General features: G+C 59.2%; 53 protein-coding genes (2 of these 53 running past the window's edge). 30 read left to right on the forward strand and 23 right to left on the reverse strand.

Annotation, left to right across the window (positions count from 1 at the left end; translation table 11 throughout):
• The 7 genes from ppk1 to GGR28_RS01915 all read left to right on the forward strand — a co-directional run.
• A protein-coding gene (ppk1, locus tag GGR28_RS01885) for a polyphosphate kinase 1 (RefSeq protein WP_183494015.1) crosses the window boundary here: on the forward strand, positions 1-233 show its 3' end. The gene continues 1846 nt to the left of window position 1, outside the view; 233 of the gene's 2079 nt are visible here — the last part of the coding sequence; its start codon lies beyond the left edge, outside the window; it ends in the stop codon at positions 231-233.
• On the forward strand, positions 230-823 hold the full coding sequence (locus tag GGR28_RS01890) for an acyl carrier protein phosphodiesterase (RefSeq protein ID WP_183494016.1): 594 nt from the start codon (positions 230-232) through the stop codon (positions 821-823). The genes ppk1 and GGR28_RS01890 overlap by 4 nt, the downstream gene beginning before the upstream one ends.
• Positions 824-830: 7 nt before the next feature.
• Positions 831-1262, forward strand: coding sequence for a type I restriction enzyme HsdR N-terminal domain-containing protein (locus GGR28_RS01895; protein WP_221233774.1), 432 nt, complete (start codon positions 831-833; stop codon positions 1260-1262).
• A gap of 10 nt (positions 1263-1272) precedes the next feature.
• A complete protein-coding gene (locus GGR28_RS01900) occupies positions 1273-2802 on the forward strand; it encodes an ABC transporter ATP-binding protein (RefSeq protein ID WP_183494018.1) in 1530 nt (509 codons plus the stop codon).
• Between the two features lie 4 nt (positions 2803-2806).
• Positions 2807-3406 (forward strand): hypothetical protein, encoded by a 600-nt coding sequence (locus tag GGR28_RS01905; RefSeq protein ID WP_183494019.1) that lies wholly within the window; start codon positions 2807-2809, stop codon positions 3404-3406.
• A gap of 69 nt (positions 3407-3475) precedes the next feature.
• The gene (locus GGR28_RS01910) at positions 3476-4651 is read left to right on the forward strand and encodes a geranylgeranyl reductase family protein (RefSeq protein ID WP_183494020.1); all 1176 of its coding nucleotides are present in this window, start codon (positions 3476-3478) and stop codon (positions 4649-4651) included.
• The gene (locus GGR28_RS01915) at positions 4648-4884 is read left to right on the forward strand and encodes a 4Fe-4S binding protein (RefSeq protein WP_183494021.1); all 237 of its coding nucleotides are present in this window, start codon (positions 4648-4650) and stop codon (positions 4882-4884) included. Before GGR28_RS01910 ends, GGR28_RS01915 begins: the two co-directional genes overlap by 4 nt.
• On the opposite strand, the gene GGR28_RS01920 is transcribed toward GGR28_RS01915, so the two are convergent.
• Genes GGR28_RS01920 through GGR28_RS01940 form a run of 5 tightly spaced genes read right to left on the reverse strand, consistent with a single transcriptional unit; the run spans position 4829 to position 9969 of the window.
• Positions 4829-5872, reverse strand: coding sequence for a threonine aldolase family protein (locus tag GGR28_RS01920; RefSeq protein WP_183494022.1), 1044 nt, complete (start codon positions 5870-5872; stop codon positions 4829-4831). The genes GGR28_RS01915 and GGR28_RS01920 overlap by 56 nt on opposite strands.
• A 2-nt stretch (positions 5873-5874) precedes the next feature.
• Entirely contained in the window at positions 5875-7110 is a 1236-nt protein-coding gene (locus tag GGR28_RS01925; protein WP_183494023.1) for an NAD(P)-dependent oxidoreductase, read from the reverse strand.
• Complete coding sequence (locus GGR28_RS01930; RefSeq protein ID WP_183494024.1) at positions 7107-7865, reverse strand: phosphatase PAP2 family protein; 759 nt, start codon at positions 7863-7865, stop codon at positions 7107-7109. Before GGR28_RS01930 ends, GGR28_RS01925 begins: the two co-directional genes overlap by 4 nt.
• A gap of 17 nt (positions 7866-7882) precedes the next feature.
• The gene (locus GGR28_RS01935; protein ID WP_183494025.1) at positions 7883-9592 is read right to left on the reverse strand and encodes an LptF/LptG family permease; all 1710 of its coding nucleotides are present in this window, start codon (positions 9590-9592) and stop codon (positions 7883-7885) included.
• A 53-nt stretch (positions 9593-9645) separates the two neighbouring features.
• Entirely contained in the window at positions 9646-9969 is a 324-nt protein-coding gene (locus GGR28_RS01940) for a hypothetical protein (RefSeq protein ID WP_183494026.1), read from the reverse strand.
• 171 nt (positions 9970-10140) lie between these two features.
• Here GGR28_RS01940 and lysA point away from each other — a divergent pair, with 171 nt between their 5' ends.
• The gene (gene lysA, locus GGR28_RS01945; RefSeq protein ID WP_183494027.1) at positions 10141-11394 is read left to right on the forward strand and encodes a diaminopimelate decarboxylase; all 1254 of its coding nucleotides are present in this window, start codon (positions 10141-10143) and stop codon (positions 11392-11394) included.
• A gap of 4 nt (positions 11395-11398) precedes the next feature.
• On the forward strand, positions 11399-12196 hold the full coding sequence (locus tag GGR28_RS01950; protein ID WP_183494028.1) for an MOSC domain-containing protein: 798 nt from the start codon (positions 11399-11401) through the stop codon (positions 12194-12196).
• Here the strand turns inward: GGR28_RS01950 and GGR28_RS01955 are convergent.
• The 6 genes from GGR28_RS01955 to GGR28_RS01980 form a co-directional block, all read right to left on the reverse strand.
• Positions 12189-13436 (reverse strand): tetratricopeptide repeat protein, encoded by a 1248-nt coding sequence (locus GGR28_RS01955; protein WP_183494029.1) that lies wholly within the window; start codon positions 13434-13436, stop codon positions 12189-12191. The genes GGR28_RS01950 and GGR28_RS01955 overlap by 8 nt on opposite strands.
• Positions 13437-13542: 106 nt before the next feature.
• The gene (locus GGR28_RS01960) at positions 13543-15615 is read right to left on the reverse strand and encodes a T9SS type A sorting domain-containing protein (RefSeq protein WP_183494030.1); all 2073 of its coding nucleotides are present in this window, start codon (positions 15613-15615) and stop codon (positions 13543-13545) included.
• 66 nt (positions 15616-15681) lie between these two features.
• Positions 15682-17370, reverse strand: coding sequence for a DUF4331 domain-containing protein (locus GGR28_RS01965; RefSeq protein WP_246416184.1), 1689 nt, complete (start codon positions 17368-17370; stop codon positions 15682-15684).
• 244 nt (positions 17371-17614) lie between these two features.
• Positions 17615-18355, reverse strand: a complete 741-nt coding sequence (locus GGR28_RS01970; protein ID WP_183494032.1) for a copper homeostasis protein CutC — start codon at positions 18353-18355, stop codon at positions 17615-17617.
• Between the two features lie 3 nt (positions 18356-18358).
• Positions 18359-19342: a N(4)-(beta-N-acetylglucosaminyl)-L-asparaginase gene (locus GGR28_RS01975; RefSeq protein ID WP_183494033.1), complete on the reverse strand. Its 984-nt coding sequence runs from the start codon at positions 19340-19342 to the stop codon at positions 18359-18361.
• Positions 19339-20325: an agmatine deiminase family protein gene (locus tag GGR28_RS01980; RefSeq protein ID WP_183494034.1), complete on the reverse strand. Its 987-nt coding sequence runs from the start codon at positions 20323-20325 to the stop codon at positions 19339-19341. Before GGR28_RS01980 ends, GGR28_RS01975 begins: the two co-directional genes overlap by 4 nt.
• Before the next feature lie 42 nt (positions 20326-20367).
• Between GGR28_RS01980 and GGR28_RS01985 the strand changes: the two genes are divergently transcribed.
• Entirely contained in the window at positions 20368-21153 is a 786-nt protein-coding gene (locus tag GGR28_RS01985) for an SUMF1/EgtB/PvdO family nonheme iron enzyme (RefSeq protein WP_183494035.1), read from the forward strand.
• Positions 21154-21554: 401 nt separating this feature from the next.
• Here GGR28_RS01985 and pbpC read toward each other — a convergent pair whose 3' ends face one another.
• On the reverse strand, positions 21555-23801 hold the full coding sequence (gene pbpC / locus GGR28_RS01990) for a penicillin-binding protein 1C (protein WP_319936689.1): 2247 nt from the start codon (positions 23799-23801) through the stop codon (positions 21555-21557).
• Positions 23802-23937: 136 nt separating this feature from the next.
• Between pbpC and GGR28_RS01995 the strand changes: the two genes are divergently transcribed.
• On the forward strand, positions 23938-25197 hold the full coding sequence (locus tag GGR28_RS01995; RefSeq protein ID WP_183494036.1) for a putative DNA modification/repair radical SAM protein: 1260 nt from the start codon (positions 23938-23940) through the stop codon (positions 25195-25197).
• 88 nt (positions 25198-25285) lie between these two features.
• On the opposite strand, the gene GGR28_RS02000 is transcribed toward GGR28_RS01995, so the two are convergent.
• A complete protein-coding gene (locus GGR28_RS02000) occupies positions 25286-26617 on the reverse strand; it encodes a tetratricopeptide repeat protein (RefSeq protein ID WP_183494037.1) in 1332 nt (443 codons plus the stop codon).
• A gap of 190 nt (positions 26618-26807) precedes the next feature.
• Entirely contained in the window at positions 26808-29372 is a 2565-nt protein-coding gene (gene gyrA, locus GGR28_RS02005) for a DNA gyrase subunit A (RefSeq protein ID WP_183494038.1), read from the reverse strand.
• A gap of 164 nt (positions 29373-29536) precedes the next feature.
• Between gyrA and ubiE the strand changes: the two genes are divergently transcribed.
• Both ubiE and porT read left to right on the forward strand, forming a co-directional pair.
• Positions 29537-30274: a bifunctional demethylmenaquinone methyltransferase/2-methoxy-6-polyprenyl-1,4-benzoquinol methylase UbiE gene (gene ubiE, locus GGR28_RS02010; RefSeq protein WP_183494039.1), complete on the forward strand. Its 738-nt coding sequence runs from the start codon at positions 29537-29539 to the stop codon at positions 30272-30274.
• Positions 30223-30969 carry a type IX secretion/gliding motility protein PorT/SprT gene (porT, locus tag GGR28_RS02015; protein WP_183494040.1) on the forward strand — a complete coding sequence of 249 codons (747 nt, stop codon included), beginning with the start codon at positions 30223-30225 and terminating at the stop codon, positions 30967-30969. Before ubiE ends, porT begins: the two co-directional genes overlap by 52 nt.
• A gap of 15 nt (positions 30970-30984) precedes the next feature.
• On the opposite strand, the gene tpiA is transcribed toward porT, so the two are convergent.
• The 6 genes from tpiA to gldG all read right to left on the reverse strand — a co-directional run bounded on the left by tpiA (position 30985) and on the right by gldG (position 38208).
• On the reverse strand, positions 30985-31746 hold the full coding sequence (gene tpiA, locus GGR28_RS02020; RefSeq protein WP_183494041.1) for a triose-phosphate isomerase: 762 nt from the start codon (positions 31744-31746) through the stop codon (positions 30985-30987).
• 26 nt (positions 31747-31772) lie between these two features.
• Positions 31773-32780, reverse strand: a complete 1008-nt coding sequence (gene bioB / locus GGR28_RS02025; protein WP_406603753.1) for a biotin synthase BioB — start codon at positions 32778-32780, stop codon at positions 31773-31775.
• Positions 32781-32906: 126 nt separating this feature from the next.
• Entirely contained in the window at positions 32907-34352 is a 1446-nt protein-coding gene (locus GGR28_RS02030) for a glycosyltransferase family protein (protein ID WP_183494043.1), read from the reverse strand.
• Complete coding sequence (locus GGR28_RS02035) at positions 34345-35532, reverse strand: zinc dependent phospholipase C family protein (RefSeq protein ID WP_183494044.1); 1188 nt, start codon at positions 35530-35532, stop codon at positions 34345-34347. The genes GGR28_RS02030 and GGR28_RS02035 overlap by 8 nt, the downstream gene beginning before the upstream one ends.
• Entirely contained in the window at positions 35519-36487 is a 969-nt protein-coding gene (locus tag GGR28_RS02040; RefSeq protein ID WP_183494045.1) for a hypothetical protein, read from the reverse strand. The genes GGR28_RS02035 and GGR28_RS02040 overlap by 14 nt, the downstream gene beginning before the upstream one ends.
• Positions 36484-38208 carry a gliding motility-associated ABC transporter substrate-binding protein GldG gene (gldG, locus tag GGR28_RS02045; RefSeq protein ID WP_183494046.1) on the reverse strand — a complete coding sequence of 575 codons (1725 nt, stop codon included), beginning with the start codon at positions 38206-38208 and terminating at the stop codon, positions 36484-36486. The genes GGR28_RS02040 and gldG overlap by 4 nt, the downstream gene beginning before the upstream one ends.
• A 58-nt stretch (positions 38209-38266) precedes the next feature.
• Here gldG and GGR28_RS02050 point away from each other — a divergent pair, with 58 nt between their 5' ends.
• From GGR28_RS02050 to GGR28_RS02065, 4 genes are all read left to right on the forward strand, one after another.
• The gene (locus GGR28_RS02050) at positions 38267-39205 is read left to right on the forward strand and encodes an alpha/beta hydrolase (protein WP_183494047.1); all 939 of its coding nucleotides are present in this window, start codon (positions 38267-38269) and stop codon (positions 39203-39205) included.
• A gap of 119 nt (positions 39206-39324) precedes the next feature.
• Positions 39325-40695, forward strand: coding sequence for a vanadium-dependent haloperoxidase (locus GGR28_RS02055; RefSeq protein ID WP_183494048.1), 1371 nt, complete (start codon positions 39325-39327; stop codon positions 40693-40695).
• Entirely contained in the window at positions 40692-40952 is a 261-nt protein-coding gene (locus tag GGR28_RS02060; RefSeq protein WP_183494049.1) for a hypothetical protein, read from the forward strand. The genes GGR28_RS02055 and GGR28_RS02060 overlap by 4 nt, the downstream gene beginning before the upstream one ends.
• Before the next feature lie 49 nt (positions 40953-41001).
• Positions 41002-41376 carry a diacylglycerol kinase family protein gene (locus GGR28_RS02065; RefSeq protein WP_183494050.1) on the forward strand — a complete coding sequence of 125 codons (375 nt, stop codon included), beginning with the start codon at positions 41002-41004 and terminating at the stop codon, positions 41374-41376.
• A gap of 8 nt (positions 41377-41384) precedes the next feature.
• Here the strand turns inward: GGR28_RS02065 and GGR28_RS02070 are convergent, their stop codons facing one another.
• Both GGR28_RS02070 and GGR28_RS02075 read right to left on the reverse strand, forming a co-directional pair.
• On the reverse strand, positions 41385-42239 hold the full coding sequence (locus GGR28_RS02070) for a ChaN family lipoprotein (protein WP_183494051.1): 855 nt from the start codon (positions 42237-42239) through the stop codon (positions 41385-41387).
• Between the two features lie 102 nt (positions 42240-42341).
• Positions 42342-43253 carry an SDR family oxidoreductase gene (locus GGR28_RS02075; protein WP_183494530.1) on the reverse strand — a complete coding sequence of 304 codons (912 nt, stop codon included), beginning with the start codon at positions 43251-43253 and terminating at the stop codon, positions 42342-42344.
• A 55-nt stretch (positions 43254-43308) separates the two neighbouring features.
• Between GGR28_RS02075 and GGR28_RS02080 the strand changes: the two genes are divergently transcribed.
• The 8 genes from GGR28_RS02080 to GGR28_RS02115 all read left to right on the forward strand — a co-directional run bounded on the left by GGR28_RS02080 (position 43309) and on the right by GGR28_RS02115 (position 50349).
• Positions 43309-43869 carry a WbqC family protein gene (locus tag GGR28_RS02080; protein WP_183494052.1) on the forward strand — a complete coding sequence of 187 codons (561 nt, stop codon included), beginning with the start codon at positions 43309-43311 and terminating at the stop codon, positions 43867-43869.
• Positions 43870-43909: 40 nt separating this feature from the next.
• Positions 43910-45625: a dynamin family protein gene (locus GGR28_RS02085; RefSeq protein ID WP_183494053.1), complete on the forward strand. Its 1716-nt coding sequence runs from the start codon at positions 43910-43912 to the stop codon at positions 45623-45625.
• Positions 45626-46207: a pseudouridine synthase gene (locus GGR28_RS02090; protein ID WP_183494054.1), complete on the forward strand. Its 582-nt coding sequence runs from the start codon at positions 45626-45628 to the stop codon at positions 46205-46207.
• 43 nt (positions 46208-46250) lie between these two features.
• Positions 46251-46466 (forward strand): PspC domain-containing protein, encoded by a 216-nt coding sequence (locus tag GGR28_RS02095; RefSeq protein WP_183494055.1) that lies wholly within the window; start codon positions 46251-46253, stop codon positions 46464-46466.
• 112 nt (positions 46467-46578) lie between these two features.
• Positions 46579-47799, forward strand: coding sequence for an inositol-3-phosphate synthase (locus GGR28_RS02100; RefSeq protein ID WP_183494056.1), 1221 nt, complete (start codon positions 46579-46581; stop codon positions 47797-47799).
• Between the two features lie 16 nt (positions 47800-47815).
• Complete coding sequence (locus tag GGR28_RS02105; protein ID WP_183494057.1) at positions 47816-48664, forward strand: sugar phosphate isomerase/epimerase family protein; 849 nt, start codon at positions 47816-47818, stop codon at positions 48662-48664.
• 37 nt (positions 48665-48701) lie between these two features.
• On the forward strand, positions 48702-49715 hold the full coding sequence (locus tag GGR28_RS02110; RefSeq protein WP_183494058.1) for an aminodeoxychorismate synthase component I: 1014 nt from the start codon (positions 48702-48704) through the stop codon (positions 49713-49715).
• Positions 49716-49740: 25 nt separating this feature from the next.
• Positions 49741-50349, forward strand: coding sequence for an aminotransferase class IV (locus GGR28_RS02115; RefSeq protein ID WP_183494059.1), 609 nt, complete (start codon positions 49741-49743; stop codon positions 50347-50349).
• On the opposite strand, the gene GGR28_RS02120 is transcribed toward GGR28_RS02115, so the two are convergent.
• Entirely contained in the window at positions 50346-50960 is a 615-nt protein-coding gene (locus GGR28_RS02120) for an SRPBCC family protein (RefSeq protein WP_183494060.1), read from the reverse strand. The two genes, GGR28_RS02115 and GGR28_RS02120, sit on opposite strands and share 4 nt — an antisense overlap.
• A gap of 133 nt (positions 50961-51093) precedes the next feature.
• Here GGR28_RS02120 and GGR28_RS02125 point away from each other — a divergent pair, with 133 nt between their 5' ends.
• From GGR28_RS02125 to GGR28_RS02145, 5 genes are all read left to right on the forward strand, one after another.
• Positions 51094-52452: a 3-keto-disaccharide hydrolase gene (locus GGR28_RS02125; protein ID WP_183494061.1), complete on the forward strand. Its 1359-nt coding sequence runs from the start codon at positions 51094-51096 to the stop codon at positions 52450-52452.
• Positions 52453-52463: 11 nt separating this feature from the next.
• Positions 52464-53777, forward strand: a complete 1314-nt coding sequence (locus GGR28_RS02130; protein ID WP_183494062.1) for a Gfo/Idh/MocA family protein — start codon at positions 52464-52466, stop codon at positions 53775-53777.
• A 28-nt stretch (positions 53778-53805) separates the two neighbouring features.
• On the forward strand, positions 53806-55833 hold the full coding sequence (locus GGR28_RS02135; protein ID WP_183494063.1) for a bifunctional riboflavin kinase/FAD synthetase: 2028 nt from the start codon (positions 53806-53808) through the stop codon (positions 55831-55833).
• 83 nt (positions 55834-55916) lie between these two features.
• Entirely contained in the window at positions 55917-56966 is a 1050-nt protein-coding gene (ilvC, locus tag GGR28_RS02140) for a ketol-acid reductoisomerase (protein ID WP_183494064.1), read from the forward strand.
• A gap of 105 nt (positions 56967-57071) precedes the next feature.
• Positions 57072-57450 carry the start of a glycerol-3-phosphate dehydrogenase/oxidase gene (locus GGR28_RS02145; protein ID WP_183494065.1) on the forward strand. 1277 nt of this gene lie beyond the right edge of the window, so 379 of the gene's 1656 nt are visible here — the first part of the coding sequence; its start codon is at positions 57072-57074; its stop codon lies off the right edge, out of view.

Below are 57450 nucleotides of genomic sequence, written 5' to 3' on the forward strand. Positions count from 1 at the left end.
GGATGAACCGTAACCTCTACCGTCGCGTCGAAGTAGTAACGCCCATTTTCGATCACCTTATCCGGCTGGAACTCCGGCGCATTATGGACATCCAGTGGCGCGATAACCAGCGGTCGCGGCTGATCTGCAACGGTAAGCTGAACGAGTACCGGAAAGCCGGGCCGGACGATGGCCAGTTCCGGGCCCAGGTTGATATCTACAATTACTTCAAGTCTCAGCTGGTGCCGGTTTGAACTTCCTCGCACACCTGACGCTTTCGCACTTCTCGGCCGATTTGCAGGTGGGCAATTACCTCGGTGACCTACTCAGGGGGAAGGAAGTAGCGCAGTTGCGCGAGGGCATCCACCGGGGCGTACTTATGCACCGTGCCATCGACCGCCTAACGGATGCGGATGCGGATGTTCGTGCCGTTAACCGGTTGCTGCGGAGCCGTCACGGGCGGTATGCCGGTGTCATTTCGGACATTGCCTTCGACCACTACCTGTGTCGCAATTGGGTATTGCTCGGCCCGGTGCCGTTTGCTCTGTTTACCCGTACGACCTACCGTAACCTCCTGGCAGCCAGGGAGGAAATGCCCGAGCGGGCGCGGCGGTACGTGAACGGAATGGTCGAGGACGACTGGCTAAGCCTCTACGCTACTGCGGACGGAATGCACAAAGTTTTTGAGCGGCTCCTGCCCCGACTGAGCCGTCCGGAAAAACTCGCCGGCGTGGAAGAAAGCCTTCAGGAATACGACGCAGCCATCAACCGGGCACTGCTTCTGCTGTTTCCCCGATTACAATCTTTGGCAGAAAGCTACCGTGAGCAACCCCCGTCCCCTTGATCTCCGTTTGGAGCGTTTTTCGAATAAACTGTCCATCAAGCTGGAGGGAAACCGTAAACTGGTCTTCGACGATATTCGCAAGAAGTGGTTGGTCCTGCAGCCCGAAGAATTCGTACGGCAGTTGCTGCTGCACTTTTTGATCGGCGACATGAAGTACAACCGCAACCGCATCACCGTGGAGCGCGGCGTAAGCGTCAACTACGATCAGCGGCGAACCGACATTTTGGTCTTCGACCGGGACATGCGTCCTTTTTTACTGGTCGAATGCAAGGCTCCCCGGGTATCGCTCTCCACCGACACCTTCCGACAGGCCGCCCACTACAACGGCCCCCTGCGCGTCCCCTACCTTATGATCTCTAACGGAAGGGAATCGTACGTAGCCGCAATTGACTACACGGCCGAAGACTACCGCTTTCTGCCATCCGTTCCTGAGTGGTAACTTGACCGATGTGACCGACCTGCTTAATGTTGTGGACCTCAGTATTGCCTTCGGAACCGGTGAACGGCCCGTCGTGGAGGGACTGTCGTTCGAGATCGCACCGGGCGAAAGCCTGGGACTGGTGGGGGCTTCCGGATCGGGAAAGAGCCTGACGGCTGCGGCACTGCTCGGTTTGTTGCCGGCGGGTGCGCAGGTGCAAGGTGGTCACGCTGCTTTTATGCAAAAATCCGGGACGGCGGTCAATCTGTTCGAGCTAAGCCATCGGGAATGCATCCGCTTGCGGGGCCGGGAAATCGGGCTTGTCTTCCAGGAGACCCAGGCAGCGCTAAATCCCGTCTTCCGCTGCGGATGCCAGTTGCGGGAAGCCGTACGCCGACTACAGCCCGAAGTGAGCGATCGGGAAGCCTTTTTGGAAGAATTGCTCCAACGGGTAGAGCTGGCCAGTATCCGCACGCGCGTATTGCGTTCCCTGCCAAGCGAATTGAGCGGGGGGGAGCTGCAACGAATCCTCATTGCCATGGCCCTCATCGGGCGGCCACGGCTACTGATTGCCGATGAGCCCACTACGGCGCTTGATTCAATCACCGAAGCGGAAATGGTTCGTTTACTCGACCGGCTGCGCAGGGAGTTGAATATGGGGATGTTGTTCATCACCCACGATACCCGGCTGCTCAGTCGGGTGACGGATCGGATCATGCGAATCGGTCCGCCGCCGCCGCCGCGCCGAACATCCATCCGGAGCGCCGTCACCCTGACCGGGACTTCACTGGTGGAAGTGAGCGGTCTGACGGTCTGTTATCCGGAAACCGAAGAGCCGGCGGTGGTGGACTGTTCCATTAAAATCGGCGAGGGCGAATGGCTGGCGCTTATCGGTCCGAGCGGCTGCGGAAAGACGACCCTTGCCCACTGGTTTGCCGGCCTGCTAACCGGGCGATCCGGCACATTAAACGTAGGCGACCGGACGCTTCCCGTAGCTTCTCCTGGCCGGCTGGTGCGCCAACTCACCGGTGCCCAGATCATCTTTCAGGATGTATCGGGCTCCCTGAACCCGGAAATGACTGTGGGAGATGCCCTCCGGGAAGTAACCAAGTTGTGGCGCTCAGGCGACCCCGCCGAATACCTACGCCGGGTAAACCTACCCCCCGACAAATTCCTACACCGCTATCCCAACCAGCTTAGCGGCGGCGAACGGCAGCGGATCGTAATCGCCAGGGCACTTGCCGCCAAGCCGCGGATGCTGATCTGTGACGAAGCCGTGGCGAGCCTCGACCTACCCCTGCGCGAAGACATTCAACAGCTGCTCAGTGAAATTGCCACCCGGGATCAGATCGGCATTCTGTTCATCACCCACGACCTGCACCAGGTCGCCAGTTTTGCCGATCGCGTGCTGGTGATGGAGCACGGTCGCATCGTGGAGGAGGGCAAACCCATCGATATCCTGAAAAACCCGACCACCTCCGTGGGCAAAAGACTGGTCGCAGCCGCGCGGTTGCACGACGGCGACGGGGGTGAACCAAAGATCGCGCGGGCGGCGTTATAGCAGCATGAAGCACTGGCCCGCCCTCCTGTTATGTTGTGTACCGTTTCTGCTCGGATCACAGTCCTACGATGCCGCCCTCGGCATCCGGGTCGGGACCGAGTGGGGGGCCACGGCCCAGCTGCGGCTGCCCCAGATCCACAAGAACTTCGTTCTGGAAACCATCCTGTTGTCGTCGATCGGAAAGGACGAGGGCACGCTCACGGTACTCGGCAAACAGCACCAACCACTGCTTAGTCGCCGGCTAAACCTCTTTTACGGAGCCGGAGTACACGCCGGCTGGAACAATGAAATCGATACCGAAACCGGACAAACCTTTAATGGCCCGAAGGGACTGACCGGCATCGTCGGCCTGGAAGCAACGGTAGGGAAGGTAAACCTCAGCTACGACTTCAAACCTGCCCTGAACGTCAGCGGCGGGGAATCCGTATTGTACACCCAAACCGCCGTGAGCATCCGCTACGTGATCGCTAAGCGCAACGGCGTGTGGAACAAGGACAAGGAGCGAGAAATACGCAAGCGCCGCCGTGGCAAACAGAAGGACAAGCGCCGGGAGGAACGCCAGCGCGCGGGTAAGCGCTGGTACGAGGTTTGGAAAAAGTCGTAGGTCAAGCGAGTTTCCGGTCGGTTGAACACAGTCAGCCGGTGGGGGTTTGGAGGTAGACAATTCCGCTAGATGCCCCAAACTGACTACGATCTGATCATCATCGGTGCCGGCCCCGCCGGCTCGACCACCGCCCGCTTCGCCGCTACCGCCGGCCTAAAGGTGCTGATGGTCGACAAGCGCCAGGAATTGGGCGCACCGATCCAGTGCTCCGGTGCCATCAGCGGACACGGCTTGGCATCAGCCGGAATCGACGCGGATCCCGAATTCATCCACGAGGCCATTTATGGGTTTGCCATCTACGACGAGCACGGGAACCGCAAGGTTCACGACTACCGCCAACTGAAGGCAGACGAGTACGGACCCCAAGCCGGAAAGAAGCCGCTCGGTTACGTGGTCGATCGCCGTCGCTTTGATCGCTACCTCATGACGCAGGCCGAACGGGCCGGGGTAGACGTCTGGCTAAAGACGGAGGGACTCGGCTACCGACCCCAGGAGGACGGGACGTGTACCGTCTCTCTACGCAGGTACAACGAAGCCATTCACCTGCGCACCAGGGTAATTGTGGGAGCCGACGGACTACAGTCACAGGTCGGCAAGTGGGCGGGATTACAGACCCACATCAAGATCACCGAACTGGCGGGCTGTCTTCAATTCATCGTGGACGGGGTCGAAACTGAAGGTCTGCTGGAGATCGTGACGGGCCACGAATGGGCGCCCGGCGGCTATGCCTGGGTATTTCCTAAGGGCCACGGTTACGCCGAGATCGGACTGGGCGTCATTGCAACGATGACCGATAAACCCGCCCGCTGGCACCTCGACAAGTTCATCAAACGGAGCTTCTTTCGGGACCGCTTCGCCAATTGCCGCATCCTGGAGGTGCAGGGTGGGGGAGTGCCCCTGGCAGCACCCCTACGTACCCAGTACGCCGACAATATGATTCTGGTGGGGGATGCCGCACGGCACGTCAATCCGATCACGGGCGGCGGACTGCACACCGCCATCTCGGGGGGCAAGATCGCGGCGGACTTCCTGGTCGGCCACCTCGGTGACGGCCTTCCCGTACAGGGTGGTGCGCTGGAAGCCTACCAACTGGCCTGGCTGGCCGAACTGGGGGATAAGATGTGGAAGCTGTACGGAATTAAGACGGACATTTTCCACAACATGAACATTGGAGAACGCGATCGCTTACTCTACGCGACGATGTCGGACTACTTTAGCCCTACCTCCGAATTCAAAAAGATATGAGCAAGCTACAACCCGTTCTATTCAACATCGGCTGGAACGCCTGCATCAACTGCGGTGCCTGCGTGGCCATCTGTCCACAAGAAGCGGGTTTCGTGAGTCCCTTCGATACCATTGCCGTTGACCGGCCCTGCGACATTGCCTGTCTGCTGTGCGAACAGATCTGCCCGGTAGAAACCATCACCCACGTGCCGGTGGAGCGGTTGAACGGCTCAGCCGTTGCAGTCGATCGATAACAAAATCGATCTGCTCCTCCGAAACCCCCAGGTGCGTGGTGAAGCGCACGGTCCGGGGTCCGAAGGGAGTTGCCAAAACCCCTTCCGCGCGTAACGCTTCGAGGAATTCAGCGGCGCTCCGGTCCTTTAGGTCGAATAAACAAATGTTGGTCTGGGTTTCCGCTACTCGCGCTACGAAGGGCAGCTGGGTGAGCGCCGCGGCGAGCCGTCGGGCCCGTGCGTTGTCTTCGGCCAGTCGATCGATGTGGTGACGCAGGGCATACAATCCGGCGGCGGCCAGGTAACCCGCCTGACGCATGCCACCGCCGAAGACCTTGCGGTACCTCCGCGCCTCGGCGATCATAGCGGTATCGCCCATTAAGAGACTGCCGACCGGGGCACCCAATCCTTTGCTCAGGCAGAGGGATACGGTATCGAAAAGCTGCCCCCACTGGCGGGGATCCTCGCCCGTTTCCACCAGGGCGTTGAAGAGGCGGGCTCCGTCGAGATGGACGGCCAACTGGTGGCTACGGGCTTCCCGCACGATCTCGGTGGCTTCGGCAATGGTATAGATGCTTCCGCCGCCCTTGTTGCAGGTGTTCTCGATGACCAACAATCGGGAGCGGGGCAGCCAGTCGTATTCCGGTTTGACGGCAGCGCTTACCTGTCCGGGCAGGATCTTGCCCCGTTCGCCGTGGATGAGGTTCATGCTTACGCTCGACAACAGGCTGTATACCCCTCCCTCGTACTGATATACGTGGCTCTTTTCCTCACAGATGACTTCATCGAGCGCGCGGGTGTGGCACTTGATCGCCAGTTGATTGGTCATCGTGCCGGAGGGACAGAAGAGTGCCGCTTCCATGCCGAACAGATCGGCGGCGGTGGCTTCCAGCTCATTGACGGTGGGATCCTGGCGGAATACATCATCACCTACCGCAGCGGAGAACATCGCCTCCAGCATTCCCGGAGTGGGTTGGGTAGCCGTGTCGGAAATCAGGTTTACGACCATGATCAGCGGGTTGACATGAGCATACCGGCGGCAAAGTCCTTCAGGTACTTAAATTCCTCTCCCAATTGCCCGTAGTGGGTGATGGTGGCCCGCCGGAGAATCTCGCTCTCCGTCCGGTCAAACTCCGGCAGAATGCGCTCGATCAAAATTTTGCCGAAGGCCTTGCTGGCGTCGCGCGGCAATTCGCTGGGGAGGTTATCGATCGACATGACGTCAATGCTTCCATCCCGGTAAGGCTCGGTTTCGGCGCGGGTTGCCGGATCGTAGCCGAACACCGGATCGGCGATCGTGGAAGCCTTTAGGGTAGAGGGCACGCTAGCTGCCGGAGCGATGTCGCAGGTGACGTCGGCAATGGTGCGGATACGGAAGGCAGGCTCGAGCATTGCCTCGGCGGTGAAGAACGCGGGTGCCTTACCATCCCAGAAGATGCCATTGACGAAAATATCCGCCCGCTCGGTGTAGGGGGCGAAGGCCGATTTGTACTCTTCGCTGTGGGCGTAGAAGTGCTTACGCTTAACGGCCTTGCCGCTCGGGTGGCTGACGTAGCGCTCCACGGGCAATTGGGTAAAGACGGCACCGGTCGTCCCTCCCAAAAATTCGTCGGGGGTGACACGGGTAAGCCCGGCATCCGTGAGGACCCGCGCTGCTCCTGCGCCTACCCGCCCGGTTCCCGTCAGGACGACGCGCAGCGTAGCGGGTAGTTCCAGTTTGGCGTACACTTCCTTGGCCACGGAGTAATCGTACAGATCCCGGAGCCGGGGAAGGCTGTAAGCGCCCGTACGGTTGCCGTACGCCCAGAGTCCGTTGTGCGCACCTACCATTCCGGCCCAGTACCCGAAGGCAATGAGTCGCTTGCCCTGCTCGTCGGTCAGGTATTCGTAGTCGACGTGGGTGATCTTTTTGTCCAGCAGTGCACGCAGCAGGGCCTGATTGTAGGGCTGGAACTTTGCCACGTGGGCGAAGTTGCAGTAGGTCTTTTCCGGAATGAGCCGGTCGATGGGGACCTCCTTGATGCCGAGCAGCAACTGGCGGTCGCTGATGTCTTCCTGCAAAGGGACATTCAGGGCACGGTATTCCTCGTCGGTAAAGCAGCGGTGGGGACTGGGTTGTACGACAATGTCATAACCGGCCTGGATCAGTTTGGCTACCTGCTTCGGGGAAAGGGGAGCGCGGGCGTCGGTGGGCTGCTTCTCTTCCCGGATGACGGCGATAGTGGGGGTGTGGGGAGTGGGGGTCATGATGTTTGGTCGGGGGTGACGGCTTCCTTAACCGGGGGTAGTTCCTTTCTGTTTGACCACCACAGGCCATCGTTCAACAGTTTATTCTCCGGGAAGATTTTCCACTGTAGGAAGAACATGGCGATTGCAATAATTAAACCCAGGAACGCCCCGGCGGTGACGTCCCGCAGGAAGTGGTACAGCAGGTACATCCGGCTGAAGGCTACCTCGGCGGCCAGGAGAAAACAAACGACGCTTATGGCAATTTTGGGCCGCCGGATATTGAAGCACACGAAGCTGTACAGCGCAAAGGCGGAAGCGGAATGGCCGCTGGGAAAACTCGAGTAGCCCCAGTTGCGCATCGGCTCGTCAAACAGGTTCAGGTTGTGCCAGGTCTCCTCGAAGTTGTCGAAAAAGTACCGCATCGGACGCGCTTGGGCGAAGTAGATCTTTAACAGTCCCGTGATCACCCCGACGGCGGCTCCCGTCAAAACGGCGAAAATGGCGGTACGTACTCGGTAGGTAAGGAGAATTAGGAGTACCACGATGTACGCAATGGGCTCTCCCAACTGTGTGCCGACGATAAAAATGCGGTCGTAAAGGGGGGTGCGAAATTGGTTGATGGCAATGAGCTCGTCGCCCTGCTGATTGGTAACCACCAAATAGAGGAAAGCCAGCAACAGCAGAAGTACTCCGATGAGGAAAAATCGATTGGCCCGTACGAAGGTGCGTAGTCGTAGACTCGGCGGGGTGAAATGGCGGCGGGTGAACGGCATGGCGCGAAGGTAGCCAATTACGGTTTGCTCACCGCCCGGCGCAGGGCCGCAACCCGTTTGCTGTCGCGCGCCCGGCGATATGCCTGGGTCATGCGGTCGGTATCCACCAGCTTGGCATCGTTCATGGCGCTCAGGGTGATCCACAGGCTAACGGGGAAGAGGATCAGGCAGGGCATCCACCCGGCGAATACGCCATCGACTACGAAACTCTCCGCCAGCTTCCGGCACAGAATGGTCAGGATGATGAAGATGACGAAGAAAATGATGCTCACCAGAATGGGATAGCCGAACCCGCCCTTCCGTACAATGGCCCCCATCGGAGCACCGATGAAGATGAAAATGATGCACACGACAGCCATGCTGTACTTCATGTGCATGTCGTAGACGTGCTTGACCATCGACTCCTGAATGCCCGGCAGCAGCCGGGCGGCGGATTGTGCCTGCCCGGTCACCGACCGAATACTCGAGCGGGCCCGATTGTATATTCTGACGCGGTCGTCGGGATCTACTTTGTCGAGCATGGCCGCAATGCCAGGCCAGGGAGCCGCGCCCACCACCAATTCGTGGCTCAACGCATTTGCGTACGCCGTACTGTCGCGCCTGGAGACCCCGTGACGGGGCTGAACCGTTTCGGTAACTGCAAGCGCCGCGGTGTCGGCAATCCCGTCCGCACCGATGGCGGAGGTGTCGCCCGTATCTACAGCTATACTATCTGCTATGCTATCGTTCCGGATGCTGGCGTCCTGTATGGAGTCGACCATCCGCATTCTGTCTATATCGCCCTGGCTCATGTTGTTAAACTGCTCGCGGTAGCGGACGGTATCCCGCGGCAGCTGGGGCAGGTAGGCCAGCAGGTGATTGCTCAGGGCCTGTTTGCGAATGGCAATGTCCGTGGCGATGGAGTCTACCCCCTCGCGCAATTGCCAGGAGGAGAGCATACTGCGATTGGTTGAAAAAAGGGACGCGGCGTGCTGCCGTAATTGGAACTCGCTGAGGTCGAAGATCTTGGTGTAGCTTCGGAAACTGGTCCGCATGAAGGGCGTACTCCGACCACTCGAGCCCCCCGGCCGCTGCTCCACGTACTGGTGGCCGTCAAACAGACGCATGACGAAAAACCTTCCCCCGTCGGCGGAGAACATCTCGCCGCGGTCGGCTACGATCTCGGACAGTTCGCCGACGTTAGCCTTGGTGTGATCGTAGATGAGCACGTTGTCGATGTCGCGTCCGTTGTCGCTGCGCCCTCCCAGGCGGATGGTAAATTGATTGAAATCTTCGTTGAATACCCCCGGCTCCATATTGAGCGTCGGTTTTTTCTGCTGGATGTCGTACATCCGGGCACCGAATTGGAGGTTAGCGGCCGGAATGATGTAATCGGAGCAAGCGTAAGAAATAACCGCGCTGATGATGCCAAACACGATCAGGGTGCGCATCACCCGCAGCAGTGAGACGCCGGCACTCTTAAAGCTCGAAAGTTCGTAGTGTTCGGCCAGGTTGCCGAGTACCATCACCGACGAGATCAACAGGGCGAGCGGCAGGGCCAGGGGAACCAGGCCGACGCACTTGTAGGCCAGCAATTCCATGATCATAAAGAAGCTGAGGCCCTTACCCGCAATATCGTCGAGGTAAAGCCAGAGGATCTGCATGAGCAGCACGAACAGGGCTATGCCGAACGTCACGATGAACGGACCGACAAAGGATTTAGCCAACAGTTTATCCAGCTGCGTCATCAGGCATATAGACGCCCGGGCCCCTGCGATTGTTGCCCCCCCATCAGAGCGGCCTATTCGTCCTTTTTTATGTCCTTGCGCAACTCGTGAAATTCCTCGTCGCTGGGTACGTGACCGGTATCGTGCATGTTTTCCGCAGTCCGCTCGGCCTCCTCCTTGGTCATCCCCTGGTCGCGGTGGCCGTCGATCCCCTCCTGGTTGATGTTGTAGCTGCTGTCGTTTACGACCTCCTGGTAGGGGTCGTTCTTCCCTAGCTCCCGGGCTCGTTGCGTGTTCTGGGCCTTCTTAGTGGCCCAAAAAACGATGCCCAAGACGATGAGGGCACCCAGCATATACCAGAGGTCATCGGAAAAACCAGACTGTAAGTACATCGACATAGCTTTTTCTTTACTTAACCTCTCGGTAAGTATCGTATGTTCGTTGGGCGGGCGCGCGGGAGCAACGTATTAGACAGAATAGCGAGGTAATTTGGCCGCCACCCGGGGTAAATTACAGCGGAGTTAAACTTTCGCCTACGATAGGCTTTAGCCCTAGATAAAACAGTGTCCATGCAGTTTGTCCATAACCGCTACCAGATCGGTGGTGTTGATGCCCTCCGTATCGTCGAGCAGTACGGTGCGCCCGTTTACGTGTACGATGCCGATCGGATGAAACGGCAGTACGCCCGCATCAAGGACGCTTTCTCCGGGGTTCCCCGGCTGCGCATCAACTACGCCTGCAAAGCCCTGACAAACCTGAACGTACTCCGGCTTTTCCGACAGCTGGGCAGCGGACTGGATACCGTTTCCATGCAGGAACTCGATCTCGGGCTTATGGCCGGCTTCGATCCCCACGATATTCTCTTCACGCCCAATTGCGTCAGCCTCGAGGAGGTAAATGAGGCGGTGTCGAAGGGCGTCCGGATCAACATCGACAACATCTCCATCCTGGAGCAATTCGGCGATCAGCACCGCGGCGTGCCCGTATGCATTCGGCTTAATCCCCACATCATGGCCGGGGGCAACAGCAAGATTAGCGTCGGCCACATCGACTCCAAGTTCGGCATCAGTATCCACCAGGTACCCCACGTGCTCAAGGTGATAAGTGCCCTGGACCTTAAAGTGGAAGGGCTGCACATGCACACCGGATCCGATATCCTCGACGCCCAGGTGTTTCTACAGGGGGTCGAAATTTTGCTACGTGCCGCGGCCGACTTTCCCGACCTCGACTACCTCGATTTCGGTTCCGGCTTCAAGGTGCCCTATAAGGAAGGGGGCATTGCGACGGACATCGAGGACCTGGGCGAACGTCTGAGCACCCGCTTCAATGAGTTTTGTGCCGAGTACGGTCGTGAGTTGGAACTGATGTTCGAACCGGGCAAATTCCTGGTCAGCGAGGCCGGCACCTTTTTGGTGCGTACCAACGTGGTCAAGACTACCCCCGCTACGGTGTTCGCCGGCGTGGACAGCGGGCTGAATCACCTGATCCGCCCCATGTTCTACGATGCCTACCACCACATTACGAACGTCAGCAACCCGCGGGGAAAGCCGCGCATCTATACCGTGGTGGGATACATCTGTGAAACGGATACCTTCGGAATCAATCGCCAGCTAAACGAAGTCAGGGAGGGCGACATTCTCGCGATGGACAATGCCGGCGCCTACTGCTACATGATGGCTAGCAACTACAATAGCCGCTACCGCCCCGCCGAAGTCATGGTTATCGATGGAGAAGCCCACCTCATTCGTCGCCGGGAGACCATGGAGGACCTGCTCGGCACCCAGGTGGAACTGCCCCAGTTGAAGGGTGCCGTAGAAGCTTAGCCGGATGCGCGTCGCTGCCATCTACCGCTATCCCGTCAAGAGCCTCGGCGGAGAATCCCTCAACCAGGCCGATCTCGCCGAGCGGGGATTGGTCGATGACCGCCGGTGGATGATCGTCGACGCCTCGGGCCAGTTCATCAGTCAACGCACCCATCCGCACCTCGCCCGCTTTGGTGCGCGCGTAAGCGGTGATCGTGGACTACACATCTACCGGATAGCTGACAACCGACTGTTGGTCGACCTGCCCGATGCCCGACCTAAGGGACCGCAGACGAAGCGGGTCACCGTGTGGGACGACTCCCTCGACGCACCCGTCATCGACTCGCCGGAACTTGCAAATGAGCTGGGCATACCGGGAATACGACTGGCGTACATGCACGATGGTGTCGAAAGGACGATCGATCCGCGCTACGCCAAATCCGGAGAGCGGGTCAGTTTCGCCGATGGCTATCCTTACCTTTTCACCACAACGGCAAGCCTCAATATGCTTTCTCAGCGGTACGGTCGGGAACTGGACGTGCGCCGCTTTCGGCCTAGTGTAGTGATCGAGTCGGCTACGGCCTACGCGGAGGACGAATGGACTGGTCTGTGCATCGGTTCCCACTCCTTCTACCTGCCCAAGCCCTGCGCGCGGTGCGTAATGATCACCAACGATCCGGATACCGGTGAGCGGGAACCCGCCGTGCTAACTACCCTGGCCACCCATCGCAAGCGGGGCAACAAGGTGATCTTTGGGATGAATGGTATCTGGAGCGGGGGCGACGGGCCGCTACGGGTAGGCGATGAGGTGACGGTTATTTAGCCATCTCATCACGGATCCGGGCGAGTTCGGGATGTTTGGAATCCGTTATCTCCGCCTTGGTCAAATGCTCCCTGGCCTTATCGAGCTCGCCGCGTTTGAGGTAGATATCCGCCAGCATCCGGTTGACATCGATGTTGTTCGGACGATTTTCGTACTCTTTACGAATGTATTCCAGGGCTTTGTCGTAGTCCTCGAAGTGATCGCGGTATAGGGCGGCGTATTCCATATCCATGTTGTGGCCGCTGTCGACGTCGTCCTGCAGCATGGCCATTATTTCCTGCTCAATGGCTTTTCCCTCTTCTTCGCGCCCCTGTTTTTTGTACAGTTCGGCGAGTTGGATGTAGTAGCCGACTTCCGGGATGATGCCCCGCGCTTCGTTCAGCAGGCGTTCCGCTTCCGCTTCGTCGCCGGCATCCATTGCCAGTTTGGCCTGAGCGGCGATGGCGAACGGGTAGTTGGGACGCTCCCGCAGAATAGCGGCGTACTGCTGAGCGGCCTTTTCCGGTTGACCGTAGCGGTGGAAAAGCTCCCCGAGGGTCAGCCGGGCCCAGGCAGTGGATTCGAATCCGGGTGCTCCGGCAGTAACCGCTCGTTCCATCGCTTCGATGGCCCCGTCGATGTCGCCATGGATCTCACGTAGGTAGGACACGCGGCTGTAAGATCGCAGGTCGGGGCGGATTTCGTTCATCTTGTCCGCCGCGGCCACGGCTTCCTCGTAGTTGCCCAGTTCGACGTTAGCGTCTACCACGGCCCCGTAGACTTGCGCGTTGTAGGGGTTGATGCTAACGGCCTGTTTGGCAGTAGCCAGGGCGTCTTTAAATTCGTGCTGAGACAGTTGTACGCCAGCTTTAGTCGAGAGCGCGTCGAATTCCAGGTTGGGATCCTTGGGACCCTGGTGGTTCAGTTCAATGGCCTCATTCACCATTTGCAGGGCGGCGGGGTAGTAGTGGCCGTGCTCCCCGGTCACCCGGGCTTCGTTGACGAATATCTTGGCCAGCGTGATTCGGGGCTCGATGGCCTCGGGGTCTTCGAGCCGCAGTTTGCTGCTCATTTGCATGTAACCGCTCTGGGTTTGGTCCCACTCCATGGCGTTTTGCAGCGCCTCCGGGCGTTTGAGCAGTTCTGGGATGTTGACATTGCCTTCTTCCGCTTCGGAGGTCGACTGTCCATCTCCTTCACAGGCATTCAGGAACAAGGCAACCGTAAAGAGGAGCAGTACTTGTATTTTCGTAGTAAACATATAGATAAAATTGACCGGTCTAAGCGATCGGTTAGAACGTAATGAAAAGCGTGGTACCCCGATCGAAATCGAAGTACCACGCTAAGTTAATCAGGTTGGTCGAAGGTTAGTACGACTTGACCATCCGGATCGTCTGCAGTACGCGACCCGATCCACCGGTTACTACCGCAAAGTAGATGCCCTGGGGAAGGTCACTTACCTCTACCGGCACCAGGTGCTCACCACTGGGGAAGGTGCGGTGGGCAAGATTAGCCAGGCGGCGGCCACTCAGATCGTAGAGATCGATGTTAACGGCAGCGGCGTCGCGCACCCGTAGCTTGATCGTCGTCTGATTCTGGAAGGGGTTCGGGAAGTTGACGCCCACTACGTTCGGAGCATTGATACCCATGCCGTCGGTGGCAAAGAAGTCGTTGCTGGAGTTCGGACGAATAGCGCCGCTACATTCTCCCTGTCCGCTGTGGGGCAGTGCCAGGAAGGGGAAGGTATCGCGGAAGGGCAGGTCGTTCTCTTCCACACCGGTGGTGTAGGAGAGTACCGACAGCAGGTCTTCCGTTACCGGACTGTCGCTGTCTTCGAGGTCGTAGTCGTCGTAGAAAAGACCTACGGCAGCCAGTACGACACCCGAGACGGCCTGCAGTTCGATGCGGGTTACATCGTCCTCAAGGCGCCGTCCGTTGGGGAATCCGTCCATGTTGGGGATGAATTCCAGATCGGTGCTGGTGTTGTAGGGTGCGGCGGTCAGACCGAGTACGGCAGCCTGTACGAGGCCCAGTGAGCTGAAGGCTTCGTCGTCGCGGGGAGTGACGGGAACGGCCATGTTGAGCCGCAGCATGTCACCGCCGTTGGGCAGGAAGTTGTTGATGAATGGCTTACCGGCGGAAAGTGGGTTCCCCTTGTCCTTGCCCGTGGCAAGTTGGTAGGGAGCCAGGTTAGGCACACCGGTGTGGAAGATGGGCCAGAGGTCCACCGACCGGGGCTTGGCCGCACCGGGAAGCAGCAGCGTGCCAAACACATCATCGTCAAGGGCGGTTCCGTCGAGGGCGGCATTGCCCTTTAGGATAAACAATCCATCGGCGCCGTTCGTGAAGTCAACATTGCCTAGGGCAGTTTGGCTGGCCTCCTGAATACGTAATGGCGCGAATGCGGGCACGGCACCTCCGAACAGATCATCGTCCATGTAAAGGGCGAGTTCGGGATTGTAGAAGTACTGGTCGAGGGTGGTGTCGGCCAGTTCCATGTGCGGGGTGATGGCGTTCCAGTAGTCCTTCATTCCGACGGGAATGACGGCCTCGTTGGTCAGCGGCATGCCCAGGCGCGAAACCTGAACGTACTCGTTGTTCTGAATTTCTGGCTTCGAACCGTCGTCCTGTAGCACGCGGATCTTCGGCCGGCTGGCCGAGGCCCACACGCCGATGATGAAGTTTTCGTCCAGGATATTGGCGGGAGCATCGGGGGCACCGGTCCGCTTAAGGTCGTCGATCGGAATATTCAGTACCAGTGCATTGGTGTTGAAGCACGCCAGACCGTCGACGGGGTCACCGTCCTGACGGGGTGCATCACCCAGGTCGAAAATACCGCCGAGGTCGACGAAGAAGGGATCGTCCACCGGTCCGGCAAAAATCTGCATGCCGCCATCAAGGGTCACCACGGTGCTGTCGGAATAGCTGGCGTAGCTCTTCTTATTGAGTCCTACCATGGATTCGATCGAGCGGGGTCCGATATTGGGTGCGGGCACCACGCCGTCAGTAACGAGGCGCGTAGCCGCTCCACTGCGGTCGATGCGGTCGAGGTTGTAGGTGGTCTTCAGGTTTTCCTTACCCAGGCGGATGTTGAAGAAGGTCGTAGGATCTTCGTTCTTCCGCGTAAAGGTGAAGCGGTAGATCAGTTCGTCGCCCGACGTCGCCGCGTTGTTATCGACGTGAATTTCGTACCGGATGTTCTCGCCGAAGTGGTACCAATTCGGGCCGCCGTGGGGCAGCTGCATCGGAATGTAGGTGGCGATGAGGGTGATCATGTCCGGATTGTCCGGAGACCGAAAGGCGTAAACGTCGACGTTGTCCGCCAGCGGATCGTCCGCAATAAGGGGTGCTTCTCGGTGGGAGGAGGCGAAGAGTGCCGATCCCATCATCACCGCCAGCAGCAGCAGGACCGCACTTTTAGTTGGTTGATATAATTGCATATTATTTATGATGTGCCCCGACCATAGCGGTCGGGGCGGTCAGTTAAAGGGTTACGGACAAGCCTACTAGTCGGCGAAGTTGGTGTGATCCACTTCGGTTCCACGCCAGGGCATTGCCACGTAGGGGAATACGCTCCGGAAAGATTTGTCGTTTGACTCCACCTCGGTGGTGTAGCCGAGCACGTTGATCAGGTCTTCCGTGACGGGACTTTCCGAAGTCTCCGGATCGTAATCGTCGTACCAGAGACCGATGGCGGCCAGAACGACACCGGAAACGGCCTGCAGTTCAATGCGGGTTACGTCGTCCTCGAGCCGGCGTCCGTTGGGGAAGCCGTCCATGTTGGGGATCATCTGAATGTCGGTGCTGGCGTAAGCGGGATCGGTCAGACCGAGGACCGCTGCCTGTACCAGACCGAGCGAGCTGAAGTTGTCGCTGTTGCGCGGCGTTGGCGGTACGGCCATGTTGAGGCGCAGCATATCGCCACCGTTGGGCAGGAAGTTGTTGATGAACGGCTTGCCGGCGGCGAGGGGGTCACCATCCTTTCCGGTTGCGAGCTGGTAGGGACGCACGTTAGGAACGCCGGTGTGGAAGATCGGCCAGAGGTCGACGGAGCGTGGCATACCTGCACCGGGGAGAAGCAGCGTGCCGAAGACAGCGTCGTCGAGGGCGGTGCCGGCTACGGCATCGGAACCCTTCAGGCCAAACAATCCGTCAGCGCCGTTGGTAAAGTCAAAGGCACCGAGGCTGTTGCGCTGAATCCGCAGCGGCATAAAGGCCGGAACCGCATTTGCGAACGCGGCGGTATCCATGTAGAGAGCGAGTTCGGGGTTGTAGAAGTACTTGTCGAGCACCGTGTCGTCCAGCTCCTGGTAGGGAGTAATGGCGTTCCAGTAGTCCTTCATTCCGATGGGAATGACGGCTTCGTTGGTCAGGGGCATACCGAGACGGGATACCTGAACGTAGTCACCCGAATCTTGAATCGTGTCGCCGCTGACGAGGGTACGTATTGCGGGGCGGCTGGCCGAGGCCCACACGCCAATCACGAAGTTGCCATCCAGGATGTTCTCCGCCTTGGCGGGCGCACCCGTCTTCAGCAGGGTACTGATGGGGATCTTAAGGGCCAGGGTGTGCACGTTGAACTGGGCTAGTCCGTCGCGGCTGGGCTGGTCTCCCTGGCGTGGGCTGTCTCCAAGGTCGAAGATGCCACCGAGGTCTACGAAGAAGGGATCGTCGGCGGGGCCGGCAAATACCATCTCGCCGGAGGTTGCTTCCGTGATGGCGTTCTCCCAAATCTCCATGTAGGTAGAATTGAGACCAACTTCGCTTTCAATGGAGCGGGGTCCGATGTTGTAGGCTGGCACCACGCCTTCCTCCACAATAGTTTGGAAGCTTACACCGCCGTCGATGCTTCTTTCCAGTTTGTAGGTGGCTTTAATGTTTTCCTTTCCGAGGCGGATGTTGAAGAACGTAGTGGGGTCCTCGTTCATCCGGGTGAAAGTGAACCGGTAGGTCAATTCGTCACCGACCACCGATGCGTCGTTGTCGATGTGGATTTCGTAGCGGATGTCTTCGCCGAAAGTGTAATAATTGGGGCCGCCCTGGGGCAACTGCATGGGGATGTAGTTTGCCAGAATGGTGACCGTATTCGGGTCGTCGGGACTGACAAAGGCGTAGACGTCGGTATTGTCCGCAAGAGGATCGTCGGCAATCAGCGGCGCTTCCCGGTGAGAGGAGGCGTCGGCCGAATGGCTCATAACGATTATTAGTGCGAGACAACCCAAACAGCGTAGTAAAAGCTTATTCATAAATGCTGTGTTTGGATGAAGAAAGTAGTGACGGGCGAGTGATGGTCCCTCCCAGTATCACTTACGGCAGACGTAAGCGATTGGGATTTGTTCGCTGGTACAAATCTTCATAGAACGCAAACATTTGCGAAAAAACCGCGCAATTTGAGATATGATCACCTTATCTGGGGGGCGAACGCAAAATTTTGTGCGCTTAATTACCTACGGCACGGAGGTATTTTCTGACCTCTTCCGCACACGTGACCTGACGCTCGTATTCGGGTAATCCGGGAATACCCATGTACACCGCTTTGTTGCGGAACTTCATGTTGCTCTCCCGGTTGGCAAAGGCCGTCGCGTGAAACTCACTCGCTCCCGTCTGATCGATTACGCTGGCTACGTTTTCCGGCGTTATCCCACAACCGGGCAGGATACCGATACGGCCCTCCGCCCGGGCAATCAATTCTCGTAAGCGGGGGATCCCTTCAGGCACCGTGGCGGCCTGACCGGAAGTAAGGATCCGGTCCACCCCCAAATCCGCCAGCTGTTCCAGAGCGGTAAACGGGTCGCGGCATACGTCGAATGCCCGGTGAAAGGTTGTTCGCAGGGGGCCGGCCGCCCGTTTCATTCGCTGCACCTGCGTCCCCGCCACCTTCCCGTCGGTGGTCAGCATACCGAACACCACCCCGGAGACACCGAGGTCGCGGCACCGCAGGATATCGTCCTCCATGAGGGCTAGCTCCCGCATGCTGTAGTCAAAGTCCCCACCGCGGGGGCGGATCATGACCATTACCTCCGTATCCAGCTCGGCACAGGCGGCGATGGTAGCGATACTCGGCGTGATGCCTCCCTCCACCAAGGCCGCGCACAGCTCGACCCGCTGGGCTCCGCCGGCCATGGCCGCTACTACATCGTCAACGCCCTGCAGGCAGACCTCAAAAATTACGTCGGGCATTGCTTATAATTTGCTGTCGGGAACGACCAGTTGGTTGCCGCCGTCGGGGGTGTAAACGGCGTAATCGAAATCCGGATGAATGCAGTACCCTCCGGTGTTGCCCTGCTTATCGAGGGCAATGAAGCCTACCTGGATCTCCCGGTAATCGGGATTTTTCTCGATGACGCGCTCGACGGCAAGCCGGCACGCTTCCGTGGGGGAATGCCCCTGACGCATGAGCTCTACCACCAGAAAGCTGCCGCAGGCGCGGATGACGGCCTCCCCCCAGCCGGTGGCGGTGGCGGCTCCTACCTGATCGTCCGCGTAGAGTCCCGCGCCGATAAGGGGAGAATCACCCACCCGTCCGTGGTATTTATAGGCGGCCCCACTGGTGGTGCAGGCGGCGGCAATGTTGCCGTTCTTGTCGAGCGTCAGCAGACCGATGGTGTCGTGATTTTCGACGTTGATCGGGGGGCGGTAGTCCGGGTTGTTTTTCTTCCATTCCTCCCAGTCCAGTCGGCTTGCATCGATGAGTAGCTCAGTCGGTTCAAATCCCTGACTGATAGCAAACTGCCGGGCACCGTCTCCAACAATCATTACGTGGGGGGTATCCTCCATTACCCGTCGGGCTACGGAGATTGGGTGCAGAATATCCTCCAACGCGGCCACGCTTCCGCAGTCGCCTCCGCCGTCCATGATTGCGGCATCGAGGGTTACAATACCGTCCCGGTCCGGCCGGCCTCCCAGGCCCACCGTACGTACTTCCGGATCGGCTTCGGTAATCCGTACTCCCGCTTCGGCGGCGTCCAGGGCGGAACCGCCGGCGTCCAGAATTTTCCAGGCCGCATCGTTGGCGGCCAGTCCGTGCCGCCAGGTAGAGATCACGACGGGGCGGACCGCTTCAGTGGCCGGAGGATTATCCTGCGCCTGACAGGAGGAGGTGGCGGTTACCGCCGCCAGGGTAGCGGGCGTCCGTTTGAGAAAGGTGCGTCGGGAGTGCGGGCTCATAGGTTCCAGTTGGGTATTTGCATGGTAAGGCAGTGGAGGGCGCCGTGCTGTTCTACAAAGGGTTGGCAGTCGACCGGGACGATGGCGTAGGAGGATTCACGTTCCAGTACCGCGACCGCTTCGTCGTCCGCCGGCACGCCGTAAGTGGGTAAGAACAGGGTGCCGTTGCTAATGAGAAAATTCGCGTAAGAGGCCGGCAGTCGGTGACCGTCGATGCGGCTGTTTATGGTGCCCGTCCAGGGTAGTTCCACCAGCCGGTAATCGGCCAGTTTCTCGTGAATTTCCGTGCGCATGGCTACAAAATCCGAATACTGTTCATCATCCGGTGGGGGAGGGCCCACGTAGGCAACCGTGCCTTCATCCAGGAAGCGTGCCACGGTATCGATGTGGGCGTCGGTATCGTCGCCGATGAGTTCGCCGTGTTCCAGCCAGATGATGCGCGTTGCGCCCAGCGTATCGATCAGCAGTCGTTCCGCTTCCTGTCGGTCGGTAAATTCGTTGCGGCCCCCCGACAGCAGACAGCGGGTGGTGGTCAGGATGGTTCCGCGGCCGTCCGATTCGATCGAGCCACCCTCCAATACTTCCTTCACTCTTCGGTAAGCAGCGTCGGGAAACAGCCGCCGTTGAATTTTTTCGGGGAGCTGATTGTCCCGCCGCGCATCGAACTTACCCCCCCAGCCATTGAAGGTGAAGTCGAGGAGCAGCGGGCCGTCGTCAAATACTGTGATGGGACCAGAATCCCTGATCCAGCTATCGTCTGTCGGCAATTCGAGGATGCTTCCCCGGTACTGGGGGGCAAAGCGGGCAAAATGCTCGGTATCGCTGACGATCAGGGTGACCGGGCACGCTTCGTGTATGCGGTTTGCCGCTTCGACCATGGCCAGGGAGGCGGCATCGAGCACTTCCCCCCAGTCTCCGCCACGGCGCGGAAAACAGAGCAAAACAGTCTGTTGGCTTTCCCACTCTGCGGGCAGTCTTCTCATCTATCTGCGTACTTTTGGGGTCAATATCGTTTTAATTATCCTATGTCGATCGCAAAGTTGATTTTTTTGGGCGGGCTCGCGGGTGCCGTGTTTTGCTGTGAAAGCCCGGCCGATCGGGTAGCCACCCCGGAATCTGAGCCGCCAACCGCCGGCATGGTGTGGATCGAAAGTCCGGATGGTGGTTTCTGGATGGACGAGACCGAAGTCACCACCGCCCAGTTTGCGGAGTTTATTGCGGCTACGGGCTACCGTACCGAAGCGGACAGCTTTGGCTGGTCGGGGGTTTTCTCCAAGGAGGAGCAAGCCTGGTTACCGGTCGACAGCGCCAATTGGAAGTACCCCCTGGGTCCCGACGCCGCTCCCGCGCTTCCCGCCCAACCCGTCACTCAGGTAAGCTACCGCGACGCAACGGCCTACGCCCGCTGGGCGGGCAAGCAACTTCCTACTGAAGAAGAATGGATGCAGGCGGCCACCCAGGGCGGAAAGCACACGGCGTTTCCCTGGGGCAGCGAAATGCTACCCGACGGGGAATACCTGGGCAACTGGTGGCAGGGTCCCTTCCCCTACGCCGATGAGGTAAGCGACGGTTTTCCTGGCATAGCGGAGGTCAGGCAATTCCCACCCGCCGAGAACGGTCTCTACGACATCTCGGGCAACGTGTGGGAGTGGACGGCTACCGAGCGAACGGCCACTAAGGAATCGGTCATCAAGGGTGGTTCCTTTCTGTGCAGTACGAGCTACTGCACCGGCTTCGACCTTCAGCAGAAGCAGTTCACGGCGAAAGATAGCGGTCTGAATCACCTGGGATTTCGGTGCATCGCTAAATAAAAAGAACGGCTCCCAATTCGGAGAGCCGTTCATCAAATAGCTTAAAGTCGATCATGCCACAATAGAAGCCGGTGCGTGGAAGATGTCGGAGGAAGTATGGTCGCTGTGCCTCTTTACCTTTCCCTTGCCCGGGTCGTTGACACAAATCTACCGTACGGTGTGCCGGATAAAAATGCCATATGTTGTCCGTACTGCTATGGCTAATTGCAACGGGGCAGTACTCATCAAACGGCGGTTCAAAATTATTTAGCGAAATTTTGCTAAGCCCCCAATTTGTACCCTTCATTCGCTTGTGGCCCGCGCTTTATTCTGGATTTGAGGTGCCCGCTACCACGAATTTTGCCATACCTAGCGTGAGGAGTGTGGTCCGAAAAACTCGAGTCTTAGTGTAATTTTAACACTTACCTCACCCTATACGACCGAATTAGTCGATTTCCGTACCCATCCACCAGGGTCAGTTGGTGCTCGCCGGGGGAGAGACTTGCGGAAAAGTGGTGGTACGTCCGGGTAGAAGTTTGGTACTCTCCGTCCAGGTGCCAGTAGACCACGGCGTCTGGATCGTGGTGAGCCACCTCAAAGTGCAGCGGTTGCAGTTCGCCCTCCCAGTTTTTGGTTTGGCTGAGGTTGCCGCTGCCGTCGGGATACACCACCTGCATCACCGGCTCGGACGGACCGGATGATTCACACCCCGGCTGCCACGGGGGAAGGGTGCGGTATTCGGCATGCTTGCGGCGATAAAAATGCGCCTGCAGGGGAGGAAGCAGTAAGTAGGGTAGGGTAACTGCCTGTGGATCGCAGGAGAGGGTGGTGCGGTACGTTTGATCCATCGTTACGGTAACGGGCCGGTGACGCGGACAGATACCAGCACGTTCCGCCCGCAGCGGCGCCCATACGGTTCGTTGCGGGCAATCGCGTCCCGACAAGTATCCCGTGATCCGGCAGACCGTTGTGGGCGCAAGGTCATCGTAGGGCCGTTCGAACCACCGGGGGGAAGCGGTATCGTAGCTTTCGAGTATCCTCAACACCCGAAAGAGCACGGGGGCGGCGGCCTTCACACCGACCAGGCCCGGCCGTCCTTCCCCGTCGGCGTTACCGGCCCACACAGTTACGGTATAGGCAGGAGTGCACCCTACCGCCCAGGCATCCCGAAGACCAAAGCTGGTGCCCGTCTTCCAGGCTACGGGGCGCTCGCTTTCAAATTGCTGGTAGGCACCGGTTTCGTCCGGTCGGTTGAGTTCCCGGAGGGCTTCGAGGACGCTGTAGGCCGCACCGGCGCTCATTCCCCCGAAGGTCGTCGGAAGATTCTGCTGCCGGCGGGCATCGTAAAACCGCAGTTGCCGGGCCACTCCCAGGTACCAGGCGTGTATTTCTTCCATCGTGATCTCCGCTCCTCCCAGGATGAGGGACAACCCGTAGTGCCCCGGTTCCCGGGTCATCTGGGCAAAGCCAACAGTGCGAAGCGCGGTATGGAAACGGGGTACCCCGAAATCCCGCAGCAGAAACACGAAGGGGATATTGAGCGACCGCGCGAGGGCTTCGTCGGCCGGCACCGCTCCGTCGAATTCGGGATTAAAATTGGTCGGACGGAAGTTCTGGAAGGACATGGGTACGTCGGGAAGAAATTGAGTGGGAAGCAGTTCTCCGGCATCGAGTGCCAGACCGTACAGCAGTGGTTTAAGGACGCTGCCCGGGCTTCGCGGTGCGGTAATCAGGTCCACATCCGGTGCAAAGTCAGCCGCTAGTCCGGGTACATTGCCGTGGTAGGCTATTACTTCTCCCGTCGACACGTCGCTAATTAGTACCGCCAAATTATGGATGCCGTTCGCCGATAATTGCCGGTGGGCGGATTGCACGATCGTACCCACCTGTTCCTGAAGGCTGGCAATAATTTGAGTCTGGATCCTTCCGCCCCCGCCGCCCTGCGCTTGCCGGAGTCGCTGGAGCAAGTGGGGGGCTAGGCGGGGCAGTGCAAGGGGGGCGTCCGGGATGGGTTCCAGCAGGGCAAGTTCGTAAGCCTCCCGGGTCAATTTTTGGTCGAGTAGCAAGGTCCGCAACAGCTCATTTCGTTTTTGGCGGAGTGCGTGGCGGTTCCTTCCCGGATGGATCAGTCCGGGACTGTTGGGGAGCACCGCGAGCGTGGCCGCTTCGGCCCAGGAAAGATCGGCGGGACTCCGCCCGAAGTAGCGACGGCACGCGGCTTCCACGCCTACCACATTGCCACCAAATGGGGCGTTGTCCAACCAGAGGGACAAGATTTCCTCCTTGGAGTACACGGATTCCAGGCGCAGTGCGACCAGGCCCTCAATTACCTTCTGATAAAGTGACCGGTTGCGAATTCCCCTCACCATGCGTGCCACCTGCATGGTAAGAGTACTTCCTCCGCTCACTACGCTTCCGGCGCGAAGGTTGGCACGGGTAGCCCGGGCGATGGCTACCGGGTCAATTCCCAAATGCCGGTAAAACCGTCGATCCTCGAAGCTTACGATGGCCGTGCGGAGCCGCCCGTCAACCGAATCCGCCGCCGGCATACGCCACTGCCCGTCGGCGGCAATGACTGCACTGAGCAGGCGACCGTCGCGATCGAGCAATTCACTGGCCAGGGGAGCCCGGAAAAGGGGGGAGGGCAGGCAGTTTATCCACCAGATCACCCCAACGGCGACAATCGCTGCAATTAGACCCTTCTTTGACCAACAAAAAGTAAGTAATCTGCCTTTAGTGAGCACAATTTGTTGTACTTTGTAGGGTTGTACAAATGAGCGGCTCGCCGTTCCAGTCAAAGCTTATATGAACGAGAGAGTAGCCGAAAAACTTACCATTTTAGCCGATGCGGCCAAGTACGATGTTTCGTGCAGCAGCAGCGGCAGCAAACGTAAAAATACGGTAGACGGGCTCGGTAACGCCACGGGGATGGGCATCTGCCATACCTACACTCAGGATGGGCGCTGCGTGTCCCTGCTGAAGATCCTACTGACCAACCACTGCATCTTCGATTGCGCCTACTGTGTAAGTCGGCGCAGCAACGACGTCAAGCGGGCCGCCTTTACGGTAGATGAAGTGGTGGACCTGACCCTTAACTTCTACCGACGCAACTACATTGAGGGGTTATTCCTTTCCTCCGGTATTTTCAAGAGTGCCGATTATACGATGGAACGCCTCGTCCGGATTGCGAAAAACCTGCGTACGGAGCACAAGTTTAACGGGTACATCCACCTGAAGGCCATCCCGGGAGCCAGCGACGAGCTCATCCACGAAGCCGGCCTCTACGCCGATCGACTGAGCGTTAACCTGGAGATGCCCAGCGAGAAAAGCCTGCGCAAGGTCGCACCGGAGAAGAACTACGCCGAGGTATATCAGCCGATGAATTTCCTTAAGGAGTCGATCACCGGGTACCGGGAGGAGAAAAAGGCGCTGATGAAAACGCCGAATTTCGCGCCCGCCGGGCAGTCTACCCAGATGGTCATCGGCGCGAGCCCGGAGTCGGATAAGGACATTCTTTCCCTCGCCGCTACCCTGTACCAAGATCAGCAACTAAAGCGGGTGTACTACAGCGGATACGTACCCATCAGCGACGACAGCCGGTTGCCTACCCTTGCCGCACCTCCCCTGCGCCGGGAAAACCGCTTGTACCAGGCCGACTGGCTGATGCGCTTCTACGGCTTCCGCGCTGATGAGATTGTCGACGAGGGGCAACCTAACCTGGATCCCGATATCGATCCGAAGTTGGCGTATGCCCTCCGCCATCCGGAACTTTTTCCCGTGGACGTTAACCGCGCTCCCTACGAGATGGTCCTGCGGATTCCGGGCATCGGCATCAAGTCGGCCCGCAAAATCATTGATGCCCGTAGGTTCCGGCCCCTGCGCCGTGAGCACCTGCGCAGGATCGGGGTGGTCTGGAAGCGCGCTCAGTATTTCCTGATTTGCGCCGACAAGGATTTCCGCCAGCTGGGATTCGATCCCCTGGCCATCCGGCAACAGGTTACCCATAGTGCAACCAAAACCGGACGGCACGCCGTGGACACCGGTCAGCTTGTCTTGTTCGGATAGCAGTTTCACCGACAGCATTAAATAGAAAAGCCCCGCTGAAGTGCATTCAGCGGGGCTTTGTCGTGCCTGGAGTAAGGCGAAGGGGGGATTACATTCCCTGTTCTGCGAAGTAAGACTTCTCGATCTTCTGTCCGTTCTGGACCTGCTCGATGCGGGTCTTCATTTCGTCAGAAGCCTCGTAGTTGTCGCGGCGGGCGAAGATCTCCTTCAGCGCGATCAGGGTATTGAGGTTGTTGGGGTCGGTCTTTTCCGCCTTCTGGAAGTAGGGGAATGCGATATCGAATTCGGCGTTGATCTCCTTTTCGAGTGCTTCGTACTTGGCCTGGCCTTCTTTGCTAAAGTCGTTACCGAGCTCCACCAACTGGGTGGTCATGTTCGCGGCACGGTTGAAGTAAAGAGCGCCGAGGCTGTAGATCAGGGAAGCATTCTCACCATCGATTTGCAATCCGGCCTCGTAGTTCTTCTTGGCCTCCTCGAAGTAGGTTTTTGCCTTCTCGGGGTCTTCATCGCGGGTAGACTGGTAGAGCTGGTCGTACACCGATCCGAGGGTAGCGTAGAGGCTAACATTTTCGGGCTCGGCCGAGATAGCTTCCTCGAGCTTGGAGGTCAGCACGTCCAGTTTGTTTTGGGCCAGGTAGTAGTTGATCTCGGTGAAGAGCAGCTGGGTTTCGTCGGGAAACTTCTCGCGGCCTTCCTGGAGGTACTTGCCGGCGGTTTCCATGTCGTCCTTACCGCTGTAGACCTTGTAGAGGCCGTCGTAGAGTCCTACGTCGCTGTAACCGGAATCGTAGAGGGCAACGAACAGGGGCTCGGCGGAGTCGTAGTCTTCGTTGAGTACGGCGGAGAGGGCGGCATAGTACCGCTCGTCGTTCAGTTTGGCTTCGTCTTCGGCGAAAGCACTGGTACCGCCGTTGTCCATCAGGAACTTGTGGACCTCCACGCTGGTGTTAAAGGCTTCGAAGCTGTTGTCGTAGGACTTGTCCTGGATGGCGTAGATGCCTTCGTTGGAGATGTTGCCCTGCAGGGCTTCCAGTCCCTTGAGGGCAGCTTTCTGACCGGACTTTTTGTCGGCAAGATTGTAGGCCTTCATGTAGAACTTGGCGGCCTGGGAAGCGGCACGGCCTACGATCGGAGCGATCGGCTCGTTGTTGGCCAGGGTGCGGTCGGTGACGTACTGGGTGATGGCCGCGGCGTAGATGTCGGCGGCTTCGAGGTATGATTTGTAGTCGCTCTGAACGGTAGGATCCTCCAGGGCGACCTGAATGGCGTCGACGGCTTCCTGGAGCTTTACGACGTCCTTGCTGGTAGTGAAGTTGTCGTAAGCCTTAGAAGCTTCTTTCAGCTTGTCTTCGCCGCTCTGTGCGAAAGCTGCGGAGATAGCGAAGAGCGCGATGACGGCGCTAAGCATAAAATTACGCATGGCAATAGTGGTTGGTTTCTGAATAATATGTGTGCCTCCGAAAGTCAGTTGATTTGTGTGGAGGGTACTTGCAAAACGTGCATAGGGGCGCAAGTATCGTTAACGCCTTCCTAAAGTTACGGCAACAACCATTCTCTAATGGTGTTCGTCGTGCGATATAATCGGCTGACCCGTTGAGAATAGCCGGTGGCTACTCTTCCTCGGCAACGATGCTTTCTTCGTCGATACTCACCACGGCCACGTCGGCAATGGCGTCGTCGGCTTCCAGTTTGATGAGGCGTACCCCCTGAGTGGACCGACCCATAACGCGCAGGGCTTCCATGGAGGTCCGGATCAGAATGCCGGAGCGGTTCGTGATCATCAGGTCGTCGTCGTCGCTGACCGCCTTAATGGTCACCAGTTCCCCGGTTTTCTTGGTAATCTTCATCGTCGATACGCCCTTACCGCCACGGTTGGTGATGCGGTATTCGGACCATTCGGAGCGCTTGCCCATTCCCTTCTCACTGACGACCAGGATGGATTTGTCGGCATCGAGGTCGTGGTCGATGGTGACCATTCCGACTACCGCGTCCTCCGCACCGTTGAGCGTAATGCCCCGGACACCGGCGGCATTGCGACCCATGTTGCGCACCTTCTCCTCTTCAAAGTGAATGGCCTGCCCCTTGCGGGTAGCCAGGAAAACGTGGCTGTTGCCGGTGGTAAGGCGCGCTTCGAGCAGCTCGTCGCCTTCGTTGATGGTGATGGCGTTGACCCCGTTGGTGCGGGGACGGCTGTATTCCTCCAGGCTGGTCTTCTTGACCTGTCCCTTCCGGGTGGCAAAGATGACGGAGTGCTGGGCGAGAAATTCCGCGTCGGTCAGGTCGGCTACGCTGATGTACGCCCGCACGTTGTCCTCCTTGGGCATCGCGAGAATGTTCTGCAGTACCCGTCCGCCGCTGTTCTTGCCCGCCTCCGGTATTTCGTAGATGCGCAACCAGTAGCACCTGCCCTGTTCGGTAAAGAGCAGGAGGTAGTTGTGGTTGCTCGCGATGAAGATGTGCTCGATGAAGTCGGCATCGCGGGTCTTGGATCCCCGGCTGCCGCGGCCACCGCGACTCTGGGCCCGGTACTCCGATACCAGCGTACGCTTGATGTACCCGAGATGGGAGATGGTCACTACGACGTCCTCATCGGCGATCATGTCCGTAATGGAAATGTCGGAGGTATCCAGGCTGATTTCGGACCGCCGCTCGTCGCCGAAGCGGGCGCGCACGTCCTGCAGTTCTTCCTTGATGATGTCCCGCTGAAGTTCCTCGCTTTCGAGAATCTCCCGCAGTCGGTCGATCAGGGCACGAATCTCCGCGTACTCGTCGCGGATCTTGTCGATCTCGAGTCCCGTCAGTTTTTGCAGGCGCATGTCGAGGATGGCCCGGGCCTGCTCCTCGCTCATAACGTTCCCGTCGGCAACCACCAGTTCGTCGGTCTGCACTTCGCGAACCAGTTCGCCAAATTTATTCCAGAACGCGGCCTTGTCTTCGATGAAGTCGCCCGCCATCAGCCCGTTCTTGGCGTCTTCCGGATTGGCACTGGCGCGAATGAGCCGGATCACCTCGTCGAGGTAGTCCAGCGAAATCAGCAGCCCGATCAGAATGTGGGCGCGGGCCAGGGCCTTATTCAATTCGAAACGCGTGCGGCGCTGAATCACTTCCAGGCGGAAGGCTACGAACTCCTCGATCAGGTCCTGGAGGTTCAGCGTCATGGGGCGGCCGCCGACCAGCGCCACGTTGTTCACGCCGTAGCTCGACTGCAGGGGGGTATACTTGTACAGGTAGCTCAGCACGATCGAAGCCATGGCGTCGCGCTTGACCTCAATGACGATGCGCAGACCGTCCCGGTCGGACTCATCCCGTACCGCGCTTACTCCCGTGATCTTGCCGTCGTTGACCAGCTCGGCGATCTTGGCGACCAGGGTAGCCTTGTTGACCTGATAGGGGATCTCGCTGATGATGATCGTTTCGCGGTCGTTGCTGTCGACCTTGATGTCGGCCCGGCCCCGTACCACCACCCGGCCGCGGCCGGTGCGGAAAGCCTCCCGTACGCCGTCCATGCCGTAGATGATGCCGCCGGTGGGGAAGTCCGGTGCCTTGACGAACTCCATAAGCTCGTCGATGGTGATGTCCGGATTATCGATCATGGCGATGATGCCGTCCACCACCTCATTGAGGTTGTGGGGTAGCATGTTCGTTGCCATACCGACCGCGATTCCGGATGCTCCATTGACGAGCAGGTTGGGAATGCGGGTGGGCATTACCGTGGGTTCCTTCAGCGTATCGTCGAAGTTGAGCTGGTAGTCAACCGTGTCTTTGTCCAGGTCCCCGAGAATGCTATCGGAGATGCGCTGCAGGCGGGCTTCCGTGTAGCGCATGGCCGCCGGGCTGTCGCCGTCCATCGATCCGAAGTTTCCTTGTCCGTCCACGAGGGGGTAGCGCAGCGACCAATCCTGGGCCATACGCACCATCGTGTCGTACACCGACGAATCGCCGTGGGGGTGGTACTTACCGAGTACTTCGCCGACGATACGGGCTGATTTCTTGTGGGAACCCCGGTAGCTCAGTCCGAGCTCCGACATGCCGAAGAGGACGCGACGGTGGACCGGTTTGAGGCCGTCCCGCACATCGGGCAGGGCCCGGCTTACGATGACCGACATCGAATAATCGATGTACGCCGATTTCATCTGGTCTTCAATATTGACCGGAATGATTCTTTGATTTGGCATTGAAAATGGTTGTTTTAGCTTCGCCGCGGGCCGCGGCGCGGGGCAAGCCCGCGGACACCTTGTTAGTCAAGTATTTCCGCGGTCTGTCCCGCCCGCGAAGGTACAAAAATCGTGCCTCAAAACCTACCTCAACCAAAGCTAATTTGACCCGTTAACTAGGTCATATGAAAAGCAAGGAAAAGGTGGTCAAACCCTACGGACGGGCGGAGTCCAAGAAAGAAGAAGTGGGGCGGATGTTCGATTCGATCGCACCGACCTACGACCTGCTCAACCGGGGCACCTCCCTGGGCATCGACACCCTGTGGCGGCGCAAGCTGATCGCCGAGCTCGACCCCACGCTTCACCACAAGATCCTCGACGTAGCCACCGGCACGGCCGACGTGGCCATCCAGACCGTAAAGCGCACGGGCGCCGAGCACGTCACCGGCCTCGACCTCAGCGAGGGGATGCTGGAGATCGGCCGCCGAAAGGTGACAAAATTGCAGCTCGACGGACGGATCACGCTACTCCAGGGCGACAGCGAGGAGTTGCCATTTGCCGACAATTCCTTCGATGCCGTAACGGTGGCCTTCGGGGTAAGGAACTTCGAGAACCTGGAGCGGGGACTCGCGGAGATGCGGCGGGTGCTGCGTCCCGGCGGAAAACTCGTCGTTCTGGAATTCAGCCGAATCCGGTTTGCGCCCCTGCGCTGGGCGTTTAATTTCTACTTTGGCAAAATTATGCCGCTGATCGGCCGTTTACAGAGCAATGACCCCCGCGCCTATGCGTACCTCTTCGAGAGCGTGCAGGTTTTTCCCAGCGGCAGACACTTTACAGCGATCCTTGACCGGGTCGGCTACAACGACACTAAATGCAAACCACTCACCTTTGGCGTGGCCTCGATTTATACCGCCAACGGGTAGTTCTTACCCTGCTCTTTACGGTAGGACTCTGCTCCTGCGCCCGCGCCCAATTCGTGGGAGGGAAGAACCAGAATTTCTTCGACTTCCAGGCGAAGCCCTACTATTTCGGAATTACGCTGGGCTACAACTCTAGTCGCTATACCCCCTTTCGCAGCAAGGACTTCATTTTTGCCGATAGCATCGTGGGGGTAACGAGCCTCAGCGGCCCCGGTTTTAACCTGAACCTGATCGGCAACCTCAAACTGGGCAAGTACTTCGACTTTCGGTTCACGCCGGGATTCAGCTTTGCCGAACGCACCCTCAATTACACCCAGAGCTCGGTGCGCCGCGCCGAGAGCCAGGAAAAGGTAGAGTCGGTCTTCGTCGAGATGCCCTTTTACTTCCGCTATAAATCGGCACCCTACCGCGATAAGCGACTGTTCCTGATCGCCGGCATGAAGTACAGTTTTGATGTAGCCAGCGAAAGTCGTACACGGCAGGCCGAGGAATTGGTGCGCATCAGTCCCCACGATTTCAGCGTCGAGTACGGGGCCGGCATCCAAATTTTCTTTCCCTACTTCATCCTGTCGCCGGAATTCAAGATTAGCCACGGCATCGGCAACACGCTGCTGTTTAATCCCACGCTGCCCGAAAGCAGGGTGCTGGAAAAAGTAACCAGCCGCACCTTCACCCTCTCATTTCATATAGAGGGATAAGCTTTAGCGGCTCGTCTAAGCGGGCTTTATTGCCCGAATGATGGCCGCGAAGTTTTCCGCGTCCAGGCTGGCACCTCCGACGAGGCCACCGTCCACGTCGGGCTCCGCGAAAAGTTCCTCGGCGTTGTCCGGTTTTACGGAACCTCCGTACAGGATGGTCATCCCCTTAGCCACTTCGCTGCCGAATTGGTTGGCGATCATGCGCCGAATGTAGTCGTGCATGCCCTGGGCCTGCTCCTTGCTGGCGGTCACGCCCGTGCCGATGGCCCAAACGGGTTCGTAGGCGATCACGATCTGAGCGACCTGCTCGGGGGAGAGGGAGGAGAAAGCCTGCTCGATCTGCTTGCCGACCACAACCTCCTGGTTGTTGGCTTCGCGGATGTCGAGTTTCTCGCCGCAGCAGTAGATGGGCTTAAGCCCGGCTTCCAGCGCGCGGATGATCTTGCGGTTGATGAGTTCGTCGTCCTCGCCGTCGTAGTCACGGCGTTCGCTGTGGCCCAGAATCACGTATTCGATGCCCGCGTCCACTAGCATTTCCGCGCTGGTCTCCCCGGTATAGGCCCCCTTTTCTTCCTGGTGCATGTTCTGGGCGGCTACGGCGTAGTTGGCGTGACCGGAGACCAGTTTCTGCACGGCGAGCAGTTGAATGGCCGGCACCCCGAATACCACCTTCGTGGGCGGATTGGGTACTTTATTCATAACCTCCTTCACCAGCGCGGTGCCCTGGGTGGGGGTGGTATTCATTTTCCAGTTTCCGGCGACCATTGTGCGGCTCATAGTGTACTATTTTCGGGTAGTTAATTTTAGTGTCTTTTGGCCTCGTTGCGCTCGATCTTGTGGCCGGGCCGGCTCCAGCGTACCCGCTGCTTCTCACCCGGAGGGCCGGGATCTTCCGTCGGAACGGGCCGTTCACCCTTGGCGTAGGCCGCGGTGGGGCGCAGGCCGAGGGCGGCAAACAGTTCCATATCCGCGAAGGCTTCGGGATTAGGCGTAGTGAGCAGCTTATCGCCGGCGAAGATGCTTCCCGCCCCGGCGAAAAAGCAGAGGGCCTGTCCCTCCGGACTCATCTCGGTTCTGCCCGCGCTCAGGCGGACGGTGGTCGTCGGCAGCACGATCCGCGTCACGGCGATCATGCGCACCATCTCGAAAATATTGACCGGCTGCTGATCTTCCAGCGGGGTACCCTCCACCGCTACCAGGGCATTGACGGGCACCGATTCCGGAACGGGGTCAAGGGAGGCGAGGGTAAGCAACATTTTGAGTCGGTCGTCCACCGTTTCGCCCATGCCGATGATTCCACCGGAGCAAACGGTCAGTCCGGCCTTACGGGCGTTGCCGATGGTTTCCAGGCGGTCCTGGTAGCCCCGGGTGGAGATTACTTCCTTGTAGTATTCTTCGCTGCTGTCGAGGTTGTGGTTGTAGGCGTACAGTCCGGCGGCGGCGAGGCGATCGGCCTGGTTGGGCGTCAGCATGCCGAGGGTGGCGCAGACTTCCATGTCCAGCCCGTTCACGGTACGGACCAGCTCCAGGACTTGCCCGAATTCATCGTCGTCGCGCACGTTTCTCCACGCGGCTCCCATACAGAGGCGGCTGCTGCCCAATCCCTTGGCGCGCTCGGCGGCGGCTTTGACCTGTTCGACGGACATCAGGGCGTTTTCCTCGATGTCGGTGTGGTAACGGGCGGCCTGGGGACAGTATCCGCAGTCTTCGGGGCAGCCACCGGTTTTAATGCTGACGAGGCTCGACACCTGTACCTCATTCGGATCGTGGTGCTGACGGTGGACCGTAGCGGCCCGGTACAGCAGTTCCATGAGGGGGCTGTCGTGCAGTTTCTGTAGTTCCGCGAGGGTCCAGTTGGTGGAGAGGTCGGTAGTCTGGGCAGTCATAGGGCGGCAAATATAGGCAAACGCCGCTTGCGAAGACGGCTTACCGTCGGCCTACTTCAATTCGTAGATGTACCACCATTTTTGCCGGTCCGCCCACCCCCCGACGTTCACTGCATCGATCCAACGGGGGCGGTCCGTAAATACCAGCACGGCATCCCCCGGGGGGGAGGGTACTTCCCGCGTATTTGTCACGAAGAGGCAGGGGGCGGGGCCGCAGGTGCCGTGATCTTTGGAAGAGAGCAACGCCAATTGGTGGGACGATCGTAGGTAATACCGGCCGGTGGAGCCCTCCGCTACGAGGATTTCCCGATCCGGACCCACCAACGTAGCCCCTTCCGCATAGCTGTCATACACGAAAGCGGCGGGGGCAATCTCGGAGGCGGCAGGGCGGGTGAGGACGATGGCAAGCAACAACAGGTTGGTGACCCACGCGACGGCAACCAACCCCTTCACCCACTTTTTGCGCCAGACCGCCGTCCCGCGCCTACGTTGCCATTCGGTAGCCGCTCCGGCCACGAGCACGGGCAGTAGGGGGATGAGCGGAAACAGGAAGCGAACGTCCTTCCGCGCCAGCAAGGAATGGGCGACCATGAAGGCTACGACCATCCAGCTCACCGGATCGCGGCGAAAGTACCAGAAAAAGGCAAACGCTCCGGCCAGGTACACCAGACTGACCGGCGGAATCCCCCGCAGAAATACCAGTATCGGGTAGGCGTACCAGGGCCGGGTGCCGTAGGTAGCCGCCTTGCCCTCGATCAGGTTGGCGGTCAGGTAATTCCAGGCCGGGAGGGTCCATTCGCCGTACAGCCAGTACGAAAGCGGATAGGTAAGCAGCAAAGCGGTCAGCCCACCCAATATGACAACTGCAATATTTTGCCAACGCTCGCGCTCGACGACCACCAGCCACAATCCGAACCCGGCGATCAGCAGTCCCATCTGGTAACGAAACAGGAAGGCCAGGCCGAAGCAGATCCCCGCCACGAATGCCGAATACCCGCCACGACCCGTGAACCGGTGAAATCCCGTGGGTCTAGCCAGCGGATATGCCAAAAACCCAAGCACCGCAGTCAGTCCCGACCAGTTTTCGCTCGAAAACCTCACCCCGTTATAGTAGGCGCACCAGTTAAATAGCAGGAGGAGCACGAACCAGGGGCGCACTTCCAGCGACATCCGCCTGCCGTAGCGATCGTATAGCAAAAGGGCTACCACGAGCGTGAACGCCCCGGAGAGCAGCCGCAGCAGTAGGGCTACCGTGAACGGATTGGGCTCACCGGCCAATCCGACGATCCGGTAGACCACGTAGGCAATGGCCGGTTGCAGCGCCGGACGCATCCGATCGTCAAACTCCCAGGGTAGGTCGTCGGTCTCCACCATCCCCAACTTATAACCCGCAAATTCGAGGATCTGGAAGTGCTCGTCGCCCTGGTGGTGTCCGGTCGAGAAGACGGCCGTTACAACGAAGAGTAGTCCCGCCAGGATCACGTACAGCTTATTCATGGGCGCGCGAGTCAGGGCTGGTCTGCAAAACCGGGAGGCTGTCGGTGGGGTGGGAGAGCGGCCCACCACTCAGCTCGCTCAGGTCGGGCTGCCCGGCATCGACCCAGCAACTGTACCAGACCGATCCCACGCTGCGGATGGCCGCACGGAAGCGGTCTTCGACCATGCCGTTCATAGCTTCTGACCAGGCCCGCGAAAACTCGGTGCACTGCGTTCTGACCTGGCGGCCGAGCCGCTCCTCGTAGCAAAACTGCTGATCGGCCGGAAACCGCTCACGTAGGCGACGCTCGGTAGTCAGGACGCTATCCACGAGGGCATGGCTCTCCAGTACGATGTCCCAGTAATACGTCACCGGCGTTTGGATGTATTCGGCGCCACCGACGAAATAGTCGTACTCCCCGTCCGCGAACAACTCCGGCAGCCGGCTTTCCCAGAAGGCATGGATGCCGGTCTGTCCGGTCAGTTGGCCGTTGTAATTTTCGGTGGTGTGGAGGGGGACATGGGCATCGCCAACGTAGTGGCCGATTTCCGCGGCCAGGCGCAGGATTCGGGGGGCGTCTTCGTCCACAAACGCCTGCGTCAGCTGCCGGTGGTAGGCCGCCAGGTGGTAGGGAAGGATGCCGCCGGCCGAAAAATGATCGGTCACTACCGCTTTCTTTATCGGACCCGGGAAGCCGACGGCAAGCAAGGAATCCGGTGGAATATTTGACTCGTCCGCACGCAGGGCCGGCAGCACGCTGCGCAACCACAGTTGCCGGTACGATGTATCGGCTACGTCGATGGTTTGGGCTTCAGATGTTAGTAGGACGCGATCGCCGATCACCGTATCCTGCCGCCAGCTTACCGTGTCGCCCCGATATCCGACAACTTCGACGGTTGCATACTTCATCAGCGCATCGGTGTAGTACCGGGGGAGATCATCGAAGGGCAGTGTGCCCCAACGGTCCAGATCGATGTAGTGGCGGATGGCTTCGTGCTTGCTGGCATAGCGCCGCTTGTCCGGGTCTACGGCGTGCTCCGCCAGGTAGTCGATGTTGGCACGAAACAGCGGCATCATTTCCGGCGGCAGGGTGAAGGTGGCGAGCCGGTTGATGCGCCGGTGCCCGAAAAATCCCCACGGGGGAGGCGCGGTGGGCATTGCCGTCCACAAAAACAGACACAACAGGCTAAAACGAATCATAACTCACCAGTAAGGGTTGGGTGGTTTCTACGGCCAGCAGTACCCAGTCGCGGTCGTCGTTGATGAAGGCGGTGTACGCACCTAGGCTCTCGCCGGCTGGATCGACGAAGCGGGGGTAAACCTTCATCACTTGCTCTGCCCGATCGGCCTCTTTAATCCGGATGATGGCGAAGGGGAGCACCGCGCGAGCCGCGCGAATCGAAGGCTCGTCCTGATTCTCGTAGCGGCTGATGTAAAATTTTTCGTACCGGGATAGCACCCCCTCGGCTACCCCGGCCGGGACGGCAAGCTCCGGTGTGCCGCTATCGTAAAGCGCAGTGACTCGGTAGCCACCCGCCGCAGTCCGTTCGAGCTGAAAACTTTTGTTCCGTTGTTTTGGGTAGTCGATGCTCAGGTACTCCACGCGTGCGGGGTCAACGTTGAAGAGCAGCTTAGATCGCCACTCGTCGTCGCGGAGATTAAACCGGTGGCGTAGGTTGCCGGTCCACATCGGCAGGTGGACGATGTAGGGGTTCTCGCTCTCCTCCATGATGGCTGCGGTGCCCAGTTCGCCGTTCGCGCCTCCACCGATGTAGTATCCGCGCAGCTTGGTGCCGTCGGCATCGAAGAGTTGCACCAGGATGCCGCCGCCCGCCAGGTTTCTGACCAGGTTGGGAACCGCCTTGCTGGTGGGCAGCGACTGCACTTCGATGTGCTCGATCGCCTGCAGCAGGTTTTTCATCACGTTCTCGTTGGCGGGCTGTCCGTTGTATTGCCAACCCGTTTCCCCACCGCGGGTGAGTTCCGCGCGGTGGCCCTCCCGGTCGGCGATGAAAATGCGCGCGATGCGTTCGGTCTCCGGAAAGGCAAAGGCGCGCTCGTAGTCCCTACCGGCTGCCGTACGTTCCGCGGTGGCGTACCAGGCGAGGGCGCCGAACAAGATTACCGCCACTAAGAGGATTAAGGTGCGCTTCATGGTCTTGCGTAGCGCCGGCGGCGTAGGTAATGGAACAGCAGGCCGAAAACGGTCAGTACCAGTAGGGGAACTCCCAGGTTCAGGAAGCGCCAGTACCCGGATTCCTGTAGGGCTCGATTCTGGTCCAGCAGCCGCAGCTTGACCTGTTTGCTGCGACTCGCAATTACCCCGTCCGGATTGAGCAAGTACTCCACGGCGTTGAGCATGAAGGTCTTGTTGGCGTACGGGATTTTGGAAAACTGATTGACGCCCAGGAAGCCCACTTCGCCGCGGCTGTTGACGCTGTTGGCGAGCACATCGCCGTCGCTGATGACGATCATCGAAGTGGGTACGGACTGATCCCGGTAACTCAGGCCGCCGCGTTCCAGCAGCCGTTCGTTTTCGCGGCTGAGTCGGTTGGCGTAGGGACTTGAGAAGGTACCCCGCAGGAGCACGGCCAGGGGCAGGTCGCTTTCGTTGAAGCGCTCGAGGTCCACGCTGAATTTCTGGGCGTCGAGGTCGATCGGTGAGGGAAGTCGCTGGCGGCGGGCCCGGTCGCTACTGGCCAGCAGCACGGTTTCCTCGACCGCATCGTCGCCCCCGACGAGCTCGATCAGGGTAGGGTAGCGCATGTCTACCCCATCCAGGTTTTGGACGATCGGATTGTCGCCCTGCGGCAGGGCCAGTACGTGGTACGGGAAGGGTACGAGGGAAAATTTGGGTCCGGTCTGTCCCTGATTTGTCGCAATCGGAATGGGCGTATTGACGAGGTCGAGCACCAGTTGATTGCCGAGCCGGAAACCGTAGCGGAAAAACAGGTCTTCTAGCCCCGTAGTGCGCGATTCGGGGTAAGCCTCTCCGGTGGCCCGCAAACTGTCGTAATCCATCGCAACGGCGTCGATGGCCCAGACGACCTTCCCGCCGTTCATGACGTACTGGTCGAGTTGGAAGGCTTCGAAATCGGTGAAGGTCTCGGTGGGTTTGGCCACGATCAGCAGATCGATGTCCGGCGGCAGGGTAGCAAAGCTGTCCAGGTAAACGGGCCCCACCTCGTAATCCTTGCGCAATTCACTGACCAGGTCGGCAAACTGCAGCGGGCCCAGCTCGCCGTTGCCCAGGGTGAAGCCGATGACCGGTTTGTCGTTGCTCAGCAGCCCGTCGATGGCCCGGGTGAAGTTGTATTCCAGCAGATTTTCGGCCTGGTTGAGCTGCTGCTCGATGGGAACGTCGGGGCGGGCACTGGAGATCAGGGGTACGATGCGCTGGCGATCTCCGTAGTAGAACAGGGCGTAGGGATAGATTGCCTTGGTGGTGCGCTCACCGGCCGACTGCTGGTAATCGGTGATGGGAATGATGCCGTCCTTCAGCATGTCCTCCTGCCGCTGCCGCACGTCGTCGGGCTGGCCGATCAGCGGGTCGACGAATTCGTACTCTACGTAGTCGGTGTAGCCCGCGAAGTCTTCAAGGGTTTCCTCTACCGCGGTGCGCAAGCGCTCGTAGCTGGCCGGGAGTTCGCCCTCCAGCAAAATGCGCACGTAGATCGGTTCGTCCAGATCTGCAAGTTGGCGCTGGGTGTGCTCCGTGAGGGTGAAGCGCTTGTCCTGAGTAAGATCGAGCGCGCCGTACAGCCGGGTATTGCCTATGCGGGAGTTGGCCAGCACGTTGATGACTACGAGGAGGGCAACGGCCAGTAGCAGCTGAACGAGGGCCTGAGTACGGTATTTGCTTTCGAGTCCTGACATGCGATTTCGGTCGCGAAGATAGAGCGCCTACCTTTGACCTTATGTTAGCCGATCGACAATGAAAACGTTCCTCTTCTTCCTCGCCGCCCTGGTAGTGCTCTACGTCGGAATAACGTTCTTCGTTAGCAACCTGGTACTGGACACGCCCAACCGCAGCCTCGAGGAATCCTACCGCATCGCGACCGAGCAGTGGAAGGTCAACATAGACAGCATCCGGGGAGAGTTGCCGCCGCCCACCGAAGTGTCGTTCCGCAGCCCGGTAGACGGGCTGAACCTGCGGGGTTGGTATTACCAACAGGACAACGCGGACTGCGCCGTGATCTTTGCCCATGGCTACCACGACAATCGACTTAGCATGTTGAAGTACACGCCCTACTTCGACCGCTGCAACTGCGACCTCCTGCTCTACGACCACCGCGGCTTCGGGGAAAGCGACGAAGCCTACGGGACGGGCGGGGTCAACGAAGCCACCGATCTGCTGGCCGCCCACGCCTACCTTAAGTCGGTCACCGGGCTACCCGACGACCGCATCGGCTGGTTTGGAGAGAGCTGGGGAGCGGCAACGGCCCTGCTCGCCGCCGGTCGGGAGACGGTTGATCCGGCTTTCGTCATAGCCGAGAGCCCCTATGCAGACTGGGAAACGGCCATCACGGAGCGGGGCGTACGGGACTTCGGACCGGTGCTTTCCGCACTTACCCCCGGTACCTTTCGCTGGGTGTCCTTTCGTAGCGGGACCGACTTTATGAGTGCCAGTCCGCTGCGGGCGGGAGAGAAGATCCGGGTACCCGTCCTTTTACTTCACTCGCTGGCGGATACCCTTACGGCCCCCGGTCAGTCAGACCTGATCGCCGAGAAAATCGATACGGGACTGCTCACCTACCACCGCCTCGACTGGGGTGCCTGGCACGCCCACAACGTAGTGTGGAACTCACGGGAATACGAGCGACTGCTCGAACGGTTTATTATGCACCGGAGCCCCGGATTCTGCACAGAGTGAGACACTCAGGGCGGCTTCTTGTCGGCTAGGTATCCTTCCCGCTGCTTCGCGCGTTGTACCTTTGAACCAACCACCGCAAAGACGTGCTGCCTTTTTTCGTTGACCCAATCAGCACCCGCATGAAGCTGTACATTCGAATCGTTCCCCTTTTTATCGTAGCCGTTCTGGCGACCTCCTGTGGCGAGGACATTAATCCGAACTACCAGGAAGAAGTCGCTCAGCCGGAGTTTTTTCACCGTAGCGTGAAGCAACTGACCGACGTCATCGTCCACGATATTTTCTCTCCCCCCGTTGCCAGCCGCATCTATGCGTACTCCAGTATTGCCGGGTACGAAGCACTCGCTGCCGGGGATCCGAACCTGAAGAGCCTTGCCGGTCAGGTTTCCCACCTTGCTCCCGCGCCCCCGCCCCCCGCTAATACGGAAATTGCCTTTCCGCTGGCTGCGGTAGCCGCCCAACTGAAGGTAGGTAAGAGCCTGATCTTCAGTGAGGATAAAATGGATGAGTTCAAAGGTGTCCTCTACGCCGAAGTGCGCAAAGTCGGGATGCCCTCCACTGTTTTCGATGCCTCCGTTGCCTACGGTGAAGCGGTCGCCGACCACATCATTAAGTGGTACGCCGGCGATATGTACAAACAGACCCGCACCTTCCCGAAATATTCCATTTCCGACGATGAAAGGAGGTGGCAGCCTACCCCGCCGGACTATATGGACGGCATCGAGCCCAGCTGGATGAAGATTCGGCCCTTTACCCTCGACAGCGCCAGTCAGTTTCGTCCCCTGCCCCCCACGGAGTATAGCCTCGAGCCGGACAGCAAGTGGATGCAGGAAGTCGACGAGGTGTACTCGGTCTTTACCGGCGTGAGCGAGGAGGAATCGGCCGAGCGGCAGGCCATCGCCCAATTTTGGGACTGCAACCCCTACGTCAGCCATACGGTGGGGCACCTCATGTTTGCGACCAAAAAGATCACGCCCGGCGGCCACTGGGTGAACATCGCGGCCATCGCGGCCAAGAAGGCGGACGCCGACTTCGCCCGTACCGTGGAAACCTACGCGGTGGTGAGTATGGCGATGTACGACGCCTTCATCAGCTGCTGGGAGGAGAAGTACCGGAGTAAACTGGTGCGGCCCGAAACCTTCATCAACCGCCACATCGACCAGGAATGGCGGCCGCTGCTGCAGACGCCCCCCTTCCCCGAACACACCAGCGGGCACTCGGTCGTGAGCCGGGCCTGTGCCGTCGTGCTGACCGATCTCTATGGCGATAACTTCGCCTTCGACGACGACAGCGAGGAAGAATACGACCTACCGACGCGCTCGTTCCCCAGTTTCCTGGCGGCCAGTGAAGAGGCTGCGATCAGTCGCCTCTACGGTGGTATTCACTACCGGCCGGCCATCGATTACGGTGTGGCGCAGGGCGAAAAGGTGGGAATGCACCTGCTAAACCGGATCGAGACCCGGGCCATGATCACGGAGGAGCGCGGCGAGTGAATTTCGCCCTGCTGCTGATCGCCCAGCTCATTTTCTACTCGCTACTGATGCTGTACGACGAGTACGCCGGCACCCTGCTGGCCGTCATTCTTGGTGCGATCTGCTTGGCAATCTGGGGGCTTAGTCACGTGGTCGAGTGGGTGCAGCCGAGTCGGGTGACCCGCGACTACTACACCTACCTCATCACCGGATGGCTGGCTCCGCTACTGGCGCTCACCGCATTCATCGCGCTGCGCGGCGGTGTCGGTTGGATGTAAAGGCGTCGGGCCGAACAACTGGCGGGCGACCGGCCTTGAAGGTATAGATATGAAGCGATTGATCAGCTATTCCCGGGGACGACTCTCAGCATTCGGCTATGCCTTTCGGGGAGCCTACGACCTGCTGAGCAACCATGCCCCATCTAAAATCCACATGCTGGCCTTCGTGGGTATGATGGTCCTGAGCTGGGCCCTTGACTTTCCGCTCTGGAAGTGGGTAGCCGTACTGCTCTGCTCGGGCCTGGTGCTGGCCGCCGAAGCCCTCAATACCGCGGTAGAGTACGTGGTCGATCTGGTGAGTCCCGAATACAACGTACTAGCTGGTAAAGCGAAGGACGTGGCGGCGGGGGCGGTACTCTTTTCGGCCGTTTTTTCGGGCATCATTGCCATTCTCCTGGTGTTCGATGCCGTGTGGGGACAATAATATTCCAGCTAGTAGGTTTTTGTCATGTTATCGGGCACGAGCAGCGTATAGTTTGCCTTGCCCACGAACTCGGGCAGGAGCTCGTCTACGGACGGTTGCTCCAAAGTGGTGATGGTCACGACCCGGAGCTGGGGTTTGTACTGCCGTAGGTACCATCCGATCCCCTCGAAATCGTCGCTGTGGTAACTGCCGTTCAGGTGCAACATCGTACGCCCCGCACGGATATTCTTGGCGATGAACCACGCCATGGTAGCGTCCTTGATGGCCTGTGCCTTCGGGTAGTTTTCGCCGTTGTGTCCCATTCCCTGACTGGATACGACCATCGCTTTGTAGGAGGGCAATTCGGGATCGTAGGGAGGTGGGAGCGGCGGCAAGAACGCCTGATCTTCGTCGGGTAGGGACTGGAGAACGACGAGCCCGCGCTGAAATACCATGCGGGCGTAGCGACGGGGAGTGTTGGTGGCGATGACTGCGGCAGAGTCGCGGCGTGCCTTAAGGAGCAGCGGCAGATAGTCCGTTTTGAAGTTGGGCCACACCCCCCCGATGATGCTATCGAGCTCCTCAACGGTTATTTCCTCGGTCATAAAGCGGTCGAGGGCATCCTGCTCATCGGTTTCAAACATCTCCAGGCCCAGGTCGTATTCGCCGAGCCGGTCGGCAATCTCGAGCTCCATCCAGTGGCCGATGGGATTATCGTGGTACTCCCCGAAGAGAATAACGTCCGCATCGCCGAGGTCCTTCATCATTTTATTGAAGGAGACTTCCTTTCCCTTTTTGTTGTAGAGGGCGAAGGCCTGGGGATTGCTCTGGGCGAAAATCCCCAGCGATGCCAGTAGTAAGAACAGGGTAAATCGTGCAGTCATAGGTCGTGAGAAATTTGTGCGTCGGCATGATCGGGCCGGTAAAAAGACGGGGATGCCCGTAAAACGAGCACCCCCGCGGGAAGGATACATTCTAGCTTTATTTTAATAGGGCATTTCACCTCCCGTCACGCCCATCACCTCGCCGGTGATGTAGCTGGCTTCCTGGGAGGCTAGGAGCACGTAAATCGCGGCCAGTTCCACGGGTTGACCGGGGCGCTTGAGTGCGGTGGTGGAGCCGAACTTCTCGATCTTATCCTGGGGCTGGCCACCGGAAGACTGCAGCGGCGTCCAGATCGGACCGGGCGCCACGGCGTTCACGCGGATGCCCTGTTCGGCCACCTGCTGGGCCAGGGCCTTGGTGAAGGCTACGTTACAGGCCTTCGTCTGGGCGTAATCAAGCAAGTTCGGCGACGGATCGAAGGATTGTACGGATGCCGTATTGATGATCGAGGCACCGGCGGACATGTGTTTCAGGGCCGCTTTCGAGATCCAGAACGGCGCGTATACATTTACCTTAAAGGTGTTGTCGAATTGCTCCGTCGTGAGCTCGTCGATGGTCTTCTGAGCGGTCTGGCGGCCGGCGTTGTTGACCAGAATATCTAGTCCGCCGAGCTCGGCTACGGCCTTTTCTACCAGTTCGTTGCAGAAGCTCTCTTCGATGATGTCTCCGGGTATGGCGATGCCCTTCCGGCCTTCCGCTTCGATGAGCTTGATGACTTCCTGGGCGTTCTGTTCTTCACTCGGCAGGTAATTGATGGCGACGTCGGCACCCTCGCGGGCGAAGGCAATGGCGGCGGCGCGTCCGATTCCCGAATCTCCTCCGGTGACGAGGGCTTTGCGGTCCTTCAGGCGGCCGAAACCAACGTAGCTTTTCTCGCCGTGGTCGGGTTCGGGCTCCATTTTATTCACCGATCCCGGGCGATTCTGCGGCTGGCGCGGAAACGGCGGCTGGGGATACTGGGTGAGTGGGTTTTGCTTTTTGTAGCGGTCGGTAAGTTTGTCTGATGCATTCATGCTTTCGTAACCGTGGCCATTTCTCATATGTTTGCACCCCAACTTTCGTAATTCCATGCTCACCACCACCGCTTACTTCCCCCCGCTGAGCTGGTTCCTCGCCGCGATCGAAGGAGGTAGGTGGACCTGGGAGGCCCACGAAAATTACCAGAAGGGTGGGTTCCGCAACCGGTGCCGCATCGCTACCGCCAACGGACCACTGTTGCTGTCCGTTCCCCTCGCCGGCGGCAAGCACCAGCAGATGCCGGTCCGGGAAGTCCACATCAGTTACCTCACCGACTGGCAGCGGCAACACGAGCAGGCTATTCGGTCGGCCTACGGCAGGGCACCTTACTTCGAGCACTACGCCGATGAACTATTTGCGGTCGCCGGGGAGCACCACGAACGGCTCTGGGAGTATAATCTGGCTACCACCCGTTGCATTCTCCAGTTGCTCCAACTGCCGCTCACGATCACGGCAACCGATGCGTTTATGGGCGGGGACGCAGGTGCCGGCAACTTCGGAAAAGCGGTGCGGCCCTACCGGCAGGTCTTCGAGGAACGCCACGGCTTCATCGAAGGACTCTCGGTGCTCGATGGGCTCTTCTGCCTGGGACCGGAAATTGTTGCGCGCTAGGGCACTTCATTCAAGTCGGGGGCCGACTTACCTTTACCGCATGGCAAACCTAATCGACGCCGGCCTCCAGGCCGACCGCGCCCGACTCGAAGAGATCATTAAGCGGCTGCACGAACTTACCATCCGGATCGGACACGATGAGATGGCCACCACGGTGAGCGACCTGCGCAACCGCATCTTCGAACCCTTCATGTTCGTGATCGTCGGCGAGGTGAAGGCGGGAAAATCCAGCTTCGTCAACGCCCTGCTCGCTACCGGTGAGGAGATTGCCAAGGCCGCCCCCCAGCCGATGACGGATACCATCCAGCAGATCATTTACGGCGAGGAACGCCGCGAGGTAACCGTTAATCCCTACCTGAAAAAAATCTTCCTACCCGTCGACATTCTTCGCGAGATCGCCATCGTCGATACCCCCGGCACCAATACGATCGTCGAGCACCACCAGGAGATCACCGAGCAATTTATTCCCGCCAGCGACCTCATTGTGTTCGTTTTCGAAGCGAAGAACCCGTACCGGCAGTCGGCCTGGGACTTCTTTAAGTACATCCACGGCGACTGGCGCAAGAAGACCATCTTCGTCCTCCAGCAAATGGACCTCGCAACTCCCCAGGAGCTCGAGGTAAACTTGGCCGGCGTGGCCGAAAAAGCACGCGCCGAGGGAATCGAGGAACCCCGGGTATTCGCGGTCTCCGCCAAGCAGGAGCAAGCGGGATCGGAGGCTACCGGTTTCGCGCCCCTGCGCCAGTACATCAGCGACAACATCACGGGAGGTCGCGCCCCCCGCCTCAAGTTGAACAACAGCGTCATTACCGCCCAGACCATCAATAGCCGCATCGCGGACGGGCTGCTGGTCCGGCGCAGCCAGTTCGAGGCCGACAGCCACTTCCGTACGGACATCCAGGAAACCCTCGACGAGCAGGTGGCCCAGAGCAACAAACAAGTGGATCTGATGGTGGAAAATCTCCTGCTGACCTACGACGGGATCACGCGCGAAAAGCTCACCGAACTCCGCAACGGACTGAGTATGTTCGGACTCGTTAAGCGCAGCGTAGCGTCCACTTTCGGCAGTACGCCCAGCGCCAAAACCTGGCTCGAAAACCTGGCCCGTGACCTGGAAACCGAGCTCAACGATAAGCTACGCGCCCGCCTGAACGACAACGTAGTAGACCTGGCCGAGAGCATTCAGCAGATGGTGAAGACCATCGACCTGAAGATCCGCAGCAGCCAGACGATACTGAGCAACGACCACGAGATTTTTTCCAGCATCGCCGAGCGCCGCGAGAATGTCCTGCGCGATCTACAGGACCAGTTCAATCGCTTCGTAAGCAAGACCGAAAACTTCACGGACGAAAGCCTCTTCGCCGACCGGGAGAACCTCGCGCCCAACCTTGCGGCGGGTGGGGGGATTGCCGCCCTGGGGGTCATTCTGATGGCCCTCAGCACCCTCCCGGTTCTGGACGTCACGGGGGGCGTGCTTACCACGGTGGGCGTCATCTTTGCCGGCTTCAGTACCCGGGGCAAACGGCGCCGAATCGTAGAGAGCTTCGAACAGGAGATCCAGAGCGGCCGCAGTCGGCTGGCCGGTGAACTAGAAGAAAAACTTAAAGCGTACATCTCTACCCTGCGGCGACGCATCGAGGCCAATTTCGCGCGCTTTGATGAGATGCTGGACCGGGAGCGCAAGAACCTGCTCATCCTGGAGGGCACCCACCGCGAGGTCGAGGAAGAACTGGCTACCCTGTCCAGCGAACTGTAGATGCGGTACTTTCTGATCAACAAGCCCTTCGGTACCCTGAGCCAGTTTACCCGTGAAGCGCCGGAGCACCGTACGCTGGCCGATCTGTACGATTTTCCGCCGGGCGTGTATCCGGTGGGACGACTGGACCGGGATAGTGAAGGCCTGCTCTTGCTTACCGACGATAAGCGGCTCAATCATCGGTTACTCGATCCTTCCTACGGTCACGCGCGCACGTATTGGGTACAGGTTGAGGGAAAGGTGACGGAGGAGGCGATTCGCGCACTGGCCGCCGGGCCGGTCATTCGCATCAAGGGTAAGGAACATCACTCGCGGCCCGTCGGGGTGGAACGCATTGCTCCTGCGCTCCCGCCCAGAGATCCTCCCATCCGCGTGCGGCAGCAAATTCCCGACACCTGGCTCGCGCTCACGTTACGGGAAGGAAAAAACAGGCAGGTGAGGCGGATGTGTGCCGCGGTAGGTCATCCAGTGCTGCGCCTGCTGCGGTATGCCATCGAGGACCTGACGCTTGCTGACCTTGCCGGCCAACATGTGCGGGAAGTTTCGGTTACTTACTTGCTGCCCCGGCTAAAGATCAAATAAGTAACTTAGCGAGTGATCTCCGCTCATGAAACAATCGCCGCACATGGAACTACTGCGTAGAAAACTGGAGCGTTCCGCCTTCGGAGTGTGTGCCTGGCTTGCCGATAAGATGGGCATCCCGCGTAGCCGGGTGCGGATCTATTTTATTTACCTGTCCTGTCTGTCCCTAGGATCTTCCCTCCTGTTCTACTTTTTCGCGGCCTTTTGGCTCAACGTGCGGGAATACATCCGGGAGGGACGGCGGCAAATGGGCCTTTAGCGACCTTCCGCGATCAGCGGGACAACCTCTAAATGTAGCCCGGTGTATACCCCATAGCCGGGATTGCCCGTATAGTAGAGTAAGTCAGGATCGCTAACACAATACACTTAAGTTGAATAATCATTCCGAACGCCCCACGTCGCAGCCCCTGGGCATCGCGATCATCGGGCTAGGTGGCGCGGTAGCCACTACCGCAGTCGCCGGCATCCAGTTGATTCGCCAGGGCGTCCAGGCTACCACCGGTCTGCCCCTCGCGGAATTCGATCACCGGGACCTGGTAGCCTACCAAGACATTTACTTCCGCGGCTGGGACCTGTTTCCCGTTGACCTTTACACAGCGGCCCGTAAGCACGGCGTGCTCAGCCGGGAACAACTGGATGCCGTAGCGGATGACCTGGCCGGCAGGCGTCCGTGGCCCGCAATCAGCAACCGCAACTACTGCGAGGGGGTGGTGGGGGAGCGGGACAGCACCGGATCCCACCGCGAGTTGATCTCCGGAATTCAGCAGCAACTCGATGAATTCGCCCGGGAAATCGATGGCCGGGTAGTGGTGATCAACCTGGCGAGTACCGAGCACGCCGTCGACATTTCTCCCGAGGTGTACCAGCACACCGACGCCTTCGAACGGGCCCTGGACAACAACGATCCGGACATCAGTCCGGCCATGCTCTACGCCTACGCCTGCATCACCCACGGGGTGGCCTACGGCAACTTTACTCCCAGCCGCGCGGTGGACATACCGGCCCTCCGCAAACTCGCCGCAGCCCGGAACATTCCCGTAGCCGGCAAGGACGGCAAGACGGGACAGACCTACCTTAAAACGGTTGTCGCTCCTGCCCTGCGCGCACGCGCACTGCACGTAGACGGATGGTTTTCGACCAACATCCTCGGCAACCGCGACGGGGAGGCCCTTCGCCAGCCCGGCTCGCTCGAGAACAAAATCGGCACCAAGGGGGACGTGCTCGGCAGTTGCCTTGGTTACCCCGTCGAAGATCACCTCGTAAAGATCAACTACTACAAACCCCGCGGCGACGACAAGGAGGCCTGGGACAACATCGACGTATCCGGCTTCCTCGGCCAACGGATGCAGATCAAGATCAACTTCCTGTGTAAGGACAGCATCCTGGCCGCCCCGCTGGCCATCGAGATCGCCCGTTGCCTGGATCTGGCCGGCAGAAGCGGACAGGGTGGGGTAGTGGAGGCGCTCGGTGTGTTCTTCAAAGCCCCCATGACCGCCGACGACCGGTCGCCCAACCACAACTTCGGTCAGCAACAGGAGGAACTGGTCCGCTGGCTGCGGGAAACCCAGGTCCTGGCGAACGTAGCGGAGTAATTACCCCCCCTACCACATGTCCCTTCGTTACGCCTACAACACCAACGGCTGCGCCCACCACCGCTTACCGGATGCGCTAGACCTTATCGCAGCAGCCGGCTACGACGGCGTGGCCCTGACGCTCGACTGGCACCACCTCGATCCCCTTGCCGCCGACTGGGAACGGCGCACGGTGGAAGTACGGTCACACCTCCGCTCCCTTGGACTGGACTGCGTCATTGAGACCGGGGCACGCTACCTCCTGCGGCCCGGTGAGAAGCACGAACCGACCCTGATCAACCCAGATCCCGCCGGGCGTGCCGTGCGGGTAGATTTTCTGCGCCGAGCGATCGACATCGCAAAAATGCTGGAGGCGGAGACCGTTTCCTTCTGGGCCGGCGTAAAGCAATCCGGGCTGGACGACGAACTAGCCCTTACCTATCTGGGCGATGCGGTGACGAAACTTGCAGAGTACGCAATCGAGCAGGGCGTAGACATCAGCCTGGAACCCGAACCGGGAATGCTCATCGAGACAAATGCCGACTATTTATCCCTGCTGGAGCGATATCCCGTCCTGAAAGACAAGGTAAAACTCGCGCTTGATCTCGGCCACGTATGGGTCACGGGGGAGGAGGAACCGGCGCAGGCGGTGCACCGATTTGCCGACCGACTCGGCACGGTTTCGATCGAGGGCATGAACCGCGGCGTACACCACCATCTGCCCCTGCACGAGGGGGATATGCCCATCGCTCCCCTCGTAGATGCACTGCGTGCCGTACATTTCGATCGACTGGTTTGCGTGGAGCTTAGCCGGGAGTCGCCGCGGGCTCATCTGGCCATTCCCCAGAGCATCGCATTTTTGAAAAACCTGGAAAGGGGCGCTTAGCGATGTAACTTTTTGCGCCCCGCTGCGTCCTAATACCGTGACTTTCCCCAAGACACCTACCGACTGGACCAGCCGCCTGAATGCATACGGTGCCTCCGCAACGCCGTGCTTCTTTCTGATTGACTTCGAAATGAAGCAACCCCGGTGTTGGGCCATCGACCAGCTAGGCGGTACCGGGGTCAATTTTAGTTTTCCCCGTCTCCCGGACGCGGCGACGTCATTTTCTCCTCCGGTGGAGCTGTATCCTATTCCCATCCCGCGCGAACGGTTTGCCACCGCTTACTCCCTGGTGCAGGCCGGATTGCAGCGGGGAGACAGCTTCCTGGCCAACCTCACCTTTCCCACGCCGGTAGCGCTCGCCGGTACGTTGAGGGATGTATACCTGCAAAGCCGCGCGAAATACCGCGTCTTGCTTCCCGGGCGGTTCGTCAGTTTCAGTCCCGAAACCTTCGTCACGATTTCCGCCACCGGCTACATCGAAAGTCGCCCGATGAAGGGCACGGCCGAAAATACCGCCCACGCCCGGGAGCAATTGTTGAATAGCCCGAAGGAAATTGCCGAGCATGCCACCATTGTCGACTTGATCCGCAACGACCTGAGCCGCGTAGCCAGGCGGGTGCGGGTGACCGACTACCGCTACCTCGAAACCATCGGCACGGCGGGGGGTGAATTGTTGCAAACCAGTTCCGCGATCGGCGGATCACTCGCCCCGGGATGGTCGTCACGGATGGGTGACATTCTAGCCGAACTGCTTCCGGCCGGCTCCGTCAGCGGTGCTCCGAAGTCCGCAACCCTGGAGCTGATCCGGCGGGCGGAAGGGGAAGACAGGGGCTATTATTGTGGGATCGCCGGCTACTTCGACGGAGAATGTCTGGATACCTGCGTACTGATCCGGTACATCGAACAGCGACCGGGAGGCTACGTCTTTCGGTCCGGAGGGGGCATCACCGCCCGCAGCCAGGAAGAGGCCGAGTACCAGGAGCTCAACGACAAAATTCGCATCCCACGGTTCGGGGCACTCCCGGATTCCGTACCATTGTTTACCCATTGACCAAAAACCGAATAACCACTCCCCTTTGTCTTCACCTAAATTACTCGAAAGCATCCGTTTGGTTGATGGCGAATTGCCCCTGCTCGACTACCACCAGCGACGTGTGGACCGCTCCCGTCGCACCTATTATCCAAAGGGACCGGCTTTCCGCCTCGCCGCAGTAACGAATGAGCTATCCTTACCCACCGTGGGTGAGTACAAACTGCGCCTAGTTTACGGAGCGGAGCTGCTTAGCTGGGAGGTGCAACCCTATTCCATCCGCGCGGTCTCTTCCCTGCAGGTGGTACACGCCGACGACCTGTGCTACGGGAAAAAGTATGCGGACCGCACGGCGATCAACGGACTATACAACCGCCGGGGGGGATGCGACGACATTCTCATCGTCCAGCGCAACCACGTGACCGATGCGAGCTACGCCAACCTGGCCCTCTTCGACGGCAGTCACTGGTACACGCCGGCCTGGCCGCTGCTGCGCGGTACGCGGCGTGAATTCCTGATCAAGCAAAAGGTACTGCGGCCATCGGTGATTCGCCTGCGGGATATTCCCCACTTTCAGTCCATCCGGCTCGTCAATTCGATGATGGAGTGGGACGATGGCCCTACGATCCGCACCGAAGCCGTGCTGGGGCTCTAACTACTCGCGACCGTCTCCAATCGGCGGCGCAGGTTTGCAATAGTTTTGACCGGGCCGCCGGTGATGATTTCCTTACGCAACCAGGCGGGCAGTCCCGCCCCGGCATCCGTACGTACCGTACACTGAATTTCCACTTTTCCATCGGCCAACGGGGTGATCACCCACTCTCCGGAGTACACTTCCTGGCGGTCGCGCCCCTTGGTAGCGGGGATGGCCGCGGGGCTGGCGGTGATCGTTCGCGTCAAAATACCCGACCGGTCAGTGCCTTGCTCGACCCTGGCAACGACCTCCTTGTCCCGAAAGGGGAAGGGCATATCGATGCCGGACACGAAAACGTAATCGTCTAGGTCCCCCCCGTCTACGATGTACGCTCCGTCGCAGCGGTGCACCCACTCGGGGTAGTTAGGGGCATCGTCCAGCACTTGCCGTACCCCCTGCACCTGCGCCCGCGCCCGGGTAACTGCCTTTACCGAAAGGTCGCCGTTCGCCTCCTCCCTGACGTATATTTTCACCCCGTCTTCCTGTGATTCGAGGACGAAACCGTCGCTGCTTTGGGCGGGAACGCAGGAGCAGTAAACTGCAACTAAAAGCAGGGTAGCGAGGTGTTTCATGCAATGTTGTATTGAAATCAGTTCGGGAACGATGAATATATTCGTACGTTGCGAAAGGATTCCGGATAATTGCCTCTGCGCGCCGTTAATCATGGACCGGTCCGTACCGACTTTGAACATAACCAATACAAGAATGAAATATTTTGCTTTCGCGCTTTTGTGCACCCTCTGTCTGCCATTGGCGGCCCAGAGTGACGGCATGACGCTTCTTACCAATGGAAAGGACCTGAGCAACTGGGAAACCTACGGAGGCGAAGCACCCTACGAGATCAGCGGTGATACCATCACCGGCACGGCCGTGATAAATACGCCAAACACTTTCTTGTGTACCGACCGGCCCTACAAAGATTTCGTACTCGAACTTGAATTTAACGACGACGCACCCCTGAACAGCGGGTTCATGGTGAGGGGGCAGTGGCGGCAGCAAGACGATATCCGCCGCATCTACGGTTACCAGGTAGAGATCGACCCGAGCGCCCGGGGCTATACGGGTGGGATATACGACGAAGCCCGTCGTGGCTGGATATATCCCCTGCACTACAACGATAAGGCCCGTACCGCCTTCCGGCACGGGGAGTGGAACTCCGCCCGCGTGGAGGTGATCGGCCACGAGATCCGCACCTTCATCAACGGACAGTCGGCCGCGAACCTGATCGACAGCCTCGACGATTCCGGACTGATCTGCCTACAAGTACACTCCATTAACAAGGACCTGGCCGGCAAACAAGTCCGGTGGCGCAACATCCGCATCAAGGACAATGCGACGAAGGCCGACCAGATGCAGGCGGTACTAGCCCCTGTAGAGAATATGATGGTCAACCACCTTTCCGAAGCCGAACGCCGGCAGGGATGGCGGCTGTTGTTCGACGGCAGCTCCACCGACGCCTGGCGGGGAGTTAAAATGGGTGCATTCCCCGAAAGTGGGTGGGAAATGGCCGACGGTGAACTGCGGGTGCTGGCCGGCAACGGCGGCGAGTCTACCAACGGCGGTGACATCGTCACGAAGGAACACTTCAGCAACTTCGAGCTCGTCTTCGAGTTCAAGCCCACCGAGGGCGCCAACAGCGGCGTGAAGTACTTCGTTAATCCCGAACTGAACACCGGGCCCGGATCCGCCATCGGTCTGGAATTCCAGATCCTCGACGACGAAAAGCACCCCGACGCTAAGGCCGGAGTGATGGGCAACCGCACCATGGCTTCCCTCTACGACCTCATTCCCGCTAAGCCGATCGACATCGAACGCAGAAAGGACTACCGCATCAATGACTGGAACCGCGGCCGCATCAAAGTGAAGGACGGTAAGGTGGAGCACTGGCTCAACGGCTACAAGGTCGTTGAGTACGATCGCTTCAGCCAGATGTTCGGCGCGCTGGTCAACTACAGCAAGTATAACAAGTGGGAAAACTTCGGCCGGTGGCCCGCAGGTCCCATTCTTCTCCAGGATCACGGCGATGCCGTATCTTTCCGTACCATCAAGATTCGTGAGCTTTAACAACAACTACTATGTCTAACCGTCGCACCTTCATCAAGAAAACCGCCCTCGCCGGCGCCGGCCTCTCCCTCGGACTGCCGACTTACGGCAACGTCATGGGCGCCAACGACCGCGTCAACGTAGCGGTATTCGGTACCAACAGCCGGGGAAATTCCCTGGTCGGCACCTTCGCCGGCGCCAAAGATTGCGAAGTCATCGGCATCGGTGACGTAGATACCCGCGCCATCGCAAAGGGCCAGCAGACCGTGATGGAAAAAACCGAAAAAACGCCCGAGGGCGATCAGGATTTCCGCCGCTTCCTCGACAACAAGGACGTAGATGCCGTAGTCATTGCTACCCCCGATCACTGGCACGCACCGATGGCCATCATGGCCCTCGATGCCGGTAAGCACGTCTACGTAGAAAAGCCCTGTAGCCAGAACCCCCACGAGGGAGAACTGCTGGTTGCAAAACAGGGCAAGACCGGCCTGAAAGTACAGATGGGCAACCAGACCCGCAGCAGCGTGACCCTCAACAAGGTCGTCAAGGAGATCCACGACGGCCTGATCGGAAACGCCTATGCGGGCAAAGCCTGGTATGCCGCCAGCCGCGGACCCATCGGGGAACACAAACCGGAGCCGATTCCGGAGTGGCTCGACTGGGAACTCTGGCAGGGGCCGGCCCCTCGACAGGATTTCGATGCCCTGCTCGTGCACTACAACTGGCACTGGTTCTGGAAGTACGGCACCGGAGAGTTGCTGAACAATGGTACCCACGAAGTGGACATGTGCCGCTGGGCACTCGGCGTCGAATTCCCCGAGCAGGTCACCTCTTCCGGTGGACGCTTCGCCTACGACGACGCCTGGGAAGCCTACGATACCCAGCTGGCCAGCTTCAAATTCCCCGACGGTAAGCACATCCACTGGGACGGCCGCAGCTGCAACGCCATGCCCATTTGGAACCGCGGTCGCGGTGCTATGATCTACGGCACCGAGGGCAGCGTACTGATGGACCGGGGCGGATATATCGTCTACGACCTGAAAGGAAACGAGCTCCGCCAGGAAAAGGAAGCCGCCGAATCGGTAAGCATGGACGTAACCGGCGGGGGCAACCTCGACGAGCTGCACATCGCAAACTTCATCCGCGGCATCAACTCGGACGAGGCGCTGAACAGTGACATTGCCTCGGCGAATCCCAGCGTGACCATCTGCCACCTCGGCAACATGGCGCAGCGCACGAACTCCGTGCTCGAGTGCGATACCACTACGGGAAAACCGAAGAACAACGAGGCCGCCCTGGCACTCTGGAAGCGGCAGTACGAGCCGGGTTGGGAGCCGGTGGTGTAGGATTAACTTCCTACCTTTGGGGTCCCGAATGAAAACCCATTACCAGTTAGACCAATTGCCCCGCTTCCGGCGGGCCGTGATCACCATCGGCAGCTTCGATGGGGTACACCAGGGGCACCAGCAACTGCTGGCGCGCATCAAACGGATGGCGGAATTGAGGGGGGGAGAGAGTGTGGTCATTACCTTCGATCCCCACCCCCGGGCCATCCTGCGTCCCGATGACGACAGCTTGCGTCTACTGTCAACGACCCACGAAAAGGCCAACTTCTGCGCCGACGAGCTGATCGACCACCTGGTGGTCGTGCCCTTCACGACGGCCTTTAGCGAGCAGTCTCCCCAGGAGTACATCACCAACTTCTTGGTCAGGAATTTCTCCCCCGACCGGATCGTCATCGGGTACGATCACCGGTTCGGGAAGGATCGGGCCGGGGACGTGGAATTGCTGCGCTACTTCGGACCGCAATACGGCTACGAGGTCGTCGAGATTGCCGCTCAGGAAGTTGACGAAATTACCGTCAGCTCGACCAAGATCCGTCGGGCCCTCGAACGCGGCAACGTGGAGCGCGCCGAACACCTCATGGGCCGTCCCTACGAACTTACCGCTGAGGTGGTGGAGGGGCAGCGCATCGGGCGAACAATCGGCTTCCCCACCGCCAACCTCCGGCCGTACCACTACCTCAAGCTGATCCCGGCCCGGGGGATTTACGCGGTGGAAGCGAATGTCAGGGGGAGCCGCCACGACGGAATGCTCTACATCGGGGACCGTCCCGTAATGGGGGATGGCCGGGGTACCACGATCGAGCTCCACCTCTTCGATTTTGACGAGGACATCTACGGAGAGCCCGTGACGGTTTACTTCCGGAAGTACCTGCGCGGCGACCTTCAGCTTGGCGGACTTGACGCATTGCGCGATCAGCTGCGGCAGGATGAAGTAGGTGCGAAGCAGGCACTACAGACCATCCGCAGCCGGGAGGAAAAACGGGGAAGTAACCCCGACACGGCGATCGTCATTCTGAACTACAATGGGCGGAACTACCTTGAAAAGTACCTGGCCACCGTAGTGTCAACACTGGAGGAGAACTGTCGGGTGGTGGTTGCCGACAATGCCAGCACCGACGACTCGGTAGCCTGGCTCAAAGGGCACTTTCCGGAAGTGGAATGCATCGTGCTGCCCACTAATCAGGGGTTTGCAGGTGGCTACAACGTCGCCCTGCGCATGGTGAAGGCCGAGATCTTCGTGCTGCTCAACAGCGATGTTCGGGTGACGCCCGGTTGGCTGGGTGCTATTCTGCCCCACTTTGCCCACCCGCTGGTCGCCGCGGTGCAACCCAAAATCCTGGCGGAACACTCCCCCGACTGCTTTGAGTACGCCGGGGCTGCCGGTGGGTTCATCGACTTTCTGGGCTATCCCTTTTGTCGGGGCCGACTGTTCGCCCATACTGAGCGCGACGAGGGGCAGTACGACGGGACGACGGAAATTTTCTGGGCGACCGGGGCTGCATTTTTCGTGCGTGCGGAACTGTTTCGACGGTTCGATGGCTTCGAGCCGGAATACTTTGCCCACGCTGAGGAGATCGACCTGTGTTGGCGGATGAAGCGGGCCGGGTACCGGATCCTGGTCGAACCTTCCGCAACGGTGTACCACGTAGGGGGCGGAACCCTGGCCTACGATACCCCCCGCAAGGCCTACCTGAATTTTCGCAATACGCTCATCACCAGTTTTAAGAATGAGCACGCCACCCGCCTGATTTGGTGGCTGCCGGTGCGCCTGTTGCTGGATGGTGCCGCCGCCCTGCTGTTTCTCAGCCAGGGTAAGTTCGGTCACATCGGGTCCATCCTCCGCGCGCATTTTCACTTTTACGCGGATCTGCCGCTGTGGATTTCACGGCGGGTACGCAGGTCCAAGGAAATCGAAGCGAGCAGGGTAGCTCCCCCACGAACGGATGCCGGCCGGGTAGCGGACAGCATCGCCCTGCATTATTACCTTCTGGGTCACAAACGGTTCTCGGAGGTAGCCATTGAGCAAGTAAAAGTGGAACCCGTGACCACAAATTAGCCGTCGTAAAAGTGGGGTAGGTTTGGTTTAGGGCTTCTCCATCGCTTTTGCATCTTTGCCATCCACACACAAATACGATAATTATGGCCATGTTAAACTTTGGCGGCACGGAAGAGAAGGTCGTCACCCGGGAAGAATTTCCCCTCGATAAAGCCCGCAAGGTACTTAAGGACGAAACCATTGCGGTCATCGGCTACGGCGTACAGGGACCGGGCCAGAGCATGAACCTCCGCGATAATGGATTCAATGTCATCGTCGGTCAGCGAAAGGGCGGCAGCAGCTGGGACAAAGCGGTCAAGGACGGCTGGGTTCCCGGCGAAACGCTGTTCCCAATTGAGGAGGCCGCCGACCGGGGTACCATCATCCAGTACCTGCTCTCCGACGCCGCCCAGATCGAGGTATGGCCCAAGATCAAGCCCTACCTGACTCCCGGTAAGGCCCTCTACTTCAGCCACGGCTTCGGAATTACCTACAACGACCAGACCCAAATCGTAGCTCCGGAGGGCGTAGACGTCATCCTGGTAGCCCCCAAGGGATCGGGCACCAGCCTGCGCCGCCTCTTTCTGGCCGGCCGCGGACTCAACAGCAGCTACGCCATCGACAAGGATGCGACGGGTCGCGCCTACGAGCGCGTCATTGCCCTCGGCATCGGCGTAGGATCCGGTTACCTGTTCGAGACGGACTTCCAGCGGGAAGTATACAGTGACCTGACCGGTGAACGGGGCACCCTCATGGGAGCCATTCAGGGAATCTTCGAGGCCCAGTACGACGTCCTGCGCGCCAATGGCCACACGCCCTCGGAAGCATTCAACGAGACCGTCGAAGAACTGACGCAGAGCCTGATGCCGCTCGTCGCCGAGAACGGCATGGACTGGATGTACGCCAACTGCTCGACCACCGCCCAGCGTGGTGCCCTCGACTGGAAGGACAAATTCCGCGATGCCGTCAAGCCCGTTTTCGAAGATCTGTACGAGAGTGTCTCCAGCGGTAAGGAAGCCAAACGGAGCATCGACCTGAACAGCCAGGGGGACTACCGCGTCAAACTCGAGGCCGAACTGAAGGAGCTCAACGACAGCGAAATGTGGCAAGCCGGCCGTACCGTTCGGTCGCTGCGTCCGGAAAACGCCGAGTAGCGCGTTAACCAAATCCACATACCGGCGTTGGATGGAGGTGGCTTTTGTCTAGTGCACATTGCACCTGCGGCCCCGCCCTTTGCTTTTTTCCATACCAGCCCCCTTATGTACGCTACCCAGGAACGTCAGGCCAAACTCGATCGCCTCGCCAGCACCCATTTTGATCTTCTCGTAATCGGAGGGGGCATCACGGGTGCCGGCGTGGCGCTCGACGCGGCCAGTCGCGGACTAAACGTGGCCCTGATTGAGCGCAACGATTTTGCCTCGGGCACGAGTTCGAAGTCGACCAAGCTTATTCACGGCGGACTGCGCTACCTGAAGAACCTGGAGATCGGCCTGGTGCGTGAGGTCGGGCAGGAACGCGCCGTCGTGCACAAGCTCGCGCCCCACCTCGTACGGCCCGAAAAAATGCTGCTTCCCCTGGTCGAGGGCGGCTCACTCGGTAAGCTCACAACAAGTATGGCCCTGTGGGTCTACGACTTCT

Origin of the sequence: Neolewinella aquimaris (assembly GCF_014197245.1) — a bacterium.
Classification (GTDB): Bacteria; Bacteroidota; Bacteroidia; order Chitinophagales; family Saprospiraceae; genus Neolewinella; species Neolewinella aquimaris.

Excerpts from the sequence above, each read along its gene's own strand:
- GGR28_RS01905 (WP_183494019.1), top strand. The coding sequence starts at position 2,807 with ATGAAGCACTGGCCCGCCCTCCTGTTATGTTGTGTACCGTTTCTGCTC.
- GGR28_RS01910 (WP_183494020.1), top strand. The coding sequence starts at position 3,476 with ATGCCCCAAACTGACTACGATCTGATCATCATCGGTGCCGGCCCCGCC.
- GGR28_RS01915 (WP_183494021.1), top strand. The coding sequence starts at position 4,648 with ATGAGCAAGCTACAACCCGTTCTATTCAACATCGGCTGGAACGCCTGC.
- GGR28_RS01920 (WP_183494022.1), bottom strand. The coding sequence starts at position 5,872 with ATGGTCGTAAACCTGATTTCCGACACGGCTACCCAACCCACTCCGGGA.
- GGR28_RS01925 (WP_183494023.1), bottom strand. The coding sequence starts at position 7,110 with ATGACCCCCACTCCCCACACCCCCACTATCGCCGTCATCCGGGAAGAG.
- GGR28_RS01930 (WP_183494024.1), bottom strand. The coding sequence starts at position 7,865 with ATGCCGTTCACCCGCCGCCATTTCACCCCGCCGAGTCTACGACTACGC.
- GGR28_RS01935 (WP_183494025.1), bottom strand. The coding sequence starts at position 9,592 with ATGACGCAGCTGGATAAACTGTTGGCTAAATCCTTTGTCGGTCCGTTC.
- GGR28_RS01940 (WP_183494026.1), bottom strand. The coding sequence starts at position 9,969 with ATGTCGATGTACTTACAGTCTGGTTTTTCCGATGACCTCTGGTATATG.
- lysA (WP_183494027.1), top strand. The coding sequence starts at position 10,141 with ATGCAGTTTGTCCATAACCGCTACCAGATCGGTGGTGTTGATGCCCTC.
- GGR28_RS01950 (WP_183494028.1), top strand. The coding sequence starts at position 11,399 with ATGCGCGTCGCTGCCATCTACCGCTATCCCGTCAAGAGCCTCGGCGGA.
- GGR28_RS01955 (WP_183494029.1), bottom strand. The coding sequence starts at position 13,436 with ATGTTTACTACGAAAATACAAGTACTGCTCCTCTTTACGGTTGCCTTG.
- GGR28_RS01960 (WP_183494030.1), bottom strand. The coding sequence starts at position 15,615 with ATGCAATTATATCAACCAACTAAAAGTGCGGTCCTGCTGCTGCTGGCG.
- GGR28_RS01965 (WP_246416184.1), bottom strand. The coding sequence starts at position 17,370 with ATGAGCCATTCGGCCGACGCCTCCTCTCACCGGGAAGCGCCGCTGATT.
- GGR28_RS01970 (WP_183494032.1), bottom strand. The coding sequence starts at position 18,355 with ATGCCCGACGTAATTTTTGAGGTCTGCCTGCAGGGCGTTGACGATGTA.
- GGR28_RS01975 (WP_183494033.1), bottom strand. The coding sequence starts at position 19,342 with ATGAGCCCGCACTCCCGACGCACCTTTCTCAAACGGACGCCCGCTACC.
- GGR28_RS01980 (WP_183494034.1), bottom strand. The coding sequence starts at position 20,325 with ATGAGAAGACTGCCCGCAGAGTGGGAAAGCCAACAGACTGTTTTGCTC.
- GGR28_RS01985 (WP_183494035.1), top strand. The coding sequence starts at position 20,368 with ATGTCGATCGCAAAGTTGATTTTTTTGGGCGGGCTCGCGGGTGCCGTG.
- GGR28_RS01995 (WP_183494036.1), top strand. The coding sequence starts at position 23,938 with ATGAACGAGAGAGTAGCCGAAAAACTTACCATTTTAGCCGATGCGGCC.
- GGR28_RS02000 (WP_183494037.1), bottom strand. The coding sequence starts at position 26,617 with ATGCGTAATTTTATGCTTAGCGCCGTCATCGCGCTCTTCGCTATCTCC.
- gyrA (WP_183494038.1), bottom strand. The coding sequence starts at position 29,372 with ATGCCAAATCAAAGAATCATTCCGGTCAATATTGAAGACCAGATGAAA.
- ubiE (WP_183494039.1), top strand. The coding sequence starts at position 29,537 with ATGAAAAGCAAGGAAAAGGTGGTCAAACCCTACGGACGGGCGGAGTCC.
- porT (WP_183494040.1), top strand. The coding sequence starts at position 30,223 with ATGCAAACCACTCACCTTTGGCGTGGCCTCGATTTATACCGCCAACGG.
- tpiA (WP_183494041.1), bottom strand. The coding sequence starts at position 31,746 with ATGAGCCGCACAATGGTCGCCGGAAACTGGAAAATGAATACCACCCCC.
- bioB (WP_406603753.1), bottom strand. The coding sequence starts at position 32,780 with ATGGAACTGCTGTACCGGGCCGCTACGGTCCACCGTCAGCACCACGAT.
- GGR28_RS02030 (WP_183494043.1), bottom strand. The coding sequence starts at position 34,352 with ATGAATAAGCTGTACGTGATCCTGGCGGGACTACTCTTCGTTGTAACG.
- GGR28_RS02035 (WP_183494044.1), bottom strand. The coding sequence starts at position 35,532 with ATGATTCGTTTTAGCCTGTTGTGTCTGTTTTTGTGGACGGCAATGCCC.
- GGR28_RS02040 (WP_183494045.1), bottom strand. The coding sequence starts at position 36,487 with ATGAAGCGCACCTTAATCCTCTTAGTGGCGGTAATCTTGTTCGGCGCC.
- gldG (WP_183494046.1), bottom strand. The coding sequence starts at position 38,208 with ATGTCAGGACTCGAAAGCAAATACCGTACTCAGGCCCTCGTTCAGCTG.
- GGR28_RS02050 (WP_183494047.1), top strand. The coding sequence starts at position 38,267 with ATGAAAACGTTCCTCTTCTTCCTCGCCGCCCTGGTAGTGCTCTACGTC.
- GGR28_RS02055 (WP_183494048.1), top strand. The coding sequence starts at position 39,325 with ATGAAGCTGTACATTCGAATCGTTCCCCTTTTTATCGTAGCCGTTCTG.
- GGR28_RS02065 (WP_183494050.1), top strand. The coding sequence starts at position 41,002 with ATGAAGCGATTGATCAGCTATTCCCGGGGACGACTCTCAGCATTCGGC.
- GGR28_RS02070 (WP_183494051.1), bottom strand. The coding sequence starts at position 42,239 with ATGACTGCACGATTTACCCTGTTCTTACTACTGGCATCGCTGGGGATT.
- GGR28_RS02075 (WP_183494530.1), bottom strand. The coding sequence starts at position 43,253 with ATGAATGCATCAGACAAACTTACCGACCGCTACAAAAAGCAAAACCCA.
- GGR28_RS02080 (WP_183494052.1), top strand. The coding sequence starts at position 43,309 with ATGCTCACCACCACCGCTTACTTCCCCCCGCTGAGCTGGTTCCTCGCC.
- GGR28_RS02085 (WP_183494053.1), top strand. The coding sequence starts at position 43,910 with ATGGCAAACCTAATCGACGCCGGCCTCCAGGCCGACCGCGCCCGACTC.
- GGR28_RS02090 (WP_183494054.1), top strand. The coding sequence starts at position 45,626 with ATGCGGTACTTTCTGATCAACAAGCCCTTCGGTACCCTGAGCCAGTTT.
- GGR28_RS02095 (WP_183494055.1), top strand. The coding sequence starts at position 46,251 with ATGGAACTACTGCGTAGAAAACTGGAGCGTTCCGCCTTCGGAGTGTGT.
- GGR28_RS02105 (WP_183494057.1), top strand. The coding sequence starts at position 47,816 with ATGTCCCTTCGTTACGCCTACAACACCAACGGCTGCGCCCACCACCGC.
- GGR28_RS02120 (WP_183494060.1), bottom strand. The coding sequence starts at position 50,960 with ATGAAACACCTCGCTACCCTGCTTTTAGTTGCAGTTTACTGCTCCTGC.
- GGR28_RS02125 (WP_183494061.1), top strand. The coding sequence starts at position 51,094 with ATGAAATATTTTGCTTTCGCGCTTTTGTGCACCCTCTGTCTGCCATTG.
- GGR28_RS02130 (WP_183494062.1), top strand. The coding sequence starts at position 52,464 with ATGTCTAACCGTCGCACCTTCATCAAGAAAACCGCCCTCGCCGGCGCC.
- GGR28_RS02135 (WP_183494063.1), top strand. The coding sequence starts at position 53,806 with ATGAAAACCCATTACCAGTTAGACCAATTGCCCCGCTTCCGGCGGGCC.
- ilvC (WP_183494064.1), top strand. The coding sequence starts at position 55,917 with ATGGCCATGTTAAACTTTGGCGGCACGGAAGAGAAGGTCGTCACCCGG.